This is a genomic window from Flavobacterium daemonense (assembly GCF_007341385.1).
In the GTDB taxonomy this organism is placed as follows: domain Bacteria; phylum Bacteroidota; class Bacteroidia; order Flavobacteriales; family Flavobacteriaceae; genus Flavobacterium; species Flavobacterium daemonense.
Genome location: NZ_VJYD01000007.1, coordinates 115343 through 171902, shown reverse-complemented (window position 1 = coordinate 171902; position 56560 = coordinate 115343). Strand labels below are relative to the sequence as shown.

Genomic DNA, 56560 nt, shown 5'->3' with positions numbered 1-56560 from the left:
TCATAACCATCCTTCGGGGAATTTGTCTCCGAGCGAAGCGGATAAACAGGTTACAAAAAGAATAAAGCTTGCTGGGGAAAGTTTAGATGTTAAAGTTTTGGATCATTTGATTATTACTGAAACAAAATATTATAGTTTTGTAGATGAAGGAATTTTTTAAATTATGAATACCACAATTACAGATGTTTTTTTTGATTTAGATCATACGCTTTGGGATTTTGACAAAAATTCAGAAATGGCTTTTGATCGTATTTTTAAGAGTAAATTTCCGGAAATAAAAACGGAAGATTTTATTGAAAAATATATTCCTATCAATCAATCTTGCTGGAAGTTATATCAAAACGACGAAATAACGCACCAAGAACTTCGTTACAATAGATTAAAGTTTTCATTTGATGCTTTGAATTATGAAATTTCAGATGAAAATATCAACGAAATAGCCAATCACTATATTGAGTTTTTAACAGATAATAATCATCTTTTTGATGGTGCTGTTGAGGTTTTAGAATATTTGAAACCAAAGTACAGACTTCATATTATAACAAATGGTTTTGCGAATGTTCAAGATAAAAAGATTAAAAACGCATCGCTTTCGGGTTATTTCAATACCATTACAAATTCTGAATTAGCGGGTGTAAAAAAACCAAATAGTATTATCTTTGATTATGCTGTTAATTTGGCAAAAGCATCAAAAGAAACAAGCATCATGATTGGAGACTGTTTAGATGCGGATGTAAACGGAGCTTTAAATGCGGGTCTTGATGCTATTTTCTTTAATGAAAAAAAAATTGATGTCCCTCAGAATATTAAACAAATAAACCATTTATTAGAACTTAAAAAATATTTATAATGATGAGAATTAAATTTTTACTGACTGCACTTTTTATTTCAATTATTGGATTTGCTCAATCTGCACAATCTGGGCAGTCTGTTAATGATTACAAAGCAGTTATTGTGCCGTTGAAATATGATTTTTTAAAATCAGATAATCAATATAGAATGGCAACAATCAGCAAAGGAAATTTGACAAAAGCTGGTTTTCAAGCTTTTTATGCAAATGAAGAGCTTCCTGCTGAACTAGCAGATCGTTGTCAGCTTTTATATATTGATGTAAAAAAAGATAACGCGTTTTTAGTAACTAAGCTTTTTATCGAATTAAAAGATTGCTACGGTAAAGTAGTTTATACCTCAGAAGTGGGTAAAAGCAAAGAAAAAGATTATGAAATAGCTTATAGAGAAAGCTTAAATATGGCTTTTATCTCGGTAAACAACCTACATTATAAGTATAGCGGTAAAACTATTGCGCCAAATCCTAGAGCAGGTATGGTTACTGCTGCTCCGGTTGCAGTTGCTGCTGCGGTAACACCAGCGGTTCAGCAAACTGTAAATGCAACTCCTGTTGCTGATGTGGCTGATCCAAATTTACTTTACGCACAACCAACTGACAACGGATTCCAGTTGATTGACAAAACACCAAAAGTGGTAATGAAATTATTGAAAACGTCACGTCCAGATTCATTCATCGCTATCAAAGATGGTGTTCAAGGGACTTTAAATGCAAAAGACAATCAATGGTTTTTTGAATATTATCAAAATGATAAATTAGTTTCTGAAAAAGTTTCAGTTAAATTCTAAATATAAAATCTGGTTTTAATAACCATATTTATCTTTCCAACGGTTCTTTAAAAATTCGCGGTTGCTGTTCTCTCGAGAATTGTTTCCCGGTTTGTAAAGAACCGTTTCTTTTATGGCATCGGGTAAAAATTCCTGTTCTGCAAAATTATTGGCATAATCATGTGAATATTTATAATCGTCGCCGTATCCTAGTTCTTTCATTAATTTAGTCGGCGCATTTCGCAAATGAATTGGAACTGGAAGATCTCCAGTTTGTTTTACTAATTGCTGCGCATTTCCAATTGCCATATACGAAGCATTGCTTTTTGGAGAAGTCGCCAAATAAATAGCGCATTGGCTCAAAATAATTCGGCTTTCAGGATAACCAATAGTCGTTACCGCCTGAAAAGTATTATTTGCCATTATAAATGCCGTTGGATTTGCATTTCCGATATCTTCGCTGGATAAAATAAGCATTCTTCTGGCAATAAATTTTACATCTTCACCGCCTTCAATCATTCTAGCCAGCCAGTAAACCGCTCCATTTGGATCGCTTCCTCGAATTGATTTTATAAAAGCTGAAATAATATCGTAATGCTGTTCACCGGTTTTGTCATACAAAACGGTATTTTGCTGTACTAATTCAAGAACGCAATCATTTGTAATTGTAATTTCGTCGCCTGCAGAAGCGTTAATTACAAGTTCGAAAATATTCAGCAATTTTCTGCCATCTCCGCCAGAAAGTCGGAGTAAGGCTTCCGTTCCCTTTAAAATTATTTTTTTTGATGCTAGATAAACGTCAGTTTTCATTGCGCGATGCAATAAGGCTTCTAAATCATCTTTGTTAAATGCATTTAAGATATAAACCTGACAGCGGGATAATAATGCGGGAATAACTTCAAAACTTGGATTTTCTGTAGTAGCGCCAATAAGTGTTATCCATCCTTTTTCAACGGCGGCTAAAAGCGAGTCTTGTTGTGATTTGCTGAAACGATGAATCTCATCGATAAACAAAATAGGGTTTTTGGCAGTAAATAAGCCACCGCTTTGTTTTGCTTTGTCGATAACATCTCTAATGTCTTTTACACCAGAATTTATGGCGCTTAAAACGTAAAATGGACGTTTTGATTCTTGTGCGATAATTTGTGCCAGAGTCGTTTTTCCTGTTCCCGGTGGTCCCCAAAAAATTAAAGAAGGAATAATTCCTTTTGAAATTTGTTGTGTCAAAGATCCGTTAGGGCCAACTAAATGACTCTGACTTACATAATCTTCTAATTTTTGTGGGCGAATACGCTCGGCTAAAGGTGCTTCCATTTTGTAAAATTACTATTTTTTAGTTTTAGATTTTGTCTCTTAAAAGTTAAAACAAATGATTCAAGTAAGGATTGTTACAATCTGAGACATGTTTTATAATATGACAAATTATCAGTAAATTAGATTTGGACAGTTTTTTGATGCCAATAATTGAATTGATTTTTTAAAACATGAACGATAAAGATTTTAAATTTTCTACTGCAGTAGTTGGACTTCCTGTTTTTTTTGTCCTTTTTTTATGGATTATTTATTGGTTTCAGATTCGCTTCGATTTCGACTTTTACCAAAACGGAATTTATCCAAGAGATTTTTCTGGTTTGCAGGGTGTTTTATTCAGTCCTTTTATTCATGAAAATCTTGAGCATCTTTATAATAATTCGATTCCGCTTTTAGTTTTGCTTGCAGCATTGCAGTTTTTTTATCCTAAACAAACAATTCCTGTAATTGGTTACGGAATTTTATTTTCTGGTTTGATTACCTGGATTATTGGCCGAGAGAATTATCACATTGGCGCAAGCGGATTGATTTATGTTTTAGTGAGTTTTATTTTCTTTAAAGGGATTCAAACAGGCTATTATCGTTTAGTTGCGCTTTCACTTTCTGTGATTTTATTATATGGTGGTATGATTTGGTATGTTTTTCCAGATGTTGATGCGACGATTTCTTGGGAAGGGCATTTGGCTGGATTCATTACAGGTTTTGTTTTGTCGTTATTTTATCGAACCCCAGAGTATACAAAGCCAATTGTTTATGATTGGCAACGTCCAGATTTCAATCCAGATGAAGATCCTTTTATGAAGCATTTTGATGAAAACGGAAATTTTGTAAACACTCCAATTCCGGAAGAAGAGGAGGGAATTGTCTCTTATTTTAGTTCTGATTTTCCAGTATATTATACAGTAACTAAAACAGAATCAGAAGATAAATAAGAGCAAGTTTATTTCGAGATTAAAAAAACGGTACTTTTGTTTTGAATACTCTAATTTTATTTAACTAGTTATGAAGAAGATTGGATTTGTTTTTGTCGTTTTGTTTCTTTTGGTAAATGCCAAAGCAATAGCGCAATGTGATATTAAAAATAGAATATTGGCCGATGGTTCAATGGTGTATTATTTTGATCCGGAAGTATTTTATACAACAAAATCAAAATCTTTAAAAATTAATATAGTGACGGATAAAGAGCATTATTTTATTGCATTGCAGCCAACACCATTTCCGCCAAAAAAAGAAGGGAAAAAAATCAAGGACGATTTGGTAATGCATTTGGCAGATAATAAAATGTATACTTTGAAACATTATGACACCCAGTATATCAAAAATGACTCAATAATGCAGGTTTTATATCTGATTGATGATAAAGATCTGGATTCGTTCTCTAAATTTGAAGCCGTGGTTGCTGAAATTAGCATGAAAGGAACCGATTTTGTTCGTGATTATACTTTTAAATTGCACAAACGAGCCATTATAAGACAGCTTGCCTGTTTTTTAAAAGAAGATGAAAAGTAGTTATTGGTCTTCAGGTATTGGTTCATTTTTGTGAAATAACTTTTTATCCAGGGTCTTAAAAAGATTGTTGAAAGTTAATGTCAATGATGCGGCATTTACGGTTTGATTTCCCTTATTTCTTGGGAGATATTCATTAGCATAAGTTAGTTCAACCTGAATGTCATCAGTAAATAAATATCCTGCTCCGATATTAAATCTATTTCGGTCAAAAAAACTTTCTCCGGTTACTTTTGATCCAGTTTTGAAATAAAGTTCGTCTGAAGCAATTGCATAAACAACACCTTCTCTCAAAATTTTACTGTTAAGCGGTTTTAGATATTTTATTTGCTGACGATAACGAATTACATTGTCATAATTTCCATCTTGGTCTCGCATGTGTCTCAATTCAAGTCTCATTCGAGTGCTTAAAGTGTAGCCTGTTTTGTGAAAATAATAAATTCCCTGCAATGCAAATCTCCATTCTGGTGATTCAAACTGACCAATCTCTGGAACATCTTTATTATGATTGTACGCTAAAAATGAAGAAAGTTTCCAACGTGGTGTCAGGTAATAATGTCCCCAACCTCTTATTGAACGTTGAGTATTTTCTTGAAAAATATTAGGAGAAGATTCTGTGCCGCTATAGGCAGCTCCAAGATTTAATTCAACAGACCATTTTTCATTAAGAGTTTTGTTGAATTGATATTCGCTCCAAAACTGATTGTAAGTGGTGTTTTGTCCATAAAAAATACTTGTAATTAAAAAAATTACAAGTATTAAATAATTCCTTTTAGATATGTTTTGATGAGCATTTTTTGAAGACATTCATTTTGTTATTTATGAGTCATCTTAATTCTCAATTTTTTATCCTCTTTGGCGAACAGTTTCGTATAAAAAAGCTCCACAAGCCACAGAAACATTTAAAGATCCTATAGAACCAAACATTGGAAGTTTAGCTTTCTCGTCAACAATTTTTAAAACAGAAGGATTGATTCCTCTATCTTCAGAGCCCATTATAATGGCGATAGGTTCGTTTAATGTTATATCATAGATATTTTGATCCGTTTTTTCAGTTGCAGCAACCGTTTTGATTCCAGAACCTTGTAAATAAAATATAGCATCTTTAATGTGCTCAACTTTGCAAATAGGAACGTTGAAAACCGCACCTGCAGATGTTTTTACCGTGTCACCGTTTACTGGAGCTGATCCAGCTTTTTGAATAATGATTCCGTTTACCCCAGTACATTCAGCGGTTCTGATGATAGCACCAAAATTACGTGCGTCAGAAATCTGGTCTAAGATTAGAAACAATGGTTTTGAGCCCGATTCAATTGTTGATTCAACTAAGTGTTCTAGTTCGATAAATCCAATAGGCGATATTGTCGCAACAGCACCTTGGTGATTATTTGGAGTAAGACGATTTAACTTTTCAACCGGTACATATGAGAAATTAATGTTGGCGCGTTTCATCACTTTCATTAAATCTTTCATTAATTCTCCAGAAATTTCTTTTTGTATAAATACCTTGTCAACTTCCTTTCCTGCCTGAATTGCTTCTATAATGGCTCTAATTCCAAATATTTGATGTTCTTTTTCCATGATGCAAATATAGGTATATTGTTTATATAAAAAAAAAACCACTCTGAATGAACAGAGTGGTTTTACTATTAAGTTTTTCGGTATAAAATTAGAATTTATCCCAGAAAAGTTTTGTAGTCAATAAGTCTCCACCGATTGCTGTTGAAGCAGCTTTCCAGTTTGTGCTGTTTACTTGTTGTTCAAGAACAGGGTAAGTCATTCTTACAGGAACTTTTCCACCAGCGTTAGTAATCGCTGTAGCAGGTGCCAATAAAACTGGGTAGTCTAATCTTCTCCAGAAATTCCAAGAAGTTAAAGCTTGATTGTACATAGCAACCCAAGCTTGTTCTCCAATAGATTTTTTCCAGTTTGCAGCGTCATATGGATGAGCAGCTAGGTAAGCGGCAGCTTGTGCATCTGTACCGCCCCATTCTGTAATAGAAGTAGTAACCGCAGTATCATAAGCTGCAGCAGCTGATCCTGGAGTCCAACGAGCATTTGCCTCAGCAATGTAGAATGCAACTTCAGTGTAGTTTAATAAAACACCTGGAGTAGTTTCAGTATAAGCGAAATTTGCTATACGAGAAAAAACACGGTAACTTCCTGGTGAACCAATTATTTGACCTTTGTATACACCTGAACCATCAGCCGCTAATTTGTAATATTTACTAATTCTTGGATCAGAAGACGCATTCATGTAGTCAACTAGTGTTTTTCCAGCAATGAAGTCATTTCTAGTAGACAAGTTTTCGTATAATGGGTTGAAGTTTGGTGATTCACTTCTATAATTGAATTGAGCGTTGTCATCAGAAGATTTCATTACACCAGCAGCGATGGCAGCTTGCGCTGTAGTTTGTGCTAATGTAGGGTTTGCGTCTGCAATTGCAATTCCAAGTTTCAATTTTAAAGAGTTAGCAAATGTGATCCATTTTGCAATATCTCCGTCATAAATATTCTCTCCTTCATCAAAGCTACCGAAACCTACAGCATTGACGTCTAAGTTAGCAAGATCTTTATTGATTCTTGCAATTAAATCTTGATAGATTGTAGCTGCATCATCGTAAGCAGGCAATGGGTATTTGTTAAGATCTGCAGCTTGTGTGTAAGGAATATTTCCAAAAGTATCTACTAAAATTTGATACGTGTACACTTGCATGATGTCGATCATTGCTAGCTGATTTTTTTTGTTAAGTTCCCATCCTGGAGCTTCAGTAATGGTAGGTACATATGCATTGATGATTTCTTTAGCTTTACCTAAATTATTCAATACGTTTACGTAATTATCTCTATAGATTTGGTTTGAAACGTTACGGTTTGTAAAGTCGTAGTTACTTTCATTAACATAGATTGTTTCTTGCCAATATTGCATCGTTAATCTGAAATTATTCTCATTTACGTTAGGAGTATTTACATAATCACTTAACTCTTTTTGAGCATAATTTACAAGCGATCCAGGTACGGTTGTGTACGCACTGTTTGGATCTGTGTTTATATCGTCACTAACACAGGCTGTCATTGACAAACCAATTGTTAGTATTGCTATTATCTTTTTCATTTTTTTTTAGAAATTTAATTTGACGTTAAAAGAAATATTTCTTGCAGTCGGCATTGGTCCAGATTGCCATCCTTGAGTGTTTCCTGAAGACAAACCAGCTTCTGGATCTGAGTAAGGTAGGCTTTTGTCAATGATCCATAAATTGTTTCCAATTACGCTAAATGAACCTCCTTTAATTGATTTTCCTAATATACTTGATGGCAAGTTATAAGTTAAAGCTACCTCTCTTAATTTTATAAATCCAGCATCGTAAACATATTCTGCTGCAGGAGGGTCAGTATTTAAAACTTGACTTGACTGATCTCTTCTTAATCTAATGTCGTTTTTAATGTATTGTGGTTGAGTACCTCCTGGCGTGTAAGCCGGATTTGCCTTAACACCATCTAATATAACTCCACCACCATTAGCGATAGTGTTTCTTATTGGGTTTCCTAAATCGTTATTTCCAACAGAGTTTTCGTAGATACCTGTTCCGTAACCATAGTATTGATCAAGTGAGAATACGCTTCCACCTTTTTTCATATCAATTAAGAAACTTAAAGAGATGTTTTTGTAAGCGAATTTGTTGTTGATACCGCCAATCCATTTTGCTTGGTATGTTCCTAAGTTATTGTCAGTAGTTGTAGATACTAGGTAAGCACCATTCGATCCGATTACTTTATTTCCAGAAGCATCTCTTACATAAGTTGTTCCCCAGATTGAACCATAATCTTTGTGAAGTGGAGCATTAATACTTACACCACCTTGAAGAGTGTTAATTTGGATGTTCTCAATACCAGGAGCTAATTCTGTAACTTGTGTGTTAGGATTAGACCAGTTTACAGAAATATCCCATGCGAAGTTTTCTGTTTTAACAGGAGTCAAGTTCAATGTAACCTCAAATCCTTTTGTTGTTAATGTACCAGCATTTAAGTTGTTAAAGCTTGATCCGGTAGCTGTTGATACAGGCAATGGTAAAATTTGGTCGTAAGCTTTGTTTTGGAACCAAGCTACGTCAAAACCAAGTCTGTTGTTTAAAAATTGCATATTAACCCCTAACTCGACGTTGTCTAATTGTTGTGGTTTTAAGTTTGCATTTTTAGCCGTTGTATTGTAAGCATAAGATGGTGTTCCAAATGGAGTTTGTGCATTATATGTGTTCAAAAGCACGTTCGCTTGAGTGTCAGAACCTACTTGTGCATAAGCAGCTCTGAATTTTCCGAAATTAATCCATTCAACATCTTTTAACCAATTTGAGAAAACAACACTTCCAGATATTGCAGAATACCAATATGCATTGTTGTCTGCAGGAAGAGCAGAAGATTGATCTCTTCTAACAGAGCCTTCTAAGTAGTAAGTTCCTTTGTATCCTAATGTTGCTTGTGCAAATAAACCTAACACTTCTTTTCTTGTTTTAACCGTTCTAGGTAATGTTGGAGCAGATTTTGAGTTAGAAATTGTATACAATCCTGGAATATATAATCCTCCTGAAGTTGTTTGTTGCTCAGAAAAGTTATTTTGTACGTTGTAGTTAGTACCTAAAATGAAGTTAAGGTTTAAATCTTCAGTTAGGTCTTTTTTGTAAGTAGCCAAGAAATCATAGTTTTGCTCGCTAAAATCATAAAGATCTAATGCATAACCAGAAAACTGTGGTGGCTGATTTAATAAGTTTGGATTAGATCCAATAGCATTAGGGTAAGAACCAACAGCGATTCTACTTTCAGTTGTCATGTTGAATCCGTCAGTACCCATTCTACCCATTAAGCTGATGTTTTTGTTTACATCATAAGTAATACTTGCATTCGCAGCAAATCTCTTTCTACTATCATTGTTGTAGTTTTCGTATCTTTGGAAATATGGGTTATCCCAGAAAGCAGGAGTTAAATCATCTGGACCATTTATGTTCCAAGTGTAGTTTTGTCTGCTTTTGAAATACAAATCTTTTTGTTCTTGAAGGTCAACGTTCGTTGGCCACCATTGTCTGAATCCAGCGATTTGGTTACCTCCGTATCCAGTAGTGTTTCTGTTTCTTGTGTTTTGAGAAACATAAGTAGCATTAAATGTAGAACTTAACTTATCGTTGAATTTGTAAGTAGAAGTTGCATTGAAGTTGTTTTTGCTTAATAAAGCATTAGGCAAAATGTCTCCTGAATTTGTGTTAGAGTACGTTAATCTGTAAGTAGCTTTGTCTGTACCACCGCTTCTTGCGATGTTGTTTACAGTTGAAGTACCTGTTTGGAAAAATGTAGAAGGGCCGTTTTTAGCCATCTGCCATGGAGTTTGTTTACCAAAATTTGGTGATCCTGGAGTGAAAGCATCATATTGCCAAACTAGTTCACCAGTATATTTTGGACCATAAGAAGCGTCATCACCAGTCGAAGCCATTTTTTGTCCATTGTAATCACCCCAGCTGCTTTCTCCAACATAACCTTCACCATATTGAGTTTGGTATTTAGGGAATGTTTTTTTGTCCATTGTAGACATAGTATAAGAAGAAGAAATTTCAACTGACATTTCATTTCTTAATTTACCTTTTTTAGTAGTAATGATGATCGCACCATTTTGAGCTCTAGATCCATAAAGAGCTGTTGCAGCAGCACCTTTTAATACGTTGATGTCTGCAATGTTGTTTGGGTTGATATCTGATGCAGCGTTACCGTAGTCATATCCGCCTCTACCACTTTTTTGGTCAAGACTGTTTACGTTGCTGTTTAAGATTGGCACACCATCAACTACAAATAAAGCCTGGTTGTCTCCCAAAAGTGATTTGTAACCTCTAAGAACCACGTTAGTAGATCCTGCAAAGTTAGTACCTTGAGTTACGCTAAGACCAGCAACTTTTCCTGATAAGTTGTTAACAAAGTTTCCAGTTGGAACTGTTGATACTTGGTCGCCTGTTACTTGTTGTGCTGAGTAACCAAGAGATTTTTTCTCTCTTTTAATACCTAATGCAGTTGTTACAACAACTCCTTCAAGTTCTTGTGCAGCTGCTGCTAATTTTACGTTTAATGAAGTAGAACTCGCAGTTACTTCTTGGGTTTTCATACCAATGTAGCTAAATACCAAAACTTGGCTTGATGATGCTTTGATAGTATATTTACCATCAAAATCAGTTTGCGTTCCAGATTTTGTTCCCTTAACTAATACACTAACACCTGGCAAAGGCATTCCGGCATTGTCAGAAACAGTTCCTGTAACGGCTCTTTCTTGCGCAAAAGTAAGTTGCGCCATTAGTACTAATAAAAGCACTAAGAATCCATTGAACTTTAGTTTCATTTTTAAATATTTTGAATTAGTATCGCAAAACTCTTAATAATTTGTTAACTATCCTAATATTAGATTAAACTTTTTTCAGTTCCTGCTAAAATTTAACATTATAACATATGTTTACGATAGTGTTATATAATTGTAATTCTTGAATATCTTGACTTCCGTTTGTAAGAGTTATCTTCAATAGTCCATTTGGTGTCTGCAGTACAGAACCTATTCCTAGGCCAATTAGTTTTTTTGTCTCATTTGGATTAATAGATGACGTTAAGTCTTGATAAATACCGTAATCTGCAATTGTGTGTACGTAAATATTTCGTGAAAATTTGTATCGGTATTCTGTTAGAATTAAAAAATTGAGGTTGGATTGAAGACTGTTTTCTAAAAAGCCTCGGATGGAATTCATGCCCCCAAAACGATATAATTCATTTGAAATATAATTTTTACTGTTAAGATAAAAATTTTGTGAATTTATGTTAATGAAATTCTTGTCATTTATCTCAAAGTTATACGAGGCATTAATATTTGTATAAAATTGCTTGCTTGACCCTGCGGTCTCTGGTGAAGAATTAGTGTTCCTTTTTCCATAGCCAATTACCCAGTTTATATAAGCTTTTTTAGGCAGGAGATTGTTGATGTGGTCGATTTTTTTGTAATCGAAGCTTGATGTGAAATAAGCATTTTTGAAATCGCTAATTTGCGAATTATTGATGTTTTGAATGTCGCTTGATTCTGTTGCTTGATAACCGGCATAAATTCTAGAATTATAATTTAAAAAGTAGCCGAGATCAATTGAGGTTTTTGTGTTTTGAAATGTGCTGTCTTGTTTGAAAATGTTTAATTGCGCTTTTATGCCTAGCGGTGATTTAAAAATGTATGGAATTTCTAATCTAGTATTAAAGGTTTTTTGCTGGTTTCCATCACTTTTCCAATATAAAGAAAATTGCTCTCCAGCACGAAGAGTGTTTAAAAGTGAAATGTCTATATATCCATTTATGTTTAATTTTTCGTTTTTGTCGTTAGAAAACCCAATATAACCATCAAATGTATTTGCTTTTCTTTTTTCTATATAGGTGTAAATTTTGGTAGAATCTGTAGTGAATAATATTTCTGGATATTTTGTCTGTGAAATAAATTCATAACTATTAATCTCCTCGTAAAGTTGCTGTGTTGTTTCTTGATTAAAAGTTTTGTTTAAGTATTTTTTGTTTAGTTGTTTTAGGTGTCCTTTTGGAAAAAAATCTTTTTCCTTTGAATTTGAATAATTAAGAATGATGGAATTTATTGTTCTTTTTTTTTCTGATTTAAAATTTAAGTCGGCATAAATTATGGAATTCCTTTTTTTGATGTTTTCTAATTTGATTTTGCTTAAGGCGAAACCTTGTTTTTCCGCATCAATTATTTTTTGATTTAAGAAATTTTCGACTTCGCTATATGGCAAAATGATGGTGTCATTTTTTGCTTTTTCAGAATCAAATAATAAATTGTTTATACCTATATATATATGTATGAATTTTGTTTGCTTTTTTAGCTCTATTATTGAATGGTAGGTGGTGTCGTTTATTTGAGTTGTGTTTAAGATATTGTTTTCTAAATACCCTGTTTTCAGTAATTTTTCAGAAGTGCTGTTTACTTCATCAAGAAGTGATTTTATGTTTGGATGGATAGACTTATAGTTGAGTGAATCAATTATTTGGTTTTCAGATTGATTAGTTCCGTTTATTGTCAAGTGAAAATTTTGCGCATGACTGCAAATGCTTGTAATAGAGAAAAAGAATAAAAATAATATTTGTTTCAAAAGCTGTTTTTTCATTCGTTAAAAGTATTGCAAATATCGAATGTTTGTTTATAAAATCATAAGTCTAAATAATGTTGTTGAAAATTAATGAATTAACGTTTGTATAGTGAAAAATATTTTATACATTTGCAACCCCGTAAAAAGCGGGAATTTAATAAACATAATAATTTTTAGTATTAATTATGCCAACAATTCAACAATTAGTAAGAACAGGAAGAACTCAGATCACTAAGAAGAGTAAATCGGTTGCTTTAGATTCTTGTCCTCAAAGAAGAGGGGTTTGTACGCGTGTTTACACTACTACACCAAAAAAACCAAACTCTGCAATGCGTAAAGTTGCGCGTGTACGTTTGACAAATGGTAATGAGGTGAATGCTTACATCCCAGGAGAAGGACATAATCTACAAGAGCACTCGATAGTATTAGTGCGAGGTGGAAGGGTAAAAGATTTACCAGGTGTTAGATATCATATCGTTCGTGGAGCGCTTGATACGTCAGGTGTTGCAGGAAGAACGCAAAGAAGATCTAAGTACGGTGCTAAACGCCCAAAAGAAGCAAAAAAGTAATTTAAAAACTTTTAAGAAAAAGACATGAGAAAAAGAGCGGCAAAGAAAAGACCACTTTTACCAGATCCAAGGTTTAACGACCAATTAGTAACACGTTTTGTGAATAACTTAATGTGGGATGGTAAGAAATCTACAGCTTTTAAAGTATTTTATGATGCAATTGATATCATCGAAACTAAAAAGCAAAATGATGAGAAAACTTCATTAGAGATCTGGAAAGATGCTTTAACTAACGTTATGCCTCACGTAGAAGTACGTAGCCGTAGGGTTGGTGGAGCTACATTCCAAATTCCAATGCAGATTCGTCCAGACAGAAAAATTTCTATGGCAATGAAGTGGTTAATACTTTATTCAAGAAGAAGAAATGAAAAATCTATGGCACAACGTTTAGCTTCTGAGTGTTTAGCTGCGGCTAAAGAAGAAGGTGCTGCGGTTAAGAAAAGAATGGATACTCACAAAATGGCAGAAGCTAACAAAGCATTCTCTCACTTTAGATTTTAATTCGTAAGAAATGGCTAGAGATTTAAAATATACAAGAAATATCGGGATTGCTGCTCACATTGATGCTGGTAAAACAACAACAACTGAGCGTATTCTTTTTTACACTGGAAAGTCACACAAAATTGGTGAGGTACACGATGGTGCTGCAACAATGGACTGGATGGCGCAAGAGCAAGAAAGAGGTATCACAATTACTTCTGCTGCTACAACTTGTACTTGGAATTTTCCAACTGAGCAAGGTAAAGTTCTTCCAGAATCATTGCCTTACCACTTTAATATTATTGATACTCCTGGACACGTTGACTTTACTGTAGAGGTAAACCGTTCTTTACGTGTACTTGATGGATTGGTTTTCTTATTTAGTGCAGTTGATGGTGTTGAGCCTCAATCAGAAACTAACTGGAGACTTGCAGATCAATATAGAGTTCCTCGTATGGGATTCGTAAACAAAATGGACCGTCAAGGTGCTAACTTTTTAGCTGTATGCGGGCAGGTTAAAGATATGTTGAAATCGAATGCGGTTGCAATTACTTTGCCTATTGGTGATGAAGCAGATTTTAAAGGTATTGTTGACTTAGTTAAAAATCAAGCTATTGTATGGCATGATGAAACTCAAGGAGCTACTTTTGATATCGTTGATATCCCAGCTGATATGGTTGATGATGTAAAGCACTACCGTTCTATCCTTATCGAAGAGATCGCAACTTATGATGAGAATCTTTTAGATAAATACATGGAAGATGAAAACTCTATTACAGAGGAAGAAATCAACAATGCGTTAAGAGCTGCAACTATCGATATGGCAATCATTCCTATGCTTGCTGGTTCTTCTTTCAAAAACAAAGGAGTTCAATTTATGTTAGATGCTGTTTGTAAGTATTTGCCATCTCCATTGGATAAAGAAGGTATTGAAGGAATTCACCCTGATGATGCTGAGTTATTAGAAGAAGATCAAACTAAAATCTTACGTCGCCCAGATGTAAAAGAGCCGTTTGCTGCTTTAGCATTTAAAATTGCTACTGACCCATTCGTAGGTCGTTTAGCTTTCTTCCGTGCTTACTCTGGACGTTTAGATGCTGGTTCATATGTATTAAATACTCGTTCTGGTAACAAAGAGAGAATTTCTCGTATTTACCAAATGCATGCTAACAAACAAAATCCGATCGAATTTATTGAGGCTGGAGATATTGGAGCTGCTGTAGGATTTAAAGATATCAAAACTGGAGATACTTTGTGTGATGAAAAGAATCCAATTATTTTGGAGTCTATGAAATTCCCAGAGCCTGTAATTGGTATTGCTATCGAGCCTAAAACTAAAGCTGACGTTGATAAAATGGGTATGGCTTTGGCTAAATTAGCTGAAGAAGATCCAACATTTACTGTAAGAACTGATGAGGCTTCTGGTCAAACTATTATTTCTGGTATGGGTGAGCTTCACTTAGATATCTTAGTTGATCGTATGAAACGTGAGTTTAAAGTAGAGGTTAATCAAGGTGAGCCACAAGTAGAATACAAAGAGGCGTTTACTAAATCTGCACAACATAGAGAAACTTACAAAAAACAATCTGGAGGTCGTGGTAAATTCGGTGATATCGTATTTAGAATCGAGCCTGCTGATGAAGTTGATGGTAAAGTCCCAGTTGGATTACAGTTTGTAAATGAGGTAAAAGGTGGTAACGTACCGAAAGAGTATATTCCTGCTGTTGAAAAAGGTTTCCGTGAGGCTATGAAAACAGGTCCATTAGCTGGATACGCTGTTGATAGTTTGAAAGTAACTTTATTAGATGGATCTTTCCACCCTGTGGATTCTGATGCTCTTTCTTTTGAATTAGCGGCTAGAATGGGTTATAAAGAATCAGGACGTGCTGCTGGAGCTGTTATTCTTGAGCCAATCATGAAAATCGAAGTTATTACTCCTGAAGAAAACATGGGTGATATCGTTGGTGACTTGAACCGTCGTAGAGGTCAGGTTAATGACATGGGTGATAGAAATGGTGCTAAAACTATTAAAGCTGATGTGCCTTTATCAGAAATGTTTGGTTATGTAACTACATTAAGAACATTATCTTCTGGTAGAGCTACTTCAACAATGGAGTTCTCTCACTATGCAGAAACACCTTCTAATATTTCAGAAGAGGTAATCAAAAAAGCAAAAGGTAACGCTTAATTTTAAGAAAATGAGTCAAAAAATCAGAATAAAACTAAAGTCTTACGATCACATGTTGGTAGATAAATCTGCTGAAAAGATCGTAAAAACAGTAAAAACTACTGGAGCAGTTGTAACAGGTCCAATTCCGTTGCCAACTCACAAAAAACTTTTCACTGTATTACGTTCTCCGCACGTTAACAAAAAAGCGAGAGAGCAATTTGAAGTAATGTCATACAAGAGATTGATTGATATTTATTCATCTTCATCTAAAACTATTGATGCTTTAATGAAACTTGAATTGCCAAGTGGAGTAGAAGTGGAGATTAAAGTATAATTTTTTTATATTTTTTATATAAAAAGCGAGACAGAAACGTCTCGCTTTTTTTGTTTTTAATTTTTGATTTTGTTTCGTGTATTTTTTAAGTGTTTTATGGTTTTGTGTGTCTTTAAATTTTGTCTAAAAACCTTTGTTTTAAAGGGATGCGAAAGTTTTAGGTTTAAGTTTTATTATGGAATTGTTAAGTATGGATTGTCTAAATATTAAAAAATATGTTTCAAAAATGGAGAAGAAAAAAGTTGTTTTGATCATCATTTTGAAGCTTGGATTTTGATTATGAGCGATTTAATTTTTATAACTGTTTGGTATATTCAATTTTAATGCCTACTTTTGCACTCCCTGTTTGGAAATTTCTGTTATTTTCAAATTGAAGGGAATTTTAGTAATTAATAATTAATATTTATGTCTGGGTTAATTGGTAAGAAAATCGGCATGACTAGTATTTTTGATGAAAACGGGAAAAACATTCCTTGTACGGTAATCGAAGCTGGTCCATGTGTTGTTACCCAAGTCAGAACCAAAGGTGTTGACGGGTACGAAGCGTTGCAACTTGGTTTCGATGACAAAAACGAGAAACATTCTACTAAAGCGGCTTTAGGTCACTTTAAAAAAGCTGGAACTGTTGCTAAGAAAAAAGTCGTTGAATTCCAAGATTTTGCAACTGAACAAAAATTAGGAGATCTTATTGATGTTTCTATTTTTGAAGAAGGAGAATTTGTAGATGTACAAGGTGTATCTAAAGGTAAAGGTTTCCAGGGTGTTGTTAAACGTCACGGTTTTGGTGGTGTTGGACAAGCTACTCATGGTCAGCACAATCGTTTAAGAGCGCCAGGTTCTGTAGGAGCTTCTTCTTATCCATCTAGAGTATTCAAAGGAATGCGTATGGCTGGAAGAATGGGAGGAGATAATGTGAAAGTTCAAAACCTTAGAGTTTTAAAAGTAGTTGCTGAGAAGAATCTACTTGTTGTTAAAGGATGTATTCCTGGGCACAAAAACTCTTACGTAATCATTCAGAAGTAATGGAAGTAAAAGTATTAGATTTCAACGGAAAAGATACTGGTAGAAAAGTTCAACTTTCTGATTCAGTATTCGCAATTGAGCCAAACAATCACGCTGTATATCTTGATGTTAAGCAATATCTTGCTAATCAAAGACAAGGTACTCACAAAGCTAAAGAAAGAGCTGAAGTAACTGGAAGTACGCGTAAGATTAAAAAACAAAAAGGTACGGGTACAGCTCGTGCAGGAAGTGTTAAGAATCCTTTGTTTAAAGGTGGAGGAACAGTTTTCGGGCCAAGACCAAGAAGTTATTCATTTAAATTGAATAAAGCTTTAAAAAGATTGGCTAGAAAATCAGCTTTCTCAATCAAAGCAAAAGAATCAAATATTATCGTTTTAGAAGACTTTAATTTTGATGCGCCGAACACTAAAAATTTCATTAACGTTTTGAAAGCTTTAGGGTTAGAAAATAAAAAATCTCTATTTGTGTTGGGAGAGTCGAATAAAAACGTATATTTGTCGTCACGTAATTTAAAGGCTTCAAATGTCGTAACTAGCTCTGAATTAAGCACTTACGCTATTTTAAACACTAATAATTTAGTGCTTTTAGAAGGTTCTTTAGAGTTAATTGAAGAAAATTTAAGCAAATAATAGGATTATGAGTATCATTATTAGACCTATAGTAACGGAAAAAGTAACCAAAGAAAGTGAAGTTCTAAACCGCTTCGGATTCGTTGTTGACAAAAAAGCAAACAAAGTTGAGATTAAGAAAGCTGTTGAGGCTGCTTATGGAGTAACTATCGTTTCAGTTAACACAATGAATGTGAGACCAGATAGATCTACTAAATACACTAAAAGTGGTTTAATCAGTGGAAAGACAAATGCTTATAAAAAAGCTATTGTTCAAGTACAAGAAGGAGAAACAATTGATTTTTACAACAATATCTAAGATAGAAAAATGTCAGTAAGAAAATTAAAACCTATTACCCCAGGTCAGCGATTTAGAGTTGTGAATGGTTATGACGCCATTACAACTGATAAGCCGGAACGCTCTTTGATAGCGCCGATAAAAAACTCTGGAGGTAGAAATAGTCAAGGAAAGATGACCATGCGTTATACGGGTGGTGGTCACAAGCAGAGATATCGTATTATTGATTTCAAAAGAACTAAAGATGGAATTCCAGCTACAGTGAAATCAATCGAATACGATCCAAATCGTACTGCATTTATCGCTTTATTAGCTTATGCTGATGGTGAGAAAACTTATGTAATTGCTCAAAACGGATTGAAAGTTGGTCAGAAGCTAGTTTCTGGTCCAGAATCTCAACCTGAAATTGGTAATACATTGCCTTTAAGCAGAATTCCTCTTGGAACTGTTATATCTTGTATTGAGTTACGTCCAGGACAAGGAGCTGTAATTGCTCGTTCAGCTGGAACTTTTGCTCAGTTAATGGCAAGAGACGGGAAATATGCAACAATTAAAATGCCATCTGGTGAGACAAGATTGATCTTGTTAACTTGTTCGGCTACAATTGGAGCTGTTTCTAACTCTGACCACCAATTAGTTGTATCTGGAAAAGCAGGTAGAACAAGATGGTTAGGAAGAAGACCTAGAACTAGACCAGTAGCGATGAACCCAGTTGATCACCCTATGGGAGGTGGTGAAGGACGTTCTTCTGGAGGGCACCCACGTTCAAGAAACGGATTGCCAGCTAAAGGTTACAGAACTCGTTCTAAGAAAAACCCGAGTAACAAGTATATCGTAGAACGTAGAAAGAAATAATAAGATATGGCACGTTCATTAAAAAAAGGACCTTTCGTTCATTATAAATTAGACAAGAAAGTTCAAGAAAACGTAGAAAGTGGTAAAAATGGAGTAGTAAAGACTTGGTCTAGAGCTTCAATGATTACTCCAGATTTCGTTGGACAAACTATCGCAGTTCATAACGGTCGTCAATTTGTACCAGTTTACGTAACAGAAAACATGGTAGGTCACAAATTAGGAGAGTTTTCACCAACTAGATCTTTTAGAGGTCATGCTGGAGCAAAAAATAAAGGTAAAAAATAAGAAGCAATGGGAGTTCGTAAAAGAGAAACAGCAGATGCGAGAAAAGAGGCTAATAAGTCTATTGCTTTCGCAAAATTGAATAACTGCCCTACTTCACCTAGAAAAATGCGCTTAGTAGCGGACTTGGTAAGAGGTCAGAAGGTAGAAAGAGCACTTAACATTTTAAGATTCAGTTCTAAAGAAGCTTCAAGAAAATTAGAAAAACTATTATTATCTGCAATCAACAACTGGGAGCAAAAAAATAGTGAAGGTAATTTAGAAGAAGCTGGATTATTTGTTAAAGAGATCAGAGTAGATGGTGGAATGATGTTGAAAAGACTTCGTCCAGCTCCTCAAGGTCGCGCACACAGAATAAGAAAACGTTCTAACCACGTTACAATCGTGCTTGGAGCTATCAATAACACACAAAGCAATTCTTAAGCAGCATGGGACAAAAGACAAATCCAATTGGAAATAGACTTGGTATCATCAGAGGATGGGACTCAAACTGGTATGGTGGAAATGATTACGGTGATAAATTAGCCGAAGATCACAAAATCAGAAAGTATATCCATGCTCGTTTATCAAAAGCTAGTGTATCAAAAGTAATCATCGAGAGAACTTTGAAACTTGTAACCGTTACTATCACTACTGCTAGACCTGGTATTATTATCGGAAAAGGTGGGCAAGAGGTAGACAAGTTGAAAGAAGAACTTAAGAAAGTTACTGACAAAGAGGTTCAAATCAACATCTTTGAAATCAAAAGACCTGAGTTAGATGCTTATCTTGTGGCGACTAGCATCGCTCGACAAATCGAAAGCCGTATTTCTTACAGACGTGCAATCAAAATGGCTATTGCTGCTTCTATGCGTATGAACGCTGAAGGTATCAAAGTTTTGATTTCTGGTCGTTTGAATGGTGCTGAGATGGCGCGTTCGGAAGGTTTCAAAGAAGGTAGAATCCCTCTATCAACTTTCAGAGCTGACATTGATTATGCTTTGGCTGAAGCTCACACTACTTATGGTAGAATGGGTATCAAAGTATGGATCATGAAAGGTGAAGTTTACGGTAAGAGAGAACTTTCTCCACTTGCTGGAATGGACAAAAAACAATCTGGTACAGGTGGTGGTAAAGGTGGAGATGCTCCTAGAGGCAAATCTAACTTTAACAAAGGTGGAAAACCAGACGCTCGTAAAAGAAAGTAAATTTTTAAACTAAAGAAAAATGTTACAGCCTAAAAGAACAAAATACCGTAAGGTACAAAAAGGTAAAATGAAAGGTAACTCTCAAAGAGGGCATGAGCTTTCAAATGGAATGTTTGGTATTAAATCTGTACATGAAGATGGAATGTTCTTAACTTCTCGTCAAATCGAAGCTGCGCGTATCGCTGCAACTCGTTACATGAAGAGAGAAGGACAATTATGGATTAAAATATTTCCAGACAAACCTATCACTAAGAAGCCTCTTGAAGTACGTATGGGTAAAGGTAAAGGAGCAGTTGAGTATTGGGCTGCTGTTGTTAAACCAGGAAGAATTATGTTTGAAGTTGGAGGAGTTCCATTGTCAGTTGCAAAAGAGGCTTTACGTCTTGCAGCTCAGAAACTTCCAGTTAAAACTAAGTTCGTCGTTGCTAGAGATTTCGAAGCATAATTTATATTTATTATGAAACAATCAGAAATAAAAGATCTTTCTGCAGCGGAGTTGCAAGAAAAGCTTAGTCAAACTAAGAAAGTATATGCTGACCTAAAAATGGCTCATGCTATTTCTCCAATTGCTAACCCACTTCAAATTAGAAGCGTTAGAAGAACAGTTGCAAGATTGGCTACAGAGTTAACTAAAAGAGAGTTACAATAATTGTATTCTGCTGAAAGATGGAAGAAAAAAGAAATTTAAGAAAAGAAAGAATAGGTGTTGTTACTTCAAATAGAATGGATAAATCTATTGTTATTGCTGAAGTAAGAAAAGTAAAACACCCATTATACGGTAAGTTCGTGTTGAAAACAAAGAAATATGTTGCACACGACGAAACAAACGACTGTAACATTGGAGATACTGTAAGAATTAGCGAAACGCGTCCTTTAAGTAAAACAAAATGTTGGAGATTAGTTGAAATCTTAGAAAGAGCTAAATAATTATGGTACAACAGGAATCAAGACTAAAAGTAGCAGATAACACGGGAGCTAAGGAAGTTTTAACTATCCGTGTTTTAGGAGGTACCAAAAGAAGGTATGCCTCTGTTGGTGACAAGATTGTAGTATCTATTAAAGATGCAACTCCAAACGGAAACGTGAAAAAAGGAGCTGTTTCAACTGCAGTTGTTGTACGTACCAAAAAAGAAGTGAGAAGAGCTGATGGTTCTTATATCCGTTTCGATGATAATGCATGTGTTCTTTTGAATGCTGCAGGTGAAATGAGAGGGACTCGTGTTTTTGGTCCGGTAGCAAGAGAACTTCGTGAAAAGCAATTCATGAAAATTGTATCATTAGCACCAGAAGTGCTTTAATTCGTTTTAAGATGATAAAGCTAAAAATAAAATCAGGAGATATCGTAAGAGTTATTGCTGGAGACCATAAAGGTGCTGAAGGTAAAGTTCTACGTGTTTACCGTGAGAAAAATAAAGCGATAGTTGAAGGTGTGAACATGGTTTCAAAACATACAAAACCAAGTGCTAAAAACCCTCAAGGTGGTATCGTTAAGAAAGAAGCTTCTATTCAAATTTCTAACATTGCTTTAATTGATCCTAAAACTAAGGAAACAACTAGAGTAGGAGTTAGAGTAGAAGGAGATAAGAAAGTAAGATTTTCAAAAAAATCTAATCAAGTACTATAGTAATGGCATATACACCTAGACTAAAAGAAGAATATAAGAGTAGAGTAATCTCTGCTCTTAAAGAAGAGTTCGGATATACAAACGTAATGCAAGTTCCAAAACTTGAAAAAATCGTTTTGAGCCGTGGAGTTGGTGCAGCTGTATCTGATAAAAAACTTATTGACTATGCTGTTGATGAGTTGACAAAGATCACTGGACAAAAAGCAGTATCTACAATTTCAAAGAAAGACGTTGCGTCTTTTAAATTGAGAAAAGGAATGCCTATTGGAGCAAAAGTTACTTTACGTGGTGAAAGAATGTATGAGTTTTTAGATAGACTTATTACTTCTGCTTTACCACGCGTTAGAGATTTTAGTGGTATCAAAGCTACTGGTTTCGACGGAAGAGGTAATTACAATCTTGGAGTTTTGGAGCAAATCATTTTCCCAGAAATTGATATTGACAAAGTAAACAAAATCTCAGGAATGGATATTACATTTGTTACTACTGCAAAAACAGACAAGGAAGCAAAGTCATTATTGGCTGAATTAGGATTACCTTTTAAAAAGAATTAAGACATGGCTAAAGAATCAATGAAAGCCCGCGAGGTGAAAAGAGAGAAAACAGTAGCTAAGTATGCTGAGAAGAGAAAAGCTTTATTAGAAGCTGGAGACTACGAAGGTTTACAAAGACTGCCAAAAAATGCTTCACCTGTTCGTTTGCATAACCGTTGTAAATTGACTGGAAGACCAAGAGGTTATATCCGTCAATTCGGTATTTCACGTGTAACTTTCCGTGAAATGGCTAACAATGGATTAATTCCAGGTGTTAAAAAAGCATCTTGGTAATCTGGCAATAAGTTATTACTTTTGCAAACCAAAAAATAATTTTTAATTGATTAAAGGTTCGGGAGATGAGTATCTCCCGAAAACCATAATCGCAATCAAATACATATGTATACAGATCCTATTGCAGATTATTTGACTAGAGTTCGTAACGCTGTGGCTGCAAACCACAAAGTTGTTGAAATTCCAGCATCTAATCTTAAAAAAGAGATAACTAAGATCTTATTTGATCAAGGTTATATCTTAAGTTACAAATTTGAAACGAACACTGTTCAAGGTTCTATCAAAATTGCTTTAAAGTATGATAAAGATACTAAAGAGCCTGTAATCAAAGATATCCAAAGAATTAGTAAACCTGGTTTACGTAAGTACGCAGGTGCTGCCAAATTACCTAGAATCCTTAACGGATTAGGAATTGCTATTGTTTCTACATCGAAAGGTTTGATGACTGGAAAACAAGCTAAGCAATTAAATGTAGGTGGTGAAGTAATTTGTTACGTATACTAATTTTAAACACTAGATAAGATGTCAAGAATAGGTAAAAGCCCAATTGTAATCCCTGCTGGTGTAACTGTTGAAGTTAAAGACGGTATTATTACGGTAAAAGGAAAAAAAGGTCAACTAGTTCAGGAGTTTTCGGACGTAAATGTAACTGTTGAAGGCGATCAAGTTCAAGTTGAAAGATCGTCTGATCATAAAGACCATAGAGCAAAACACGGATTATTTAGATCTTTGATCAATAATATGATTGTGGGTGTTTCTGAAGGTTTCACAAAAGAACTAGAATTAGTTGGAGTTGGATATAGAGCTTCAAACCAAGGTCAAAAATTAGATTTAGCTCTTGGATATTCTCACAATATTGTTTTAGAAATTGCTCCAGAAGTATCTCTAGAAACAATATCTGAAAAAGGTAAGAACCCTATCGTAAAATTAACATCATTTGATAAACAACTTTTAGGTCAAGTTGCTGCGAAAATCAGAGGTTTCCGTAAGCCAGAGCCATATAAAGGAAAAGGTGTTAAATTTGTGGGTGAAGTATTAAGAAGAAAAGCAGGTAAATCAGCTTAAAAAATAAGATTATGTCATTAACAAAATCTGAAAGAAGACAGAGAATTAAATTCAGAATTAGAAAATCGGTTAGTGGTTCTGCTGCAAGACCTAGATTGTCTGTGTTTAGAAGTAATAAAGAAATTTACGCTCAAATCATTGATGATGTAAATGGAGTTACTATATTAGCTGCATCTTCTAGAGAAAAAGAAATAGGAAAAGGTACTAACGTTGAAATCGCTGCTGCTGTTGGAAAATTAGTTGCAGAGAAAGCGTTAAAAGCTGGGATTGATACCATCACTTTTGATAGAGGTGGATATTTATATCACGGTCGTATTAAATCATTAGCAGAAGGCGCAAGAGCGGCTGGACTTAAATTCTAATATATTATGTCTAAATACAAAAATGTAGAATTGGTAAAACCTAGTGGTCTTGAACTTAAAGATCGTCTGGTAAGTGTTAATCGTGTTACTAAAGTTACAAAAGGTGGTAGAGCTTTCGGTTTTTCTGCTATTGTAGTTGTAGGTGATGAAAATGGAGTAGTTGGTCACGGATTAGGAAAATCTAAAGACGTTTCTGAAGCAATTGCGAAAGCAGTGGAAGATGCTAAGAAAAATTTAGTAAAAATTCCTTTGAATGGACAATCTGTTCCTCACGAACAAAAAGGTAAATTTGGTGGTGCGCGTGTATTCTTAATTCCTGCTTCTCATGGTACAGGAGTTATTGCTGGTGGAGCTGTTCGTTCAGTTCTTGAGTCAGTGGGTATTCACGATGTATTATCTAAATCTCAAGGATCATCAAATCCTCATAACGTAGTGAAAGCAACTTTTGATGCTTTATTACAGATGAGAAGCGCTCACACTGTTGCAAAACAAAGAGGTGTTTCTTTAGAAAAAGTTTTTAAAGGTTAATTCAAGGAAATTATGGCTAAATTATTAGTAAAACAAGTAAGAAGCAAAATCAACTGTCCTCTTTCTCAAAAAAGAGGTTTGGAAGCTTTAGGTCTACGTAAAATTGGACAAGTTGTAGAGCATGAGTCAAATCCTGCTATCCTTGGGATGATAAACAAAGTTAAACACTTAGTTTCTGTTGAAGAAGCTAAATAACAAATACTGTTATGAATTTAAGTAACTTACAGCCAGCTGAAGGATCAACACACAATCAAAATAAGAGAGTAGGTAGAGGAGAAGGTTCTGGAAAAGGTGGCACTGCTGCAAGAGGTCACAAAGGAGCAAAATCTCGTTCTGGTTATTCTAAAAAGATTGGTTTTGAAGGAGGACAAATGCCACTTCAAAGACGTGTTCCTAAGTTTGGTTTCACAAACATCAATCGTAAAGAATACGAAGGTGTTAATTTAGATACGCTTCAATTATTAGTTGACAAAGGTGTGATTACTGATTCTGTTTCTATGACAGAATTTGTTGCAAACCGTCTAGCTTCTAAAAATGAAATCGTTAAGATTTTAGGAAGAGGAGAATTGAAAGCAAAATTAAAAGTAACTGCTCACAAATTTACTGCTACTGCAAAAGCTGCTATTGAAGCTGCTGGTGGAGAGGCTGTAACAATATAATTTTTCTATTGTATGAAGAAATTTATTGAATCAATTAGCAATGTTTGGAAAATCGAAGAACTAAAGAATAGAATTCTAATTACTTTAGGATTACTTTTAGTATATCGTTTTGGAGCACACGTTACGCTTCCTGGAATTGACGCAACTCAATTGATGGGGTTAGCAGGACAAACTAAAAATGGTTTAGGATCTATCCTAGACATGTTCACCGGAGGTGCATTTTCTAAAGCTTCAGTTTTTGCTTTAGGGATTATGCCTTATATTTCTGCATCTATTGTTGTTCAGTTAATGGGAATTGCGATTCCTTATTTACAAAAACTTCAAAATGATGGGGAGAGTGGTAGAAAAAAGATTAATCAAATTACACGTTGGTTAACTATTGCTATTACATTGGTTCAAGGTCCAACTTATATCTATAATTTATACAGAACATTGCCTGGTAGTGCTTTTCTACTAGGCTTTAATTCACCTGAATTTTTATTCTCGTCTGTAATCATTTTAGTTACTGGTACAATTTTTGCTATGTGGCTAGGTGAAAAAATTACTGATAAAGGTATTGGAAACGGAATTTCGTTATTGATTATGGTTGGTATTTTAGCTCGTTTACCACAAGCTTTTATGCAAGAATTCAAATCTGTAGTTACAAACAACACTGGAGGTTTGATGTTAATGGCCATTGAAATTATTGTATGGTTATTAGTAATTATTTCTTGTGTATTGCTTACAATGGCAGTACGTAGAATTCCAGTTCAGTACGCTCGTCGTACGACAACTGGTGACTATGAGCAAGATTTGGCAGGTGGTAATAGACAGTGGATTCCTCTTAAGCTTAATGCTTCTGGAGTTATGCCAATCATTTTTGCTCAGGCAATTATGTTTATACCTGCAGCTGTAGCTGGATTATCTAAATCAGATACATCACAATCTATTGTTGGAGCATTTAGTAATATGTTCGGTTTTTGGTATAATTTTGTATTTGCAACTTTAATTATTGTATTTACATTTTTCTATACTGCAATTACTGTTCCTACAAACAAAATGGCTGATGATTTAAAAAGAAGCGGTGGTTTTATTCCTGGAGTTCGTCCTGGAGCTGAAACATCTGAGTTTTTAGATAAAGTGATGTCTTTAATAACTTTCCCAGGATCTTTATTCCTTGCTTTGATTGCTGTGTTCCCAGCTATTGTTGTAAGTATTATGGATGTACAACAATCTTGGGCAATGTTTTTTGGAGGTACCTCATTAATAATTATGGTTGGGGTTGCAATAGATACTATTCAACAAATCAATTCATACTTGTTAAACAAGCATTATGATGGTTTAATGAAGACTGGTAAAAATAGAAAAGCGGTAGCTTAATATATTTATGGCAAAACAATCAGCAATAGAACAAGACGGATCAATCATTGAAGCATTGTCAAATGCGATGTTCCGTGTAGAGTTAGAAAATGGACATGTTGTAATTGCTCATATTTCTGGTAAAATGCGAATGCATTACATCAAATTATTACCTGGTGATAAAGTGAAACTAGAAATGAGTCCTTATGATTTGTCAAAAGCAAGAATTACTTATCGATATTAAAGGATAATTACTATGAAAGTTAGAGCATCAGTAAAAAAGAGAAGTGCCGAGTGCATTATCGTGCGTAGAAAAGGGAGACTGTACGTAATAAACAAAAAGAATCCTAGATTTAAACAAAGACAAGGATAATTATGGCAAGAATAGCAGGGGTAGATATCCCAAAAAACAAAAGAGGTGTTATCGCACTTACCTACATCTTCGGATTAGGAAAAAGTAGAGCTATTGAGATTTTAGAGAAAGCTCAAGTTAGCCAAGATAAAAAAGTTCAAGATTGGAATGATGACGAGATCGGAGCAATTCGTGATGCAGTTTCATTTTACAAAATTGAAGGAGAATTGCGTTCTGAAGTTTCTTTGAACATCAAACGTTTAATGGATATTGGTTGTTACAGAGGTATCCGTCATAGATCTGGTCTTCCATTAAGAGGACAAAGAACTAAAAACAACTCTAGAACAAGAAAAGGTAAAAGAAAAACTGTTGCTAACAAGAAAAAAGCAACTAAATAATAAGTAATATGGCTAAAGCAACTGCAAAAAAACGTAAAGTTATCGTTGAATCAACGGGTGAGGCTCATATTTCTGCCACTTTCAACAATATTATCATTTCTTTGACAAATAAGAAAGGTGAAGTTATTTCTTGGTCTTCAGCTGGTAAAATGGGTTTCAGAGGTTCTAAAAAGAATACTCCATATGCAGCTCAAATGGCAGCAGAAGATTGTAGCAAAGTAGCTCTTGAGGCAGGACTTAAAAAAGTTAAAGTTTATGTAAAAGGACCAGGAAACGGACGTGAGTCTGCTATCCGTTCTATTCATAACGGTGGAATTGAAGTTACTGAGATTATCGACGTTACTCCAATGCCTCATAACGGATGTCGTCCTCCTAAAAGACGTAGAGTTTAATACTCAAAATAAATTATAGTATAACCTAGATAGAACATAGATTATCGAAGGATAAGACCTGAATTCATAATCTCTATCTTAAACAAATTAAAATGGCAAGATATACTGGTCCTAGCACAAGAATCGCTCGTAAATTTGGCGAAGCAATTTTCGGAGATGACAAATCTTTCGAAAAAAGAAATTACCCACCTGGACAACACGGGATGGCTAAAAAAAGAGGAAAAAAATCTGAGTACGCTGTTCAGTTAATGGAAAAGCAAAAAGCTAAATATTCTTATGGAATTTTAGAAAAACAATTCAGAAATTTATTCGAAAAAGCATCAGCAACTAAAGGTGTAACTGGTGAGGTTTTATTACAATTATGCGAAGCAAGATTGGATAATGTTGTTTTTAGAATGGGAATTGCTCCATCTAGAAGAGGTGCTCGTCAAATTGTATCTCACAGACACATTACTGTTAATGGTGAAGTTGTAAACATTCCTTCTTACCACCTTAAGCCTGGTGATAAAGTTGCAGTTCGTGAAAAATCTAAATCTTTAGAAGCTATCGAACGTTCTTTATCAAATTCAAGTCATGTTTATGAATGGATTACTTGGAACAATGATCTTAAAGAGGGAACTTTCGTTTCTGTACCTGCAAGACTTCAAATTCCAGAAAACATTAAAGAACAATTAATCGTAGAGTTGTACAACAAATAATAATTGACTTAGTCGAAATTTATGGCAATATTTAATTTTCAAAAGCCCGATAAAGTTATCATGATCGATTCAACCGATTTTGAAGGTAAATTTGAATTTAGACCTTTAGAACCTGGTTACGGATTGACAGTTGGTAATGCACTTAGAAGAGTTTTGCTTTCAGCATTAGAAGGTTATGCAATTACATCTGTTCGTATCGAAGGTGTAGATCATGAGTTTTCTACTATTTCAGGTGTTGTTGAAGATGTTACCGAAATTATCCTTAATCTAAAACAAGTGCGTTTCAAACGTCAGATTGAAGATATCGATAATGAAGCAGTTACAATTTCTGTTTCTGGTAAAGATCAATTGACAGCAGGTGATTTTCAAAAATTTATTTCAGGTTTCCAAGTTTTGAATCCAGACCTTGTTATCTGTAATTTAGATTCTAAAATCAAATTGAACTTCGATTTAACAATCGAAAAAGGTAGAGGATACGTTCCTGCTGAAGAGAACAAAAAACAGAATGCTGCAATTGGAACAATTTTTACAGATTCTATTTTTACTCCGGTAAAAAATGTAAAATATGCAATTGAAAACTTCCGTGTTGAGCAAAAAACAGATTACGAAAAATTAGTTTTCGAAATCAAAACTGATGGATCTATTAATCCAAAAGATGCTCTTACTGAAGCTGCCAAAGTTTTAATTCACCATTTCATGTTGTTTTCTGACGAAAGAATTACACTTGAGGCTGACGAAATTGCACAAACAGAATCGTATGATGAAGAGTCATTGCATATGAGACAATTGCTTAAAACTAAGCTTGTTGATATGGATTTATCTGTAAGAGCATTAAATTGCTTGAAAGCGGCTGAAGTTGATACACTTGGTGATTTAGTATCGTTCAATAAAAATGACCTAATGAAATTCCGTAATTTTGGTAAAAAATCTTTAACTGAACTTGATGAACTTGTTGCAGTGAAGAATTTAACTTTCGGAATGGATTTAGCTAAATACAAATTAGATAAAGAATAATTTACTTCATATTTTGCTCTCCATAGTGGATTGTAGCAAGATGAAGATAAAAAAAACACGTCATGAGACACGGAAAAAAATTCAACCACTTAAGCAGACAGACTGGACATAGAAAAGCTATGTTAGCTAATATGGCTTGTTCTCTTATCGAGCACAAACGTATTAACACAACTGTTGCTAAAGCTAAAGCGCTTAAACAATTTGTTGAGCCTTTAATCACAAAATCAAAAGAGGATACGACTCACAATCGTCGTATTGTTTTTGCTTACTTACGTAGCAAATATGCTGTAACTGACTTGTTCAGAGACGTAGCTGCTAAAGTTGGTGACCGTCCAGGTGGATACACTCGTATCATTAAAGTTGGAAATCGTTTGGGAGATAATGCTGATATGGCAATGATCGAACTTGTAGATTTCAATGAACTTTACAATGGAGGTAAAAAAGAAGTTAAAAAAGCGAAAAGCCGTCGTGGTGGTAAAGCTAAAAAAGCTGAAACTGCTGCTCCAGAAGCTCCTGCTGCTGAAACAGAAACGACTACTGAAGCTTCTGAATAATTATGAAAGTAATGATTCTATAGAAATCAAGGATAAACTAATTTTTAGTTTATCCTTTTTTTTTTTTTTTGATTTTTTTAAAAGTTGTAAAATTTAACTTATTTGAATGTGAAGGTTTTATTTTTATTAATGAATTTTTTAAAAAATCTTGGAAGCACTCTTTTAAAGAAGTAAATTTGCACAATATCTAATTACAATTGAAACAAGATAGCATGTTTCATAGGATGATCTAAAAACAATACAATTAAAGAATGAAATACACAACACGACAAAGCGCCATTTTATTACTAAGCGATGGAACCATTTTTTACGGGAAGTCTATCGGTATTAGCGGTAAGACTTTTGGTGAAGTTTGTTTTAATACTGGAATGACGGGATATCAAGAGATTTTTACAGATCCTTCTTATTTTGGACAAATAATGGTAGCAACAAATGCTCACATTGGAAATTATGGTGTTAATGATTTAGAAGTTGAATCTGACAGCATCAAAATTGCTGGTTTAGTTTGTAAAAACTTCAGTTTTAATTATTCTCGTGAAAGAGCTTCAGAAAGTTTGGAAGATTATTTTGCAAAGCAGAATTTAATCTGTATTTCTGATGTTGATACTCGTGCGCTTGTGAGTTATATCCGCGATAATGGTGCTATGAATGCTGTTATCTGTACTGATGGAACTTCGATTGAAGATTTGAAAAAAGAATTGGCAAATGTGCCAAACATGGAAGGTTTAGAGTTGGCTTCAAAAGTGTCAACTACTGAGCCTTATTTTTTTGGTGATGAAAACGCAACATATAAAATCTCAGCATTAGATCTTGGAATTAAAAAGAATATTCTAAGAAATCTTGCAAAAAGAGATTGTTATATTAAAGTGTTTCCGTATAATTCTACATATAAAGATATGTCTGAATTTAATCCTGATGGTTATTTCTTGTCAAATGGGCCTGGTGATCCAGATCCTTTATTTGGTGCAATACAAGTTGCAAAGGAGATTTTGGCTGATGATAAACCATTGTTTGGAATTTGTCTTGGTCACCAAGTTATAGCTTTGGCAAATGGAGTACAGACGTATAAAATGTTTAACGGTCACCGCGGAATTAACCATCCTGTAAAAAATATAGTTACTGGTAAAGGTGAGATTACTTCTCAGAATCATGGTTTTGCTGTGAACAAAGAGCAGTTAGATAACCATCCAGAATTAGAAATTACGCATTTGCATTTAAATGATGGAACAGTAGCTGGTATGCGAATGAAAAACAAAAACTGTTTTTCTGTGCAATACCACCCAGAAGCTAGCCCGGGGCCACATGATTCATCTTATTTGTTTGATCAGTTTGTTGAGAATATAAAACAAGCTACCGCTAAAACGATGTAGTTAATAAATAAAGGTATATATTGGTTTAAATACGTTTTTACTATTAAATATTTTTATAATTTCGAAAAAAAAATATAATTTACTAATAAAAAAACAAAAATAATGAGTATTATAATTAAAGTTCACGCAAGACAAATTCTTGATTCTAGAGGTAATCCTACTATTGAAGTTGATGTTGTAACTGAAAATGGGGTTTTAGGAAGAGCTGCTGTTCCATCTGGAGCATCAACTGGAGAGCACGAAGCTGTTGAATTACGTGATGGTGGTAAAGCTTATCTAGGTAAAGGAGTTTTGAATGCAGTGAATAATGTAAATACTGTTATTGCTGAAGAATTAGTTGGAACTTCTGTTTTTGAACAAAATACTATCGATCAATTAATGATTGATTTAGATGGTACTCCAAATAAATCTAAATTAGGAGCTAATGCAATTTTGGGAGTTTCTTTAGCTGCTGCTAAAGCTGCTGCAAATGAACTAGGATTGCCATTATACAGATATGTGGGTGGAGTTTCTGCTAATACATTACCTGTTCCAATGATGAACATCATCAATGGTGGTTCTCACTCTGATGCTCCTATTGCATTTCAAGAGTTTATGATTTTCCCTGTAAAAGCGACTTCTTTTACACATGCTATGCAAATGGGAACTGAAATTTTCCACAGCTTGAAAAAAGTTTTACATGACAGAGGTTTAAGTACAGCTGTTGGTGATGAAGGAGGTTTTGCTCCAAACTTGTCTGGTGGTACTGAAGATGCTTTAGATACTATTAAACTTGCTGTTGAAAAAGCTGGATATACTTTCGGCGATGAAATTATGATTGCTCTTGACTGTGCAGCTTCTGAGTTTTATGTAAACGGTAAATACGATTACACTAAATTTGAAGGTGAAACTGGAAAAATCAGAACTTCTGCGGAGCAAGCTGATTATTTAGCTGAACTTGCTGCTAAATATCCAATTATCTCTATCGAAGATGGTATGTATGAAGATGACTGGGATGGATGGAAAGCTTTAACTGAAAAAATTGGAAATAAAGTACAATTAGTGGGTGATGATTTGTTCGTTACTAATGTTGAGCGTTTGTCAACTGGTATCGAAAAAGGAATTGCTAATTCAATTTTAGTAAAAGTAAATCAAATTGGAACTTTAACAGAAACTATTGCTGCAGTAAATATGGCTAAAAATGCTGGATATACTTCAGTTATGTCTCACCGTTCTGGAGAAACAGAAGATAATACAATTGCTGATTTAGCAGTTGCTTTAAACTGTGGACAAATCAAAACTGGTTCTGCTTCACGTTCTGATCGTATGGCTAAATACAATCAATTATTAAGAATTGAAGAAGAACTTGGAAGTACTGCTTATTTCCCTGGCTTAAAAGCTTTCAAAATTAAATAATTGTAAGAGTTATATATTGATTTCAAACCATCCGCTACGGCGGATGGTTTTTTTTTGGAGTTTTAACAAATTCATAGCAGGATTCTTTTTTTAATTAGTCTTAAATTCCTTAGATTTGATAAATTATTATTTTATAGAATTATTCCCGATTATATTATGTCAAAAATAGCTACATTAGAAGTAGATGGTAAAAAAATTGAACTTCCGGTTATCACAGGAAGTGAAAATGAATCAGCTATCGATATTAACAAATTACGTGATTTAACTGGTATTATTACAATCGATCCAGGTTATAAAAATTCTGGTTCTTGTACAAGTGAAATCACTTTCTTAGACGGAGAATTAGGAATTTTGCGTTATAGAGGATATTCAATCGAAGATTTAGCAGAAAAAGCTAGCTTCTTAGAAGTATCTTATCTTTTAATTTTTGGTGAATTGCCTACTGCAGAGCAATTAGAGCAATTTGAAAATGGTATTAAAAAACATTCGTTAGTAAACGAAGAAATGAAAAATATCATTGACGGTTTTCCAAAAACCGCACATCCGATGGGCGTATTGTCAGCTTTGACAAGCGCTTTGACTGCTTTTAACCCAAAAGCAGTAAATGTGGATAATGAAAAAGAAATGTATGAGGCAATTTGTAAAACAATGGCTAAGTTTTTAGTTATTGCAACTTGGACGTACAGAAAATCAATGGGGTATCCGTTGAATTACTTTGATAACACAAAAGGATATGTTGAGAATTTTATGCAATTAATGTTTCAATTACCTACAGGTCCTTACAAAGCAAATCCAGTTGTTATTGATGCTTTGGATAAATTATTTATTCTTCATGCAGACCACGAACAAAACTGTTCAACGTCGACTGTAAGAATGGTTGGTTCATCTCACGCTGGTTTATTTGCTTCTATTTCTTCTGGAGTTTCTGCTCTTTGGGGACCTCTACATGGAGGTGCGAATCAAGCGGTGCTTGAAATGTTGGAAGAAATCAACAAAGATGGTGGAGATACTGAAAAATTCTTAGCAAAAGCAAAAGATAAAAATGATCCTTTCCGTTTAATGGGATTCGGACATAGAGTTTATAAAAACTTCGATCCAAGAGCAAAAATCATCAAAAAAGCGGCTACTGAGGTTTTAGAAACTTTAGGAGTTGAAGATCCTATTTTAGATATCGCGAGAAAATTAGAAAAAGCGGCTCTTGAAGATGATTACTTCAAATCAAGAAATTTATATCCAAATGTAGATTTCTATTCTGGAATTATTTACAGAGCATTAGGAATTCCAACAGATATGTTTACGGTAATGTTTGCTATTGGAAGACTTCCAGGCTGGATTGCTCAATGGAAAGAAATGCGTGAAAACAAAGAGCCTATTGGAAGACCAAGACAAATTTATACAGGTCATCCTTTGAGAGAATTTAAACGTAACAAATAAAAAATAGAAAGCTTCACTTACAATGTGAAGCTTTTTTTATCTTTGCTCAAAATATAATAGAGTTATGTTGCAATTAAATGTAAAGAACGAAACGTCACGGCTTCGTGCCGTAGTTTTGGGTTCTGCCGTTCATAATGGGCCAACTCCAACCTTAGAGGAAGCTTATGACCCTAAGTCATTGGAACATATTAAAGCAGGGACATATCCAATAGAAAAAGATATGGTTGCTGAGATGGAGGCTTTTAATTACGTTTTTCAAAAATATGATGTAAAAGTTTATCGTCCAGAAATGATCGAGAATTATAATCAGATTTTTGCTAGAGATATAGGATTTGTAATTGATGATGTTTTTGTGAAGTCAAATATATTGCCTGATCGCGAACGCGAATTAGATGCGATTCAGTATGTAATCGATCAAATTGATCCAAAGAAAGTTGTTCGTCCGCCAGAAGAAGTTCACATTGAAGGTGGCGATGTTATGCTTTGGAATGATCATATTTTTATAGGTACTTATAAAGGAAGTGATTATAAAGATTATATCACTGCGCGAACAAATATGCATGGCGTTAATTTTATTAAAGAGCTGTTTCCTAATAAAATTGTAAAAGAATTTGATTTGGTAAAATCTAAACTAGAAGCCAGAGATAATGCCTTGCACTTAGATTGTTGTTTTCAGCCAGTTGGTGAGAATAAAGGAATTATTTATAAAAGAGGTTTTCGTGAAGAGGCGGATTATCTGTACTTAGTAAATCTTTTTGGGAAAGAAAATTTATTCCATATCGAGCGAAATGAAATGTATAATATGTTTTCGAATGTATTTTCGATCGATAAAAATGTTGTAGTTTCTGAGAAAAATTTCACTCGACTTAATAATTGGCTTCGCTCAAATGGTTTTACTGTTGAAGAGATTCCATATGCCGAAATTGCAAAACAAGAAGGGTTGTTGAGATGTTCAACTCTGCCATTAATTAGAGATTAAATATAGTTTCAGAGTTTCAAGTTTTTACAGAACCTGAAACTTGAAACCTGAAACAAAAAAAAATATAAAAAATGAAACAGACAACAAATGCAATCATAATGATTAGGCCAGTTGCTTTTAGAATGAATGAGCAGACTGCAGTAAATAATTATTACCAAAAAGTATTGGACGGATTATTGCCAAGCACTGTTAATGCAAAAGCGCAACAGGAATTTGATGCTTTTGTTGAAAAACTTAGAGCAGTTGGGGTTGATGTGACTGTGATCGAAGATACATTGGAAACGGATACTCCAGATAGTATTTTTCCAAATAACTGGGTTTCATTTCATGAAAATGGAGATGTAGCGCTTTACCCGATGTTTGCTGAAAATAGACGTCAAGAACGTCGTGAGGATATTTTGGATACTTTAGAAGAAAAAGGTTTCGAAATTTCAAATATAATGGACTATACTTCTGCAGAAGACGATGGGTATTTTTTAGAAGGAACTGGAAGTTTGCTTTTAGATCGTGCCAATGCAAAAGCCTATTGCGCATTGTCACCTCGTGCAGATGAAGAATTGTTTATTGAATTTTGTGAAGATTTTGATTATGCGCCTGTAATTTTTGAAGCGTTTCAGACCGTTGACGGAGAACGAAAACTGATTTATCATACAAATGTGATGATGTGTCTCGGAGAAACCTTTGCTGTTATTTGTGCTGATTGCATAGATGATAAAAAAGAGCGCAAAATGGTTCTTGACAATTTGAAAGACGATAAAAAAGAAATTATTTTGATTACAGAGGATCAAGTAAATAATTTTGCTGGAAATATGCTTGAAGTTAGAGGAGCAAACGATAAAAAATATATTGTAATGAGTGCATCGGCACATCAGAGTTTAACTCCAAAGCAGATCGCACAATTAGAAAAACATGCAGAAATTTTGAGTTCAAGTTTGGATACTATCGAGGCTTGCGGTGGCGGAAGTGCACGATGCATGATGGCGGAAGTGTTTTTGCCAAGAAACTAAAAAGAGATTCTTAAATAAAATAAAAATGGGATAAAGCTTTAAGTTTTATCCCATTTTTTATGTTTAAAAATGAATGATTTGGGTTAAAAATTTCCCTTTATAATATTTATGATAGAACTTACTATATATTGAATTCCGATCGAAATTACAATAAAACCGACAATTCGAGATATTGCAACAATTCCTGAGGCTCCTAATATTCGGGCTAGGTAATGTGCGCTTTTTAGAATTGCAAAAATGACTATTGCAATAGCTATAATAGCAAGACATGAAAAAGTGATTTCTTCCATTTGATGATGTTCTTGATAGAAGGCTATTAGCAATGACATAGACCCAGGGCCAGCAAGCATTGGTATTGCTAAAGGCGTTAGTGCTATGTCGTTTCTTTGTTGCGCTTCGTTTTCGATCTTTTTATTGATTCCTCGTTTCTTGTTGAACTTTCCCGATAATAATGAAAATCCTGAATTTACGATTACAATTCCACCAGCAATTCGTAATGCATCAATGCTTATTCCGAAAAATGTTAGAACATATTGCCCTATAAAATAAGAGACCAATAAAATTATACCAACATTTATAGCTGTCCAAAGAGAAATTCTTGAACGCTCTTTTTGCGAATCATGTTGTGTCAGCCCAACAAAAATTGGGACAGTTCCAATTGGGTTTAATACCGAAAAAAGTGCAGCAAATAAATAAATGAATAGATCCATATAATTTTGGTTAGTCAAGTAAAAGTAGTCAAATTTTTAAATTGACAGATTATTTTGCGTTATGATATTGTTTTTTAGGATTAATATTCGGAATTAATAAGGCAAGCTTAGCTCGTTCTTTTTAGCTATTTTTGCAGAATATATTTTAAAAAGATGAAAAACAAAAAAACTTTGCTTCTTGGTGCTACAACAAAACCAGATCGTTATGCGTTTAGAGCTATAAATATGCTTACGCAAAAAGGACATACCGTTTTAGCAATCGGGCAAAATACGGGAGAAGTTGCAGGTGTAAAAATTCACACGAAAGCGATTCCAGTCAAAAATATCGATACGGTTACCTTGTATTTAAATCCTGCACGTCAGCGTGATTATTACAATTACATCATTGAAGCACAGCCTAAAAGAGTGATTTTTAATCCGGGAACAGAAAACCCAGAATTTTATCAGTTATTAGAATTGAATAATATCCAAGTTGAAGTCGCTTGTACACTGGTTTTATTGGCGACAAATCAATATTAATTAGCGCAAACTTTTTTTTAATCAGCTTTTCAATTATTTTGGAAAGCTGTTTTTGTTAATGTGCAAAAGAGGATTAATCTGATATTCTTAAAAGATTGAATTTAATTGCTTGAAAGTCTTTGATACCGTTAAAAATGTTACTTTTGTCGTCATGGAATTTTCATCAAAATTAATAGAAAAAGCAGTTAACGAAATGTCGCAATTACCAGGAATTGGAAAGCGTACTGCTTTACGATTGGTTCTTCATTTGCTTAAGCAACCAAAAGAGCAAACTGGATTTCTGTCTCAGGCCCTGTTGAATATGAGAGAAGATATTAAGTTTTGTGAAAATTGCCATAATATTTCGGATACAAAAGTTTGTGAAATTTGCGCTAATACTGCAAGAAACCAACAGATTATTTGCGTTGTCGAGGATATTCGTGATGTAATGGCTATTGAAAATACAGGTCAGTACAAAGGGATTTATCATGTGCTTGGAGGGAAAATTTCTCCCATTGAGGGGGTGGGCCCGGGTCAGCTGAATATTTCAAGTCTGGTTGAAAAAGTCAAAGCTGGAAAAGTAACCGAAATTATTTTTGCGCTTAGTTCAACTATGGAAGGAGATACGACTAACTTTTATATTTATAAACAAATTGCAGAATCACAAATTGTAATTTCAACAATTGCAAGAGGGATTTCTGTAGGCGATGAATTAGAATATGCCGATGAAGTTACTCTTGGTAGAAGTATTTTGCATCGCATTCCTTTCGAAAAAACATTCAAAAACAATTAAACAAAACCCAAATAAGATATAGATTTTCTGAAGATTAAAGGAAAAGCTATATTTGCGATAAAATTTCAATAATGACAAAAAATAGCTTTTTTATTCTGTTGCTGGTTAGTGTGCTTTTTACCTCATGCATTCCGGTAAAAGACTTAGTATATCTTCAGAATAAAAATACTTCTGAGGAAAAAAATGTTGTTGCTGCTGTAGAAACAAAACCTTACAGATTACAAGTTAACGATGTTTTGAGTATTAGTATAAAAGCAATAGATCCTAAATTGGTTTCAATTTTTAGCAAATCTGAAAATGGTGCCAATGGAACAGCAAAATCCGAATCAGGTTTGTATTTTGATGGCTTTACGGTTGATGATCATGGAAATATCAGAATACCAATATTAGGAGAAGTAAATGTTATTGGTTATACCTTGGAAGAAGTTCGAGTAATGATTGAGAAAAAATTGCTTGAAGAATATTTTAAATCAGAGGCAAATATTTTTGTCACGGTTAAATTAGCAGGTTTTAGATATACAATAAATGGAGAAGTAGGTAGTACAGGAACAAAAACATTGTATCAAGAACATGTTAATATAATGGAAGCTGTTGCAAATGCTGGAGATATTAACACTGTTGGAAATAGAAAAGCTGTTACTATAATTCGTCAGACACCAACGGGGGTTCAAATGAATGAGATTGATCTTACGGATGTAAATGTTATGAAATCCCCTTATTATTATTTACAGCCAAACGATTACATTTATGTGAAACCATTACGCCAAAAAACTTGGGGAACAGGACAAACAGGAATACAGTCGATAGGTACAATTATTACTTTGTTGTCGTTGGCAACAACAGTTTATTTGATCTTGAAATAACCTCAAAACAAAAACTAGATTCAGAAGATGTTAGATATAAAAGATTTTTCGATTTTTGAAAATCACTCAAGTTTTGATTTTAAAGGTTTATTGCTAAAAATACTAAGCTACTGGAAATGGTTTTTAGTTAGTTTAATAATTGCATTTACTATTGCGTATCAGGTAAATATTCGAAAAGAAAAAGTTTATGGAATGCAGACTCTTATTTCAATTAAAGAAGAAAGCAATCCGTTTTTTACTTCAAATACAAGTTTAGTTTTTAACTGGGGAGGAATTTCTGATCAAGTAAACGGAATCACAACAATATTACAATCTAGATCTCACAATGAGTTAGTAGTCGATAAGTTACAATACTATATTGACTACTTGACAATGGGAAAATATAATTTGATTGATTCGTATGGCGAAGTACCTTTTTATGTAGACATAGATAAATCAAGAGGGCAACTAGCTAATACTTTGATTAAAATTAAGTTTGTAAGTGAAAATGTTTACGAAATACATATTCCATTTGAAAGCAATTCTGTATCACTTATTAACTACTCAGAAAATTCATATTCAAATACCGCAGTTCAGCCTATAGAATTTGTAAAAAGATATAAAGTTGGAGAACAAATCTCATTGCCTTTTTTAAATTGGAAATTACAGATTAATGACAATCCAGGGTCGTATAAAGGAAACGAATATTTTGTAAGGTTTAATGATTTTGATGGAACGGTTTCTCGTTATAGAGGTATAAATGTTGGTGCAGATGACAAAGGAGGTTCAATATTGACTCTAAGCATGCAAGGTACAAACAAAGCTAGGCTTGTAGAATATTTGAACTCGACCGTAAAGATGTTGATTAAGATCCAGTTGGATGCTAAAAATCAATTTGCAACTAATACGATCAAATTTATTGACAGTACACTTGTTGCTATGGAGTCACAATTGAAGCAAACTGGAAATGAATTAAAATCGTTTAGAAAAGATAAAAATATTTATGAAATAGAAGGAGGAGGTACTAAGGTAGCGGATAAAATGCTCGATTTTGATGTTGAAAAAGATCAGGTTACAAGAAAAATCACTTACTATAATTCGCTAAAAGCATATTTAAACAACAGTGTAGATTATTCGAGATTGCCGGCTCCTTCGGTTGCTGGAATTGAAGATCCTAATATCGTTGCAAATATTTCTAAACTAATAGCACTGTCCACTCAAAGATCAGAAATGGCTTATGCTGTAAAAAGTGATAAAATTTTTAAAGATTTTGACAATCAAATGCAGGCTGTAAAAAGCGTTTTGCTGGAAAATATTGCCTCAGCTAAATCTTCTTTGCTTTATGATTTGTCATTAGTGAATGCAAAATTAGGAGAAGCTGAAAGTACTGCTAAAAGACTACCGGAAGAACAGCAGGAATTATTGAAAATTAAAAGAAAATACGATTTAAATGATAATATCTACACCACATTTCTTCAAAAAAGAAATGAAGCCGAAATTGTAAAGGCATCGAATTTGTCCGATATTCATTTTATTGATCCGGCAAAAGATATTGGTGGCGGATTAGTAGGCCCAAAAACATCAGTGAATTATATTCTAGCTTTGTTTTTAGGTGTCTTGATTCCATTATTCTTTATTCTCGCAATTTTCTTTATTAATAATTCAATTCAAAATACAGAAGATGTAACGAAATTAAGTCAGATACCAATAATTGGTATAATTGGCGTTAATAAAGAAGGCGTGAATCTCGCTGTTTTTGAAAAACCTAAATCTGCACTTTCTGAAGCTTTCAGGGCAATTCGATCATCATTGCAGTTTTTATATAAAAAACAACAGGTTACCGGCTCAAAAACCTTGATGATTACGTCGTCAATTAGTGGAGAAGGAAAAACATTTTGTTCTATAAACATTGCTACAGTTTTCGCTTTAAGCGAAAAGAAAACGGTGATTGTAGGTCTGGATTTAAGAAAGCCAAGACTAGCAGACGAATTTAATTTAACAAACAAAACAGGAGTTGTAAATTATTTAATTAAGCAAAACAGTTTAGAAGAAATTACAAATTCAACAAAAGTTCCTAATCTTGATGTTATACTTTCTGGGCCAATTCCGCCAAATCCATCCGAATTAATTTTAAGTGACGCAATGCGTGAATTAATTGATGAGTTAAAACAAAAATACGATTATATAATTTTGGATACACCTCCAGTGGGTCTTGTTTCTGATGCTTTGGAATTGTCGCAATATTCAGATGTGACACTTTATATAGTACGACAGAATTATACTAAAAAGGATATGATAACGTTGTTGAACACTAGAGTTAAGAGAGGCGAGCTGAATAACGCCAGTATTGTTCTCAATGGTTATGAAAATAAGGCAAAGTACGGCTCTACTTACGGATATGGTTATGGAAATTACTCTAACGGATATCTAGATGAAGAGAAGAAGCCGAATTCTGTAAAGGCTTTTTTAAATAAATTGACTAAGAAATAAATTTGAACCAAATGACAACATCAATTCAAAATACAATTTTAATAACTGGTGGAGCAGGATTTATTGGCTCGAATTTATGTGAATATTTTTTAGGTCTTGGTAATAAAGTAGTTTGTTTAGATAATTTTTCAACAGGCCATCGTCATAATTTAGAGGGTTTTATTTCGAATTCAAACTTTAAATTAATTGAAGGCGATATTCGAAATATCTCTGATTGTGTCTTAGCTGTTCAAGATGTTGATTACGTTTTACATCAGGCAGCTTTAGGTTCTGTGCCAAGATCAATCAACGATCCAATTACGACAAATGATGTAAATGTATTAGGGTTTTTAAATATGCTTGTTGCTTCTAGAGATGAAAAAGTGAAACGCTTTATATATGCGGCAAGTTCTTCTACATACGGAGATTCAGTTGGGTTGCCAAAAGTTGAGGACGTTATCGGGAAACCATTATCGCCTTATGCAATAACAAAATATGTGAATGAATTGTATGCTGATATTTTCAGTAGGACATATGGTTTAGAAACGATAGGACTGCGTTATTTCAATGTTTTTGGGAGGCGACAAGATCCGCAAGGTGCTTATGCAGCCGTAATTCCAAAGTTTGTGATGCAATTAATGAAGCATGAAAGCCCAGTTATAAATGGTGATGGGAATTATTCAAGAGATTTTACCTATATTGAAAATGTACTTCAAATGAACGAATTGGCAATGAAAAGTCAAAATCCTGATGCAGTAAATACAGTTTATAATACTGCTTTTGGAGAACGAAATACATTGAATGATTTAACTAGATATTTAAAAAAGTATTTGTCGGAGTTTGATCCGAAAATTGCTGATATTCAAATTATTCATGCTGATAATAGAGCGGGAGATATTCCGCATTCACTGGCAAGTATTGATAAAGCAAAAAATATATTAGGATATAATCCTAAATATTCTTTGCAGGATGGTTTGAAAGAAGCCGTTAGTTGGTACTGGAGTAATTTAAGAGAAAAGAAAGACTAAGAATAATAGTAGTATAAATGAAAATAACAAAAATTTGTTGCATTGGTGCTGGTTATGTTGGTGGCCCAACTATGGCAGTTATAGCTCAAAAATGTCCACATGTTCAAGTTACTGTTGTAGATTTGAATGAACAAAGAATCAAGGATTGGAATGATCCAAATACAGATAATATTCCAATTTACGAGCCAGGCTTATCTGAAATTGTAGCCGAAGCTAGAGGAAGAAATCTTTTCTTTTCAACAGAAGTTGAAAAAGCAATTGACGAAGCTCAAATTATTTTTATATCAGTTAACACACCGACCAAAACGTACGGAAAAGGAAAAGGTATGGCGGCTGATTTGAAATATATTGAATTATGCGCGAGACAAATTGCAAAAGTTGCCAAAGAAAATAAAATTGTTGTAGAAAAATCTACTTTACCGGTTAGAACAGCAGAAGCTATTAAAAGTATTCTAGATAATACTGGAAATGGAGTTCAATTTCAAATTTTATCCAATCCAGAATTTTTAGCAGAAGGAACAGCTGTTGCAGATTTATTGAATCCCGACAGAATTTTGATTGGAGGTGACATAACACCTGAAGGTCAAGATGCTATAAATGCTTTGGTTGAAGTCTATGCAAACTGGGTTGATAAAGATAAAATTTTGACAACAAATGTTTGGTCTTCAGAATTGTCTAAATTAACCGCAAATGCATTTTTGGCACAACGTATATCTTCTATAAATGCGATGTCTGAATTATGTGAGAAAACAGGTGCTGATGTAACTGAGGTTGCAAAAGCAATAGGAATGGACAGCAGAATTGGGCCAAAGTTTTTGAAAGCTTCAGTAGGTTTTGGAGGTTCTTGTTTTCAAAAGGATATTTTGAACTTAGTTTATATTGCTAAGTCATATGGATTGAATGAAGTAGCTGATTATTGGGAGCAGGTAATTATTATAAATGATCATCAAAAAAGAAGATTTTCTAGTAAAATAGTTCAGACATTATATAATACTGTTGCCGATAAAAAGATAGCATTTTTAGGATGGGCTTTTAAGAAAGATACAAATGATACCCGTGAATCGGCAGCGATTTATGTTGCTGACGATTTGATTAATGAACAGGCAAAAATTTCTGTATATGATCCCAAAGTGTCAAGAAGTAAAATGCTGAATGATTTAGATTATTTGCAAACCAGATCGAGTGAAGAAAACAGCAGTTCATTAGCTATATTTGATAATCCTTATGAAGCTTGTAAGGGATCGCACGCAATCGCAATTCTTACCGAATGGGATGAATTTGTTGCTTATGATTGGCAAAAAATTTATGATTTAATGCATAAGCCAGCTTTCTTGTTTGATGGACGCAACATATTAAATTCGAAAGAGTTGGAATCAATTGGTTTTATCTATAATGGAATAGGTTCGTAGATTGCATACAATAAGATATTGAAGTGAAGTTTAATATTGAGTTAATAATGAGGATGGCGGTAAAGATTTTATTTCAATAAATTAAGAGTTATGAATTGGTATGTTATATATACAAAGCCCAAATGGGAAAAAAAAGTTGCAGAAAAACTTACACAGATAGGTGTGGAGTGTTATTGTCCTTTAATTACTCAAGTAAAACAATGGTCTGACAGAAAGAAAAAAGTTGAAGTTCCACTTTTTAGTTCCTATGTATTTGTACAGCTTTCTGAAATTGACAGGAATACTGTTTTTAACGTTCCTGGAGTTGTACGCTATTTATTTTGGCTCGGAAAACCAGCAGTTGTTCGTGATGAGGAAATTAATATAATAAAATCTAGTCTGAAGGCCACTAATATTAGTGATATAGCAGTTACTTCAATTCAAGTTGGAGACAGAATAAAATTAGAATCGGGTGCCTTTAGTAATCAGGATGCAATTGTGCAGGAAGTTTCTAAGACACACTATATTTTAGTGTTGGAATCTTTGGGTTGTGTACTTAAGATTAAATATAAATAGTTATTATAAAACTACATAAATCAAAAAACAGAAAATAAAATCGTGATTATTTTAGATTTTATTTTCTGTTTTTTTTAATGTGTAATTTTTTACAGTCTGATTAGTAGTATATTGCTGTTTTTTTAATTTATTTGTTGTTTTTAGTTACATAGTATTACGGGAAACCGTATTGAATAAATTGAGTTATTATGTTATATTTGCCGAGAATTAAAATTTTTTAGTAAACCGAGCATATAAATGGGACTGGGAATGGCGAAGCCATATGTTGTAATGATTAAAGCCGGTATTTTTTAAATGAACGAAAATATTAAAATAGCTGTTATAGGTTTAGGTTACGTTGGTCTTCCTTTAGCCAGATTGTTTGCTACAAAATATCCAGTTATTGGATTTGACATTAATGAGTCAAGAGTAACAAGTTTAAAATCTGGAATCGATTCTACATTAGAGGTTGACGAAAATGATTTGCAAAAAGTATTAGTTAGCTATCCTTCGGAAAAACTTGGATTATATTGTACAAGTATTGTAAGTGAAATGTCAGATTGTAACTATTTTATAATTACAGTACCTACTCCGGTTGATAGAAACAATCGCCCGGATTTGACTCCCTTATATAAATCAAGTGAGACTGTCGGTAAGATTTTAAAAAAGGATGATATAGTTATTTACGAATCTACTGTTTATCCAGGAGTGACTGAAGAACAATGTGTGCCAGTTTTAGAAGCTATTTCTGGACTTAAGTTAAACGTTGATTTTTATGCAGGATATTCGCCTGAACGAATTAATCCAGGAGATAAAGAACATACAGTAGATAAGATTTTAAAAGTAACTTCAGGTTCAACACCTGAAATTGGCTTAAAAGTAGATGCTTTATATAAATCTGTAATTACTGCAGGTACGTATTTAGCACCTACAATTAAAGTTGCTGAGGCTGCAAAAGTCATAGAAAATTCACAAAGAGATATAAATATTGCTTTTGTCAACGAGCTTGCCAAGATATTTAATTTAATGAATATCGATACGCAAGAAGTATTAGCGGCAGCTGCCACAAAATGGAACTTTTTACCTTTCAAGCCAGGTTTGGTTGGAGGACATTGTATTGGAGTTGATCCCTATTATTTGGCGCAAAGAGCTCAAGAATTTGGCTATCATCCTGAAATAATTTTAGCAGGACGACGTTTGAATGATAGTATGGGTGAATATATTGCATCTCAAGTCGTAAAGTTAATGATCAAAAAAGGCATTACTGTAGGTGGAGCCGAGTTGTTAATGCTTGGAATCACATTTAAAGAAAATTGCCCAGACGTTAGAAACACTAAAATTGTGGATGTCGTAAAAGCATTGACAGAATATGGAATTTCGGTGACTATATATGATCCTCTTGCTAATGCAAATGATGTAAAAAAAGAATATAATTTAATAACAATTAACTCTATTCCAGATAATAAATTTGACGCAATAGTTCTAGGAGTAGCTCATAAAGAATTTTTAGAGTTAAATTTTAATCAGTTGCAAAAAAGTAATAGTTTATTATACGATGTAAAAGGTGTTTTAGGAGCTAGTTCTGATTACAGATTATAGCAACTGAAAAACCTTTTTTTATTTTGAGAAAATGGAAATAAAAAATTCAATCACACATGTAATTTTGACTGGTGGAATAGGGAGTAGATTGTGGCCACTTTCACGCAAAAGTCAGCCAAAACAATATTTAGAAATATTTGAAAGCAAATCATTGTTTGAAATGACTGTTGAGCGCAATAGTCTTTTGGCTGATAAAGTAATGGTTGTTGGTAATGTTGATAATCATCATTTAAGTAAAAAAGTGATGGATAAATCTAATATTTCGTATGTCAATATTGTTGAAGCAACACCTCGAAACACGGCGGCGGCAATTGCATTTGCTGCATTTGCATCAGATCGAGAAGATATATTAATTGTTACTCCCTCAGATCACATTATAGATTTAATGAACAATTATAATAGTGCTATTGGAGAAGCTGTTTCAAAAGCAAAAGATGGTTTTATAGTTACATTTGGAGTGATACCGACCAAGCCTGAAACGGGATATGGATATATTGAATCTAAAGGGGATAAAGTAATTTCATTTCGCGAAAAGCCAAATGAAACAACTGCCAAGGAATTTATTTCAAGAGGTAATTTTTTATGGAACAGTGGAATGTTTTGTTTTAAAGCGGGCGTTCTTTTGGATGAATTAAAACAATTTCAGCCTGATGTTTACGAAAAATCAAAAGCTGTATGGGAATCTAGTGAGGACGGATTTTTAGATTTGGAATTATCATTAGAAATTCCATCAATCAGTATTGACTATGCTGTAATGGAGCGTAGTAAAAAAATTAAAGTTGTGCCCGCATCATTCTCGTGGTCAGATTTAGGATCATTTGAATCAGTTTATGATTATTTGCTTTCTAAAGGTCATCCAATTGATCAAAATGGAAATATGGTTATCGGATCTGATAAACACACAACTTTTCTAGGATTAAAAAATACAATTTTTGTTCATACAGATTCTGCAAACTTAATTTTGCAAAAAGAAAATTCACAAGATGTAAAAGATATTTATAGTGAATTAGAGAAGCAAAATTCTGATCTACTTAATTAATTTAAATTGAAAATGAAAAAAATTCTTATCACTGGCGGTGCTGGTTTTATTGGATCACATGTAGTAAGACGTTTTGTCAATAAATATCCAGAATATCAAATTTTTAATTTAGACGCATTAACATATGCAGGAAATTTAGAAAACATTAAAGATATCGAAAAACAACCGAATTATACTTTCGTAAAAGGAGATATAGTTGATGAAATTTTTATAAATGAACTTTTTTCGATTCATAATTTTGATGGAGTTTTGCATTTAGCTGCTGAATCACATGTTGATCGTTCGATTGAAGATCCATTGGCATTTGTTAAAACAAATGTAATCGGTACAATGAACTTACTTAATGCGGCAAAAAATCAATGGAAAGATAATTTCTATGATAAAAGATTTTATCACATTAGTACAGATGAAGTATATGGTTCACTAGGAGTTGAAGGGCTATTTACGGAGACAACACCTTATGATCCGAATTCTCCTTATTCAGCATCAAAGGCTAGTTCTGATCATTTTGTTAGAGCTTATGGAGAAACATATGGTCTGCCATATGTATTGACAAATTGTTCTAATAATTATGGTTCGTATCATTTTCCTGAAAAATTAATTCCACTTTTTATAAATAATATCATAAATAACAAGCCTTTACCTGTATACGGCGACGGTAATTATACTCGTGATTGGTTGTTTGTGGAAGATCATGCAATTGCAATAGACTTGGTATTCCATGAAGGTAAAAATCACGAAACTTATAATATTGGTGGCTTTAATGAATGGAAAAACATAGATTTAGTTAAGTTATTGTGTCAAATTATGGATCAAAAATTAGGAAGACCAGAAGGTTCATCGCAAAGCTTGATCACATATGTGAAAGACAGACCAGGACACGATTTACGTTACGCTATTGATGCGACAAAAATTAATAAAGAGTTAGGATGGAAGCCGTCTGTTACATTTGAAGAAGGTCTCGAGAGGACAATTAATTGGTATCTCAATAATGAAGAATGGCTGAAAAACGTTACTTCGGGTTCCTATAAAGATTATTATAAAAAACAATATTCTTAGACTTTTTAAACATTAACTTTAAGTTCAATTATTAAATTAATATGAAAAAAATCACTTACGTTCTTACTTTATTCTTTATAGTGATCATGTCTCATAATGTACAATCACAAGATTTAATGAAATCTAAAGATTTAAGTACAGTAAAGGTTGATTATTTGTCAGATGATGATTTGGCAAAAATTAGTGCACAGTTAAAAAGTAATAATGCAACTATCGATCAAGTTGAACCAATGGCCTTGTCAAAAGGTATGAGTCAGTCAGAGTTTAATAAATTAAAAATTAAACTTACTGATTATGAGAAGAAACTGTCTAAAGATTCTGGTAAAAATTTAGATAAAGATGGTACATTAAAAAAAACGAATAAAGATTCAGAATTCGGTAGGAAGCAAGAAAAGATTACAAATGAGAAGATTAAAGATTCAACTAACGCATTAATTTTTGGATCGGAATTGTTTGATAACCCTACTTTGAATTTTGAACCGGATTTAAAGTTAGCGACTCCTATGAATTATATATTAGGACCAGGCGACGAGTTGCAGATTAGTGTTTTTGGTATTCAAGAGTACAATGAAAGCATTCCTGTTAGTGTAGAAGGGAAAGTGACAATTCAGTATGTTGGCGAAATTGCTGTTTCAGGTATCTCTATTGAAGCCGCTACTCAAAAAATTAAATCTGCTATTGCGAGAGTTTATAGCACTGTAAGGTCTGGTCAATCACAAGTTAGTGTTAGTTTAGGCCGTATTCGTACTATTAAAGTAACTGTTGTCGGCGGTAAACAACCTGGTAATTATTCAATTTCATCTTTAGCGACAGTTTATAATGCTTTGCATTTAGCAGGTGGTCCAGGAAAAAATGGAAGTTACAGAAATATAGAATTAATTCGAAACAATAAAGTTTATAAAAATATTGACATCTATAGATTTTTAACAAAAGGTGATCAGTCCGATAATATTAGTTTAAAAGACAATGATGTAATTCGAATTCCAGCATACAGTCAAAGAGTTACTGTTGAAGGCGAGGTAAAACGCCCAGGTATTTTTGAAATGAAAAAAGGAGAAACTTTTGCTAATTTATTGAATTTTGCTTCAGGATTTAACGAATTTGCTTACACAGCTTCTGTGAATGTTTTGCAAAAGACAGGTAAAGAGTTTAAAGTTCATGATATAAATGAAAGTGAATACAACAACTATGTTCCTCAATCTGGAGATGTTTTTAGAATAACTAAAATTTTAAATCGATTTGAAAATCGTATCAAAATTGAAGGAGCCGTTTTTAGACCAGATTATTATTCTTTTAATGAAGGAATGAGAATTTCTGATCTTATAACTAGGGCTGAAGGACTTAAAGAAGATGCATACACGAAAAGAGCACGAATTATTCGTTTAAAAACAGATCTAACAACTGAAATTGTAAATGTAGATTTAAGCGCAGCACTATCGGGAGATCTAAATGCTGATATCGAATTGAAAAGAGAGGATATTGTTACAGTATACTCAATTTTAGATTTTAGAGAGGAATACAAAGTTACAATTGATGGAGAAGTAAAAAATCCTGGGGAGTACGAGTATTTTGAAAATTTAACTCTCAATGATTTAGTCGTGCAAGTTGGTGGCTTGACGGGATCTGCTTCAAAAAGAGTTGAAATAGCAAGAATGGTCAAATCTGACGTAATCGATGATGCTGATCCTAAACGTATTGAATTAGTGGAGCTTGAAATTACTGCTGATAATAATGAGCAAATTAAAAATTTTGTTCTTAAGCCATTTGATGTTATTAATATTCGAAAAATGGCAGTTTATGAAAAGCCTCAGATGGTAACGGTTACAGGTGCAGTTAGTTATCCTGGAAAATATGTACTTGCTAACAAAAAAGAAACAGTTTATAATGTTGTAATGAGAGCTGGTGGTTTGACTTCGATAGCAAATTTAGATGGAATGAAAATTAAAAGGCCTATTAAACAAGATCAAATCGAAAAAATCGAAAGTATTGATTTGAATTTGGCTAAAAATGATACTCTTAAAGAAAAGCTTGCTAAAAAATTAAAAGAAGATTTAAAGTATTCAACTATTCCCGTTAACTGGGAAAAAATAGTAAAAGATAAAAATCATTATTCAAATGTGACCTTATTTCCTGGGGATGAAATAGAAGTTGCGGTTTATAATGAGGGGGTCAAAGTTACGGGTAATGTATTATTGACATCTGAAATTCCATATAGAAGCGGGAAAGGATTTAAATATTACATAAATGCTGTTGGAGGTGTCGATAATAAAGGTTGGAAAAAGAAGGCATATATCATTTATCCAAATGGAAAAGCGAATGTTACAAAATCCTTTTTGTTTTTTAGATCATATCCAACAGTTGAGCCGGATTCTCAAATTGTAGTTCCTGAGAAACCAGAAACCAAAAAGATGAGTACGGGAGAGTGGGTAAGTATAGGTAGTGTACTTACTAGTTTGGCGCTATTAATTGTTACAGCTTTTAAATAAATAATTTCATGAAGAATATACCAATCGATAACGATGAAATTTCGTTAAAAGAATTAATTCAAAAGCTAAAAGAATGGTACATATATTTACTTTCGAAATGGAAAATTATTTTTTTGGCTGGAATGATTGGAGCAATATTAGGTTTAAGCTATTCATTTATTAAGAAGCCTGTTTATATAGCTACTTTAACTTTTGCCCTTGAAGATGAAAAAGGAGGAGGAGGCTTAGGTGGGGCACTAGGTTTAGCCAGTTCATTTGGTTTAGACTTAGGTGGAAGTGGAGGCGGGATCTTTACAGGCTCTAATCTGGCTGAATTATTTAAATCAAGATCAATGGTAGAAAAGACATTGTTAACGCCAGTAAATGTAAACGGTAAAATAATTTCTTTAGCAGAAATGTATATTGATAATAATAAATGGAGAAAAAAATGGATTGATAAGCCTAAATTTTCTTCAATTAAATTTTTGCCTAACGCTAATCGCAAGTACTTTACTAGAGATCAGGATAGCATTATGGGATTGATTTATGAAAATTTATCAACTTCTGGTTTGTCAGTTGCACAGAAAGATAAAAAAATATCTATAATTACTATGGATGTTTCTTCAACGAATGAATTATTCGCAAAATTTTTCTGTGAAGCGTTAGCTAGACAAGTAGGCAAATTTTATGTTGAAACAAAAAGCAAAAAAGCTAGGATGAATATGGCTATTCTTGAGCGGCAGGTTGATTCTATACGCGGAGAATTAAATGGTGCTATAACTGGAGTGGCTGTGGCCAATGACAATACTTTTAATTTAAATCCTGCTTTAAATATTAGAAGAACTCCCTCAGTGAGGCGACAAGTAGATGTTCAGGCAAACACAGCTATTCTGACAGAACTTGTGAAACAATCTGAATTAGCTAAAGTTACATTACGGAAAGAAACACCTTTAATCCAAGTTATTGACAAACCAATTTTGCCACTTAACAAAGAAGGTTTTGGAAAAATAAAAGGAGTTATTTTAGGTGGATTCTTAGCAGGTTTGATTACTGTTTTAGTTCTCACTTTAAAAAGTTTAATTAAAGGACTTTTGTAGATTGATAATTTTAATTTATGAATCTATTCTAATCTTTGTAGTTTGATTTTTAATTAAAATCTATAAAATAATTTCATTGTTAATTAATGATTTTTTCATATTAAAATCGTATTAATTAAAAGAGTAAAGAAATATAAGTACAAATTTAATGAGGATAGAATAAATGGAGATAGAAATAAAAAAGACTAATGATTAGAAATTTAATAATATTTGGAACACGACCAGAAGCAATAAAAATGGCGCCCTTGGTTAAGGAATTTAATAATAAGGGTCAATTTTTTGAAACGAGAGTTTGTGTAACTGCACAACATCGGGAAATGTTGGATCAAGTGTTGGACTTTTTTGAAATTATACCAGATTATGATTTAGATTTGATGAAACCAAATCAAAATTTATATTCATTGACCTCAGAAATTATTATAAGATTAAAACCTATTTTGGAAGATTTTAATCCGGATTATGTATTCGTTCACGGAGATACGACTACTACAATGGCAGCGAGTATTGCTGCATTTTATTCTCAGGCAAAGGTTTGTCATATAGAAGCTGGTTTACGTACAAATAATAAATTTTCTCCTTTTCCTGAAGAAATGAATAGACAAATTACAGGAAGAATATCTGATTTGCATTTTGCGCCTACATTAACGTCTAAGGAAAATTTATTAAAGGAAAATATTTTAGATGAAAGTGTGATAATTACCGGAAATACTGTAATTGATGCGTTATTAGATAGTACAATTCGTGTCAAAACAATTAAAAATAATGAAATCGAGTTTCTTGAAGAAATATTGGATTTTAACAAAAAAATTATTTTAATTACCGGCCATAGAAGAGAGAATCATGGAGATGGATTTATAAATATTTGTGAGGCAATAAAAGAAATTGCTCAAAAAAACTCTAACGTTTTATTCGTATATCCCGTCCATTTAAATCCAAATGTTAAAGAGCCAGTATTTAAAATTTTAGGAGATATTAAAAATGTTAAACTTATTGAGCCTTTGGCATATCCTGCATTTGTCTGGCTTATGAATAAATCTTATTTAATAATAACAGATAGTGGTGGGGTTCAGGAAGAAGCTCCTAGTTTAGGAAAACCAGTTTTGGTAATGCGTAACACGACTGAAAGACCTGAAGCTGTTGAGGCCGGAACAGTAATTTTAGTAGGAACTGATAAAAACAAAATCGTACAGGAGTGTCAGAAATTATTAGATGATGAAATTCTATATAAAAAAAGATCTTCATTGCATAATCCGTATGGTGATGGAAACGCCTGTAAACGTATAGTAGAACATATAATGTCATTAAATAAATAATATGAATAATGTAGTAATGATTGGCTTGGGGTATATTGGTTTGCCAACTGCCGCTTTAATTGCAAATAATAATATTCAAGTTCACGGTGTAGATATAAATCCTGCAGTAGTAGATACTATTAATGAAGGAAAAATTCATATCGTAGAACCAAGTTTAGACGAGGCTGTTGCTAAAGCAGTATCAAGGGGCTTTTTAAAAGCATCAACAACTCCAATTTTGGCTGATACATATATAGTGGTAGTGCCAACGCCTTTTAAAGCGAAAAATGAACCAGATATATCATTTGTTGAATCAGCAACAAAATCAATTATTCCATTATTAAAAGAGGGAGATTTGTATATTATTGAATCAACTTCTCCTATTGGAACTACTGAGAAAATGATGACTTTAATTTATGCTAATCGTCCAGATCTAGAAGGTAAACTTTTTATAGCATATTGTCCAGAAAGAGTTTTACCCGGTAATGTGATGCATGAATTAGTGCATAATGATAGAGTTATTGGTGGAGTTGATAACGTTTCAACACAAAAAGCCATTGCTTTCTATAGTCAATTTGTAAAAGGAGATTTGCACCAAACAAATGCTAGAACGGCAGAGATGTGTAAGTTGACTGAAAATTCGTCAAGAGATGTACAAATTGCGTTTGCTAATGAATTATCTCTTATTTGTGATAAGGCAGATATCAATGTTTGGGAACTTATTCGGTTAGCAAATAAACATCCACGTGTAAATATTTTGCAGCCTGGTTGTGGAGTAGGAGGACATTGCATTGCAGTTGATCCTTATTTTATAGTTGCAGATTATCCATTGGAATCTCAAATAATTGGTAAAGCAAGAGAAATCAATAACTATAAATCTTTTTGGTGTGCAGAGAAGGTAAAAACTGCTAAACTAGAGTTTCAACTAAAACATGGAAAAAAAGCAAGTGTTGCTATTATGGGACTTGCATTCAAACCAAATATTGATGATTTAAGAGAATCTCCAGCAAAATATATTGCCCAAAAAATATTACAAGATTCGCATGATGATTTTTGTTTTATCGTTGAGCCAAATATTACAGATCATAAAGTTTTTAAATTAACAAATTATAAAGAAGCTGCTCAAAAAGCTGATATAATAGTTTTTTTAGTAGCCCATAATGAATTTAAAAATTTAGATATCGAAGAATCAAAAATTGTACTTGATTTTTGTGGAGTTTCAAATTTGCGCTAATACACTGAGTTATGATGAAACATAAAATTATAAATTTTCCTAAAATACAAGACCCAAGAGGTAATTTAACATTTTTGCAGCATTCTGATCAGATTCCTTTTAAAATTGAAAGAACTTTTTGGACATACGATGTGCCTGGTGGTGAAATTAGAGGAGGGCATGCTTATTATAAACAAGAAGAAATTATAGTAGCATTAAGTGGAAGTTTTGACGTTGTCATTACATCCAATGAAGGTATACAAGAAAAAATATCATTAAATAGGAGCTATTATGGGCTATATTTGCCGGCTAAAACATGGAGGCATATCGAGAATTTCTCTACAAATGCTCTAGCTTTACATATTTCCAGTGAATCTTTTTTTAAGGAAGATTATATAAGAGATTTTCAAGAATTTAAAAGAATAACAGATGAACAATAGAAGGACTGTTTTTGAATGTAATCTTTTACATTTGAATCGTATTGGAGATAGGACAGGGCATATTACTGCTATTAACAATAATTTAGAGATTCCTTTTGCAGTAGAGCGAATTTTCTACTTGTACGATATACCTGGTGGTGAATCAAGAGGTGCGCATTCTCATAAAGAATGCCATCAATTTTTAGTTGCTGTCAGCGGAAGTTTTGAGGTTTTGTTGGATGATGGATTAACCAAAAGACAGGTTTTACTAAATAGACCAGACTTAGGTTTGCATATACCACCAGGTATTTGGGCTTCTGAAATTAACTTTTCAAGCGGTTCTATTTGTTTAGTTTTAGCTTCACATAGATATTTTGAAGAAGATTATGTCAGAAAATATGATGATTATTTAAATTTTATAAATGCTTAATAAAATTCATCCGTTATCTGATGTCAAATCGGAAAGAATTGGTAAAGATACATATGTCTGGCAATTTACAGTTATTTTACAAAACGCTATAATTGGAGAAAATTGTAATATAAATTGTAATTGTTTTATTGAAAACGATGTTATAATAGGTAATAATGTTACAATAAAGTCTGGTGTTCAGATATGGGATGGCGTAAGATTAGAGGATAATGTTTTTATAGGCCCTAATGTCACATTTACCAATGATTTTGTACCTCGATCTAAAGTTTATCCAAAGGAGTTTAAAAAAACTGTAATAAAAGCAGGCTGTTCTATTGGAGCAAATTCAACAGTTATTGCAGGTTTAGAAGTTGGAGAAAAATCATTCATAGGAGCTGGGAGTGTTGTAACTAAAAATATACTGCCATATACGGTTTGGTACGGAAATCCAGCCGAACATAAAGGTTACATTACAGATGATTTATGTCTTTTAGATTTAGATCTAAAAGATAAAAAAACCGGAGAAGAATATTATTTAAAAGGATATAAACCTATAAAAAAATGATTAAATTTTTAGATTTACAAAAGATAAATGCTCAGTATTCTGCTGAATTAAAGCTAGTTGCTTCTGAAGTTATTGATAGTGGTTGGTATTTATTAGGAGAAAGGGTAAAAGAGTTTGAAACTTCTTTGCAAGAATTTCAAGGAGGTGGAAACGCAGTGGCAGTAGCAAATGGTTTAGATGCTTTACGCCTTATTTTCAAAGCTTACATTGAGTTAGGATTTATGAAAGAAGGAGATGAAGTAATAGTCCCAGCCAATACTTATATAGCGTCAGTTTTAGCTATAACTGATAATAAGCTTGTGCCAGTTTTGGTAGAACCTAATTTAGATACATTTAACTTAGATTTGAATTTAATTGAAAACAAGATTACAGCAAAAACAAAAGCGATCATGCTAGTCCATCTTTATGGTAAAGTTTGTTGGAGTGAAGATGTAGAAGTGTTATCAAAAAAATATGATTTAAAAATTATTGAAGACAATGCACAGGCGATTGGTGCCACTTGGAAAGGTATTAGAACGGGAAATTTGGGTGATGCATCAGGTTTTAGTTTTTATCCGGGTAAGAATCTCGGTGCTTTAGGGGATTCTGGTGCAGTAGTATGTAAAGATGATGTTTTAGCAACAACAATTCGGACGTTAGCTAATTATGGTTCTCCAACCAAATATGTTAATCAATACCAAGGACTTAATAGTAGGATGGATGAAATTCAAGCTGCTTTTTTGGAAGTTAAA

General features: G+C 33.4%; 67 protein-coding genes (2 of these 67 cut by a window edge). 60 read left to right on the top strand and 7 right to left on the bottom strand.

What is annotated here, in order from left to right; all coding sequences use genetic code 11:
- The 3 genes in view from radC to FND99_RS11270 are tightly spaced (at most 3 nt apart) and all read left to right on the top strand, a layout consistent with a single transcriptional unit that may run on beyond the window.
- Window positions 1-160 carry the final stretch of a RadC family protein gene (gene radC, locus FND99_RS11280; protein WP_144338070.1) on the top strand. 530 nt of this gene lie to the left of the window's left edge, so the window shows 160 of its 690 coding nt (coding positions 531-690); its start codon lies beyond the left edge, outside the window; the stop codon is at window positions 158-160.
- A gap of 3 nt (window positions 161-163) precedes the next feature.
- Window positions 164-850 carry a YjjG family noncanonical pyrimidine nucleotidase gene (locus tag FND99_RS11275; protein ID WP_144338069.1) on the top strand — a complete coding sequence of 229 codons (687 nt, stop codon included), beginning with the start codon at window positions 164-166 and terminating at the stop codon, window positions 848-850.
- Window positions 851-852: 2 nt separating this feature from the next.
- On the top strand, window positions 853-1635 hold the full coding sequence (locus tag FND99_RS11270; protein WP_144338127.1) for a hypothetical protein: 783 nt from the start codon (window positions 853-855) through the stop codon (window positions 1633-1635).
- A 15-nt stretch (window positions 1636-1650) separates the two neighbouring features.
- On the opposite strand, the gene FND99_RS11265 is transcribed toward FND99_RS11270, so the two are convergent.
- Complete coding sequence (locus FND99_RS11265; RefSeq protein ID WP_144338068.1) at window positions 1651-2928, bottom strand: replication-associated recombination protein A; 1278 nt, start codon at window positions 2926-2928, stop codon at window positions 1651-1653.
- Between the two features lie 170 nt (window positions 2929-3098).
- Here FND99_RS11265 and FND99_RS11260 point away from each other — a divergent pair, with 170 nt between their 5' ends.
- Window positions 3099-3857, top strand: a complete 759-nt coding sequence (locus FND99_RS11260; RefSeq protein ID WP_144338067.1) for a rhomboid family intramembrane serine protease — start codon at window positions 3099-3101, stop codon at window positions 3855-3857.
- A gap of 70 nt (window positions 3858-3927) precedes the next feature.
- The gene (locus FND99_RS11255; RefSeq protein ID WP_144338066.1) at window positions 3928-4434 is read left to right on the top strand and encodes a hypothetical protein; all 507 of its coding nucleotides are present in this window, start codon (window positions 3928-3930) and stop codon (window positions 4432-4434) included.
- Here the strand turns inward: FND99_RS11255 and FND99_RS11250 are convergent, their stop codons facing one another.
- The 5 genes from FND99_RS11250 to FND99_RS11230 form a co-directional block, all read right to left on the bottom strand.
- Window positions 4435-5238: a DUF2490 domain-containing protein gene (locus FND99_RS11250; RefSeq protein WP_144338065.1), complete on the bottom strand. Its 804-nt coding sequence runs from the start codon at window positions 5236-5238 to the stop codon at window positions 4435-4437.
- Window positions 5239-5277: 39 nt separating this feature from the next.
- Window positions 5278-6012 carry a 23S rRNA (guanosine(2251)-2'-O)-methyltransferase RlmB gene (gene rlmB / locus FND99_RS11245; protein WP_144338064.1) on the bottom strand — a complete coding sequence of 245 codons (735 nt, stop codon included), beginning with the start codon at window positions 6010-6012 and terminating at the stop codon, window positions 5278-5280.
- An 88-nt stretch (window positions 6013-6100) separates the two neighbouring features.
- Window positions 6101-7546 (bottom strand): SusD/RagB family nutrient-binding outer membrane lipoprotein, encoded by a 1446-nt coding sequence (locus tag FND99_RS11240; protein WP_144338063.1) that lies wholly within the window; start codon window positions 7544-7546, stop codon window positions 6101-6103.
- Window positions 7547-7552: 6 nt separating this feature from the next.
- Complete coding sequence (locus FND99_RS11235; RefSeq protein WP_144338062.1) at window positions 7553-10801, bottom strand: SusC/RagA family TonB-linked outer membrane protein; 3249 nt, start codon at window positions 10799-10801, stop codon at window positions 7553-7555.
- A gap of 85 nt (window positions 10802-10886) precedes the next feature.
- On the bottom strand, window positions 10887-12605 hold the full coding sequence (locus FND99_RS11230; protein ID WP_144338061.1) for a BamA/TamA family outer membrane protein: 1719 nt from the start codon (window positions 12603-12605) through the stop codon (window positions 10887-10889).
- Between the two features lie 167 nt (window positions 12606-12772).
- Between FND99_RS11230 and rpsL the strand changes: the two genes are divergently transcribed.
- From rpsL to ctlX, 37 genes are all read left to right on the top strand, one after another.
- Entirely contained in the window at window positions 12773-13156 is a 384-nt protein-coding gene (rpsL, locus tag FND99_RS11225) for a 30S ribosomal protein S12 (protein WP_007136570.1), read from the top strand.
- Between the two features lie 24 nt (window positions 13157-13180).
- Complete coding sequence (gene rpsG / locus FND99_RS11220; RefSeq protein ID WP_026727879.1) at window positions 13181-13657, top strand: 30S ribosomal protein S7; 477 nt, start codon at window positions 13181-13183, stop codon at window positions 13655-13657.
- A gap of 10 nt (window positions 13658-13667) precedes the next feature.
- A complete protein-coding gene (fusA, locus tag FND99_RS11215; protein WP_144338060.1) occupies window positions 13668-15824 on the top strand; it encodes an elongation factor G in 2157 nt (718 codons plus the stop codon).
- 10 nt (window positions 15825-15834) lie between these two features.
- On the top strand, window positions 15835-16140 hold the full coding sequence (gene rpsJ / locus FND99_RS11210) for a 30S ribosomal protein S10 (protein WP_007803605.1): 306 nt from the start codon (window positions 15835-15837) through the stop codon (window positions 16138-16140).
- Between the two features lie 405 nt (window positions 16141-16545).
- On the top strand, window positions 16546-17163 hold the full coding sequence (rplC, locus tag FND99_RS11205; RefSeq protein ID WP_057124294.1) for a 50S ribosomal protein L3: 618 nt from the start codon (window positions 16546-16548) through the stop codon (window positions 17161-17163).
- Window positions 17163-17792 carry a 50S ribosomal protein L4 gene (gene rplD / locus FND99_RS11200; protein WP_144338059.1) on the top strand — a complete coding sequence of 210 codons (630 nt, stop codon included), beginning with the start codon at window positions 17163-17165 and terminating at the stop codon, window positions 17790-17792. Before rplC ends, rplD begins: the two co-directional genes overlap by 1 nt.
- A 7-nt stretch (window positions 17793-17799) precedes the next feature.
- Window positions 17800-18090, top strand: a complete 291-nt coding sequence (gene rplW / locus FND99_RS11195) for a 50S ribosomal protein L23 (RefSeq protein WP_091496652.1) — start codon at window positions 17800-17802, stop codon at window positions 18088-18090.
- A gap of 9 nt (window positions 18091-18099) precedes the next feature.
- Complete coding sequence (gene rplB, locus FND99_RS11190; RefSeq protein WP_035650459.1) at window positions 18100-18924, top strand: 50S ribosomal protein L2; 825 nt, start codon at window positions 18100-18102, stop codon at window positions 18922-18924.
- Between the two features lie 6 nt (window positions 18925-18930).
- On the top strand, window positions 18931-19209 hold the full coding sequence (rpsS, locus tag FND99_RS11185) for a 30S ribosomal protein S19 (RefSeq protein WP_115889866.1): 279 nt from the start codon (window positions 18931-18933) through the stop codon (window positions 19207-19209).
- 6 nt (window positions 19210-19215) lie between these two features.
- Complete coding sequence (gene rplV, locus FND99_RS11180) at window positions 19216-19629, top strand: 50S ribosomal protein L22 (protein ID WP_007803631.1); 414 nt, start codon at window positions 19216-19218, stop codon at window positions 19627-19629.
- A 5-nt stretch (window positions 19630-19634) separates the two neighbouring features.
- Window positions 19635-20393, top strand: coding sequence for a 30S ribosomal protein S3 (gene rpsC, locus FND99_RS11175; RefSeq protein ID WP_008464292.1), 759 nt, complete (start codon window positions 19635-19637; stop codon window positions 20391-20393).
- Between the two features lie 19 nt (window positions 20394-20412).
- Window positions 20413-20838: a 50S ribosomal protein L16 gene (gene rplP, locus FND99_RS11170; RefSeq protein WP_017495016.1), complete on the top strand. Its 426-nt coding sequence runs from the start codon at window positions 20413-20415 to the stop codon at window positions 20836-20838.
- A 12-nt stretch (window positions 20839-20850) separates the two neighbouring features.
- Complete coding sequence (gene rpmC / locus FND99_RS11165; protein WP_008464297.1) at window positions 20851-21042, top strand: 50S ribosomal protein L29; 192 nt, start codon at window positions 20851-20853, stop codon at window positions 21040-21042.
- A 17-nt stretch (window positions 21043-21059) separates the two neighbouring features.
- A complete protein-coding gene (gene rpsQ, locus FND99_RS11160; RefSeq protein WP_144338058.1) occupies window positions 21060-21320 on the top strand; it encodes a 30S ribosomal protein S17 in 261 nt (86 codons plus the stop codon).
- Between the two features lie 2 nt (window positions 21321-21322).
- Complete coding sequence (gene rplN, locus FND99_RS11155; protein ID WP_007803649.1) at window positions 21323-21691, top strand: 50S ribosomal protein L14; 369 nt, start codon at window positions 21323-21325, stop codon at window positions 21689-21691.
- A gap of 11 nt (window positions 21692-21702) precedes the next feature.
- Window positions 21703-22017: a 50S ribosomal protein L24 gene (gene rplX, locus FND99_RS11150; RefSeq protein WP_144338057.1), complete on the top strand. Its 315-nt coding sequence runs from the start codon at window positions 21703-21705 to the stop codon at window positions 22015-22017.
- Between the two features lie 2 nt (window positions 22018-22019).
- On the top strand, window positions 22020-22571 hold the full coding sequence (rplE, locus tag FND99_RS11145) for a 50S ribosomal protein L5 (RefSeq protein ID WP_017495015.1): 552 nt from the start codon (window positions 22020-22022) through the stop codon (window positions 22569-22571).
- 3 nt (window positions 22572-22574) lie between these two features.
- Window positions 22575-22844, top strand: a complete 270-nt coding sequence (gene rpsN / locus FND99_RS11140; RefSeq protein ID WP_008464305.1) for a 30S ribosomal protein S14 — start codon at window positions 22575-22577, stop codon at window positions 22842-22844.
- Between the two features lie 105 nt (window positions 22845-22949).
- Entirely contained in the window at window positions 22950-23348 is a 399-nt protein-coding gene (gene rpsH, locus FND99_RS11135; protein ID WP_029272051.1) for a 30S ribosomal protein S8, read from the top strand.
- Window positions 23349-23366: 18 nt separating this feature from the next.
- Complete coding sequence (gene rplF, locus FND99_RS11130) at window positions 23367-23909, top strand: 50S ribosomal protein L6 (protein ID WP_144338056.1); 543 nt, start codon at window positions 23367-23369, stop codon at window positions 23907-23909.
- An 11-nt stretch (window positions 23910-23920) separates the two neighbouring features.
- Window positions 23921-24271, top strand: a complete 351-nt coding sequence (rplR, locus tag FND99_RS11125) for a 50S ribosomal protein L18 (protein WP_109190655.1) — start codon at window positions 23921-23923, stop codon at window positions 24269-24271.
- Window positions 24272-24274: 3 nt separating this feature from the next.
- The gene (gene rpsE, locus FND99_RS11120) at window positions 24275-24799 is read left to right on the top strand and encodes a 30S ribosomal protein S5 (protein WP_085950926.1); all 525 of its coding nucleotides are present in this window, start codon (window positions 24275-24277) and stop codon (window positions 24797-24799) included.
- A gap of 12 nt (window positions 24800-24811) precedes the next feature.
- Complete coding sequence (gene rpmD / locus FND99_RS11115; RefSeq protein ID WP_008464315.1) at window positions 24812-24994, top strand: 50S ribosomal protein L30; 183 nt, start codon at window positions 24812-24814, stop codon at window positions 24992-24994.
- Between the two features lie 11 nt (window positions 24995-25005).
- Complete coding sequence (gene rplO / locus FND99_RS11110) at window positions 25006-25458, top strand: 50S ribosomal protein L15 (RefSeq protein ID WP_144338055.1); 453 nt, start codon at window positions 25006-25008, stop codon at window positions 25456-25458.
- A 12-nt stretch (window positions 25459-25470) separates the two neighbouring features.
- On the top strand, window positions 25471-26817 hold the full coding sequence (secY, locus tag FND99_RS11105) for a preprotein translocase subunit SecY (RefSeq protein WP_144338054.1): 1347 nt from the start codon (window positions 25471-25473) through the stop codon (window positions 26815-26817).
- A gap of 7 nt (window positions 26818-26824) precedes the next feature.
- Window positions 26825-27040: a translation initiation factor IF-1 gene (gene infA / locus FND99_RS11100; RefSeq protein WP_026714631.1), complete on the top strand. Its 216-nt coding sequence runs from the start codon at window positions 26825-26827 to the stop codon at window positions 27038-27040.
- A 12-nt stretch (window positions 27041-27052) separates the two neighbouring features.
- Entirely contained in the window at window positions 27053-27169 is a 117-nt protein-coding gene (ykgO, locus tag FND99_RS11095) for a type B 50S ribosomal protein L36 (RefSeq protein WP_002987490.1), read from the top strand.
- A gap of 2 nt (window positions 27170-27171) precedes the next feature.
- Complete coding sequence (gene rpsM / locus FND99_RS11090) at window positions 27172-27546, top strand: 30S ribosomal protein S13 (protein WP_012022478.1); 375 nt, start codon at window positions 27172-27174, stop codon at window positions 27544-27546.
- 8 nt (window positions 27547-27554) lie between these two features.
- A complete protein-coding gene (gene rpsK / locus FND99_RS11085) occupies window positions 27555-27938 on the top strand; it encodes a 30S ribosomal protein S11 (protein ID WP_007803677.1) in 384 nt (127 codons plus the stop codon).
- Window positions 27939-28030: 92 nt separating this feature from the next.
- On the top strand, window positions 28031-28636 hold the full coding sequence (rpsD, locus tag FND99_RS11080) for a 30S ribosomal protein S4 (RefSeq protein WP_029272055.1): 606 nt from the start codon (window positions 28031-28033) through the stop codon (window positions 28634-28636).
- A gap of 21 nt (window positions 28637-28657) precedes the next feature.
- Window positions 28658-29650, top strand: a complete 993-nt coding sequence (locus FND99_RS11075; RefSeq protein ID WP_026109818.1) for a DNA-directed RNA polymerase subunit alpha — start codon at window positions 28658-28660, stop codon at window positions 29648-29650.
- Window positions 29651-29712: 62 nt separating this feature from the next.
- Complete coding sequence (gene rplQ / locus FND99_RS11070; protein WP_095931493.1) at window positions 29713-30204, top strand: 50S ribosomal protein L17; 492 nt, start codon at window positions 29713-29715, stop codon at window positions 30202-30204.
- A gap of 251 nt (window positions 30205-30455) precedes the next feature.
- Entirely contained in the window at window positions 30456-31574 is a 1119-nt protein-coding gene (carA, locus tag FND99_RS11065) for a glutamine-hydrolyzing carbamoyl-phosphate synthase small subunit (RefSeq protein ID WP_144338053.1), read from the top strand.
- 102 nt (window positions 31575-31676) lie between these two features.
- Window positions 31677-32969 (top strand): phosphopyruvate hydratase, encoded by a 1293-nt coding sequence (eno, locus tag FND99_RS11060; protein ID WP_144338052.1) that lies wholly within the window; start codon window positions 31677-31679, stop codon window positions 32967-32969.
- 156 nt (window positions 32970-33125) lie between these two features.
- Window positions 33126-34403 carry a citrate synthase gene (locus FND99_RS11055; protein ID WP_144338051.1) on the top strand — a complete coding sequence of 426 codons (1278 nt, stop codon included), beginning with the start codon at window positions 33126-33128 and terminating at the stop codon, window positions 34401-34403.
- Between the two features lie 64 nt (window positions 34404-34467).
- Window positions 34468-35382: a dimethylarginine dimethylaminohydrolase family protein gene (locus FND99_RS11050; protein WP_144338050.1), complete on the top strand. Its 915-nt coding sequence runs from the start codon at window positions 34468-34470 to the stop codon at window positions 35380-35382.
- A 71-nt stretch (window positions 35383-35453) separates the two neighbouring features.
- Entirely contained in the window at window positions 35454-36389 is a 936-nt protein-coding gene (gene ctlX, locus FND99_RS11045) for a citrulline utilization hydrolase CtlX (protein WP_144338049.1), read from the top strand.
- An 83-nt stretch (window positions 36390-36472) separates the two neighbouring features.
- Here ctlX and FND99_RS11040 read toward each other — a convergent pair whose 3' ends face one another.
- Window positions 36473-37099, bottom strand: coding sequence for a MarC family NAAT transporter (locus FND99_RS11040; RefSeq protein ID WP_144338048.1), 627 nt, complete (start codon window positions 37097-37099; stop codon window positions 36473-36475).
- Window positions 37100-37252: 153 nt separating this feature from the next.
- On the opposite strand from FND99_RS11040, the gene FND99_RS11035 reads away from it, so the two are divergent.
- From FND99_RS11035 to FND99_RS10950, 18 genes are all read left to right on the top strand, one after another.
- Complete coding sequence (locus FND99_RS11035) at window positions 37253-37618, top strand: CoA-binding protein (protein ID WP_144338047.1); 366 nt, start codon at window positions 37253-37255, stop codon at window positions 37616-37618.
- A gap of 151 nt (window positions 37619-37769) precedes the next feature.
- Window positions 37770-38390, top strand: a complete 621-nt coding sequence (recR, locus tag FND99_RS11030; protein WP_144338046.1) for a recombination mediator RecR — start codon at window positions 37770-37772, stop codon at window positions 38388-38390.
- A gap of 71 nt (window positions 38391-38461) precedes the next feature.
- The gene (locus FND99_RS11025) at window positions 38462-39253 is read left to right on the top strand and encodes a polysaccharide biosynthesis/export family protein (RefSeq protein WP_144338045.1); all 792 of its coding nucleotides are present in this window, start codon (window positions 38462-38464) and stop codon (window positions 39251-39253) included.
- 27 nt (window positions 39254-39280) lie between these two features.
- Window positions 39281-41722: a polysaccharide biosynthesis tyrosine autokinase gene (locus FND99_RS11020; RefSeq protein WP_144338044.1), complete on the top strand. Its 2442-nt coding sequence runs from the start codon at window positions 39281-39283 to the stop codon at window positions 41720-41722.
- An 11-nt stretch (window positions 41723-41733) separates the two neighbouring features.
- Entirely contained in the window at window positions 41734-42729 is a 996-nt protein-coding gene (locus FND99_RS11015; RefSeq protein WP_144338043.1) for an SDR family oxidoreductase, read from the top strand.
- A 17-nt stretch (window positions 42730-42746) separates the two neighbouring features.
- On the top strand, window positions 42747-44138 hold the full coding sequence (locus FND99_RS11010; protein ID WP_144338042.1) for a UDP-glucose 6-dehydrogenase: 1392 nt from the start codon (window positions 42747-42749) through the stop codon (window positions 44136-44138).
- 90 nt (window positions 44139-44228) lie between these two features.
- Window positions 44229-44693 carry a UpxY family transcription antiterminator gene (locus FND99_RS11005; RefSeq protein ID WP_144338041.1) on the top strand — a complete coding sequence of 155 codons (465 nt, stop codon included), beginning with the start codon at window positions 44229-44231 and terminating at the stop codon, window positions 44691-44693.
- A 294-nt stretch (window positions 44694-44987) separates the two neighbouring features.
- The gene (locus FND99_RS11000) at window positions 44988-46271 is read left to right on the top strand and encodes a nucleotide sugar dehydrogenase (RefSeq protein ID WP_162615550.1); all 1284 of its coding nucleotides are present in this window, start codon (window positions 44988-44990) and stop codon (window positions 46269-46271) included.
- 31 nt (window positions 46272-46302) lie between these two features.
- On the top strand, window positions 46303-47310 hold the full coding sequence (locus FND99_RS10995) for a mannose-1-phosphate guanylyltransferase (RefSeq protein ID WP_144338040.1): 1008 nt from the start codon (window positions 46303-46305) through the stop codon (window positions 47308-47310).
- A gap of 12 nt (window positions 47311-47322) precedes the next feature.
- Window positions 47323-48369 carry a dTDP-glucose 4,6-dehydratase gene (rfbB, locus tag FND99_RS10990; protein ID WP_144338039.1) on the top strand — a complete coding sequence of 349 codons (1047 nt, stop codon included), beginning with the start codon at window positions 47323-47325 and terminating at the stop codon, window positions 48367-48369.
- Between the two features lie 41 nt (window positions 48370-48410).
- A complete protein-coding gene (locus FND99_RS10985) occupies window positions 48411-50855 on the top strand; it encodes an SLBB domain-containing protein (protein WP_144338038.1) in 2445 nt (814 codons plus the stop codon).
- 8 nt (window positions 50856-50863) lie between these two features.
- On the top strand, window positions 50864-51931 hold the full coding sequence (locus FND99_RS10980; protein WP_144338037.1) for a Wzz/FepE/Etk N-terminal domain-containing protein: 1068 nt from the start codon (window positions 50864-50866) through the stop codon (window positions 51929-51931).
- Between the two features lie 188 nt (window positions 51932-52119).
- Window positions 52120-53244 carry a non-hydrolyzing UDP-N-acetylglucosamine 2-epimerase gene (wecB, locus tag FND99_RS10975; protein WP_144338036.1) on the top strand — a complete coding sequence of 375 codons (1125 nt, stop codon included), beginning with the start codon at window positions 52120-52122 and terminating at the stop codon, window positions 53242-53244.
- A 1-nt stretch (window position 53245) separates the two neighbouring features.
- Window positions 53246-54457, top strand: a complete 1212-nt coding sequence (gene wecC / locus FND99_RS10970) for a UDP-N-acetyl-D-mannosamine dehydrogenase (protein WP_144338035.1) — start codon at window positions 53246-53248, stop codon at window positions 54455-54457.
- 11 nt (window positions 54458-54468) lie between these two features.
- On the top strand, window positions 54469-54876 hold the full coding sequence (locus FND99_RS10965) for a sugar 3,4-ketoisomerase (RefSeq protein ID WP_170245701.1): 408 nt from the start codon (window positions 54469-54471) through the stop codon (window positions 54874-54876).
- A complete protein-coding gene (locus FND99_RS10960; protein WP_144338034.1) occupies window positions 54866-55285 on the top strand; it encodes a sugar 3,4-ketoisomerase in 420 nt (139 codons plus the stop codon). Before FND99_RS10965 ends, FND99_RS10960 begins: the two co-directional genes overlap by 11 nt.
- Window positions 55278-55829: an acyltransferase gene (locus FND99_RS10955; RefSeq protein WP_144338033.1), complete on the top strand. Its 552-nt coding sequence runs from the start codon at window positions 55278-55280 to the stop codon at window positions 55827-55829. Before FND99_RS10960 ends, FND99_RS10955 begins: the two co-directional genes overlap by 8 nt.
- Window positions 55826-56560, top strand: partial view of a DegT/DnrJ/EryC1/StrS family aminotransferase gene (locus FND99_RS10950; RefSeq protein ID WP_144338032.1) — the 5' portion only. Its footprint extends 372 nt past the window's final position; 735 of the gene's 1107 nt are visible here — the first part of the coding sequence; the start codon lies at window positions 55826-55828; its stop codon lies off the right edge, out of view. Before FND99_RS10955 ends, FND99_RS10950 begins: the two co-directional genes overlap by 4 nt.

Coding starts and splice junctions, on each gene's coding strand:
- FND99_RS11275 (WP_144338069.1), top strand. CDS start 164: ATGAATACCACAATTACAGATGTTTTTTTTGATTTAGATCATACGCTT.
- FND99_RS11270 (WP_144338127.1), top strand. CDS start 853: ATGAGAATTAAATTTTTACTGACTGCACTTTTTATTTCAATTATTGGA.
- FND99_RS11265 (WP_144338068.1), bottom strand. CDS start 2,928: ATGGAAGCACCTTTAGCCGAGCGTATTCGCCCACAAAAATTAGAAGAT.
- FND99_RS11260 (WP_144338067.1), top strand. CDS start 3,099: ATGAACGATAAAGATTTTAAATTTTCTACTGCAGTAGTTGGACTTCCT.
- FND99_RS11255 (WP_144338066.1), top strand. CDS start 3,928: ATGAAGAAGATTGGATTTGTTTTTGTCGTTTTGTTTCTTTTGGTAAAT.
- FND99_RS11250 (WP_144338065.1), bottom strand. CDS start 5,238: ATGTCTTCAAAAAATGCTCATCAAAACATATCTAAAAGGAATTATTTA.
- rlmB (WP_144338064.1), bottom strand. CDS start 6,012: ATGGAAAAAGAACATCAAATATTTGGAATTAGAGCCATTATAGAAGCA.
- FND99_RS11240 (WP_144338063.1), bottom strand. CDS start 7,546: ATGAAAAAGATAATAGCAATACTAACAATTGGTTTGTCAATGACAGCC.
- FND99_RS11235 (WP_144338062.1), bottom strand. CDS start 10,801: ATGAAACTAAAGTTCAATGGATTCTTAGTGCTTTTATTAGTACTAATG.
- FND99_RS11230 (WP_144338061.1), bottom strand. CDS start 12,605: ATGAAAAAACAGCTTTTGAAACAAATATTATTTTTATTCTTTTTCTCT.
- rpsL (WP_007136570.1), top strand. CDS start 12,773: ATGCCAACAATTCAACAATTAGTAAGAACAGGAAGAACTCAGATCACT.
- rpsG (WP_026727879.1), top strand. CDS start 13,181: ATGAGAAAAAGAGCGGCAAAGAAAAGACCACTTTTACCAGATCCAAGG.
- fusA (WP_144338060.1), top strand. CDS start 13,668: ATGGCTAGAGATTTAAAATATACAAGAAATATCGGGATTGCTGCTCAC.
- rpsJ (WP_007803605.1), top strand. CDS start 15,835: ATGAGTCAAAAAATCAGAATAAAACTAAAGTCTTACGATCACATGTTG.
- rplC (WP_057124294.1), top strand. CDS start 16,546: ATGTCTGGGTTAATTGGTAAGAAAATCGGCATGACTAGTATTTTTGAT.
- rplD (WP_144338059.1), top strand. CDS start 17,163: ATGGAAGTAAAAGTATTAGATTTCAACGGAAAAGATACTGGTAGAAAA.
- rplW (WP_091496652.1), top strand. CDS start 17,800: ATGAGTATCATTATTAGACCTATAGTAACGGAAAAAGTAACCAAAGAA.
- rplB (WP_035650459.1), top strand. CDS start 18,100: ATGTCAGTAAGAAAATTAAAACCTATTACCCCAGGTCAGCGATTTAGA.
- rpsS (WP_115889866.1), top strand. CDS start 18,931: ATGGCACGTTCATTAAAAAAAGGACCTTTCGTTCATTATAAATTAGAC.
- rplV (WP_007803631.1), top strand. CDS start 19,216: ATGGGAGTTCGTAAAAGAGAAACAGCAGATGCGAGAAAAGAGGCTAAT.
- rpsC (WP_008464292.1), top strand. CDS start 19,635: ATGGGACAAAAGACAAATCCAATTGGAAATAGACTTGGTATCATCAGA.
- rplP (WP_017495016.1), top strand. CDS start 20,413: ATGTTACAGCCTAAAAGAACAAAATACCGTAAGGTACAAAAAGGTAAA.
- rpmC (WP_008464297.1), top strand. CDS start 20,851: ATGAAACAATCAGAAATAAAAGATCTTTCTGCAGCGGAGTTGCAAGAA.
- rpsQ (WP_144338058.1), top strand. CDS start 21,060: ATGGAAGAAAAAAGAAATTTAAGAAAAGAAAGAATAGGTGTTGTTACT.
- rplN (WP_007803649.1), top strand. CDS start 21,323: ATGGTACAACAGGAATCAAGACTAAAAGTAGCAGATAACACGGGAGCT.
- rplX (WP_144338057.1), top strand. CDS start 21,703: ATGATAAAGCTAAAAATAAAATCAGGAGATATCGTAAGAGTTATTGCT.
- rplE (WP_017495015.1), top strand. CDS start 22,020: ATGGCATATACACCTAGACTAAAAGAAGAATATAAGAGTAGAGTAATC.
- rpsN (WP_008464305.1), top strand. CDS start 22,575: ATGGCTAAAGAATCAATGAAAGCCCGCGAGGTGAAAAGAGAGAAAACA.
- rpsH (WP_029272051.1), top strand. CDS start 22,950: ATGTATACAGATCCTATTGCAGATTATTTGACTAGAGTTCGTAACGCT.
- rplF (WP_144338056.1), top strand. CDS start 23,367: ATGTCAAGAATAGGTAAAAGCCCAATTGTAATCCCTGCTGGTGTAACT.
- rplR (WP_109190655.1), top strand. CDS start 23,921: ATGTCATTAACAAAATCTGAAAGAAGACAGAGAATTAAATTCAGAATT.
- rpmD (WP_008464315.1), top strand. CDS start 24,812: ATGGCTAAATTATTAGTAAAACAAGTAAGAAGCAAAATCAACTGTCCT.
- rplO (WP_144338055.1), top strand. CDS start 25,006: ATGAATTTAAGTAACTTACAGCCAGCTGAAGGATCAACACACAATCAA.
- secY (WP_144338054.1), top strand. CDS start 25,471: ATGAAGAAATTTATTGAATCAATTAGCAATGTTTGGAAAATCGAAGAA.
- infA (WP_026714631.1), top strand. CDS start 26,825: ATGGCAAAACAATCAGCAATAGAACAAGACGGATCAATCATTGAAGCA.
- ykgO (WP_002987490.1), top strand. CDS start 27,053: ATGAAAGTTAGAGCATCAGTAAAAAAGAGAAGTGCCGAGTGCATTATC.
- rpsM (WP_012022478.1), top strand. CDS start 27,172: ATGGCAAGAATAGCAGGGGTAGATATCCCAAAAAACAAAAGAGGTGTT.
- rpsK (WP_007803677.1), top strand. CDS start 27,555: ATGGCTAAAGCAACTGCAAAAAAACGTAAAGTTATCGTTGAATCAACG.
- rpsD (WP_029272055.1), top strand. CDS start 28,031: ATGGCAAGATATACTGGTCCTAGCACAAGAATCGCTCGTAAATTTGGC.
- FND99_RS11075 (WP_026109818.1), top strand. CDS start 28,658: ATGGCAATATTTAATTTTCAAAAGCCCGATAAAGTTATCATGATCGAT.
- rplQ (WP_095931493.1), top strand. CDS start 29,713: ATGAGACACGGAAAAAAATTCAACCACTTAAGCAGACAGACTGGACAT.
- carA (WP_144338053.1), top strand. CDS start 30,456: ATGAAATACACAACACGACAAAGCGCCATTTTATTACTAAGCGATGGA.
- eno (WP_144338052.1), top strand. CDS start 31,677: ATGAGTATTATAATTAAAGTTCACGCAAGACAAATTCTTGATTCTAGA.
- FND99_RS11055 (WP_144338051.1), top strand. CDS start 33,126: ATGTCAAAAATAGCTACATTAGAAGTAGATGGTAAAAAAATTGAACTT.
- FND99_RS11050 (WP_144338050.1), top strand. CDS start 34,468: ATGTTGCAATTAAATGTAAAGAACGAAACGTCACGGCTTCGTGCCGTA.
- ctlX (WP_144338049.1), top strand. CDS start 35,454: ATGAAACAGACAACAAATGCAATCATAATGATTAGGCCAGTTGCTTTT.
- FND99_RS11040 (WP_144338048.1), bottom strand. CDS start 37,099: ATGGATCTATTCATTTATTTATTTGCTGCACTTTTTTCGGTATTAAAC.
- FND99_RS11035 (WP_144338047.1), top strand. CDS start 37,253: ATGAAAAACAAAAAAACTTTGCTTCTTGGTGCTACAACAAAACCAGAT.
- recR (WP_144338046.1), top strand. CDS start 37,770: ATGGAATTTTCATCAAAATTAATAGAAAAAGCAGTTAACGAAATGTCG.
- FND99_RS11025 (WP_144338045.1), top strand. CDS start 38,462: ATGACAAAAAATAGCTTTTTTATTCTGTTGCTGGTTAGTGTGCTTTTT.
- FND99_RS11020 (WP_144338044.1), top strand. CDS start 39,281: ATGTTAGATATAAAAGATTTTTCGATTTTTGAAAATCACTCAAGTTTT.
- FND99_RS11015 (WP_144338043.1), top strand. CDS start 41,734: ATGACAACATCAATTCAAAATACAATTTTAATAACTGGTGGAGCAGGA.
- FND99_RS11010 (WP_144338042.1), top strand. CDS start 42,747: ATGAAAATAACAAAAATTTGTTGCATTGGTGCTGGTTATGTTGGTGGC.
- FND99_RS11005 (WP_144338041.1), top strand. CDS start 44,229: ATGAATTGGTATGTTATATATACAAAGCCCAAATGGGAAAAAAAAGTT.
- FND99_RS11000 (WP_162615550.1), top strand. CDS start 44,988: ATGAACGAAAATATTAAAATAGCTGTTATAGGTTTAGGTTACGTTGGT.
- FND99_RS10995 (WP_144338040.1), top strand. CDS start 46,303: ATGGAAATAAAAAATTCAATCACACATGTAATTTTGACTGGTGGAATA.
- rfbB (WP_144338039.1), top strand. CDS start 47,323: ATGAAAAAAATTCTTATCACTGGCGGTGCTGGTTTTATTGGATCACAT.
- FND99_RS10985 (WP_144338038.1), top strand. CDS start 48,411: ATGAAAAAAATCACTTACGTTCTTACTTTATTCTTTATAGTGATCATG.
- FND99_RS10980 (WP_144338037.1), top strand. CDS start 50,864: ATGAAGAATATACCAATCGATAACGATGAAATTTCGTTAAAAGAATTA.
- wecB (WP_144338036.1), top strand. CDS start 52,120: ATGATTAGAAATTTAATAATATTTGGAACACGACCAGAAGCAATAAAA.
- wecC (WP_144338035.1), top strand. CDS start 53,246: ATGAATAATGTAGTAATGATTGGCTTGGGGTATATTGGTTTGCCAACT.
- FND99_RS10965 (WP_170245701.1), top strand. CDS start 54,469: ATGATGAAACATAAAATTATAAATTTTCCTAAAATACAAGACCCAAGA.
- FND99_RS10960 (WP_144338034.1), top strand. CDS start 54,866: ATGAACAATAGAAGGACTGTTTTTGAATGTAATCTTTTACATTTGAAT.
- FND99_RS10955 (WP_144338033.1), top strand. CDS start 55,278: ATGCTTAATAAAATTCATCCGTTATCTGATGTCAAATCGGAAAGAATT.